This window comes from Caballeronia glathei, from assembly GCF_000698595.1.
Taxonomy (GTDB): Bacteria; Pseudomonadota; Gammaproteobacteria; order Burkholderiales; family Burkholderiaceae; genus Caballeronia; species Caballeronia glathei.
The window spans coordinates 1-53,583 of sequence record NZ_JFHC01000059.1 but is presented as its reverse complement, the minus strand read 5'-3'; the positions used below and the strand labels follow the sequence as shown (position 1 = coordinate 53,583).

Genomic DNA, 53,583 nt, shown 5'->3' with positions numbered 1-53,583 from the left:
GAGTTCACGATGCCGGTGGCGAAGTAAAACCGGCGGAACGAAGGGAAAAAAGCGGGCTGCGGCCCGCTTTTTTCATGCGCCGGCCGGCAAAAACTGCGCGATGCGCCGTCAGCGGCTCTTCAGAAGCTCCTCAGCGACTCGTCAGCGGCTTGCGTGGCGCGCGCTGGCCGCCTTGCGGCGCGTCGCCCAGCCCTTCTTCGCCGCGGCCGAGCGGTCCGCCGCCGAGCGCCGGCTCGCGCTCGCGTGCGACTGCCTCGAAAGCGCCGTGTGCGACGCAGCCTTTGTGCCCTCGCGCTTCAAAACCCGCGTGCTGACGGCCGAACGCTTGCTCTTCGACTCGGTGCTCGCGCTCTTTTTCGTCTTGTGCGCGCCGGCTGCTGCGTCCTTTGCCGCTTTCTTGCGCGTCGCTTCCGAAGTGGCGCCCTTCTTCGGCGCCTTCACGGCAACGCCCGAGCGGCGCGCCTCGGACAAGCCGATCGCGATCGCCTGCTTCGCGGACTTCGCGCCGTGCCTGCCCTCGCGGATATGGTCGATCTGCTCCTTCACGAACGCGCCCGCCTGCGTGCCCGGCGATTTGCCGGCGCGCTTCGCGGCTTCGGCGCGTTTGACGGTCTTCTTCTCTGGCATGGTCATTCTCCTTTCTCTAACGAGTGGACCCGCGCAAGAAAGGAAGCAACGCACGTTCCCAGGCCGCGTGAGCGGCCCGGCGCACGTCCGCACCGCTACTGCGTGAGCCGCAGCACGCCCAGATTCCCCGCGATCTGCTGGAAGATGTAGGTGAGCGTCGGGTTGTCGGGCGCGTGATAGTAGTTCCCCGGGCTCGCGCAGGCCTGCATCGCCTGGACGGAGTTGTCGGCGACGTCGCCGAACGTGATCGCGTAGATCGTCACGCCGGTGTTCTTGATCGCGGTGCACGCGCTCGTCTGGAACGAATTGATGTCGTCGACGGAATCCATCGTGGCGTTGGTGAGCGACGAGCCGTTCGGCCGGAACACCGTCGGCGCCGCGAGACTCTTCGTGCCGACGCCTGAGAGCCCGTTGAAGAACAGGTTGTTCTGCAGGTCGCCGGAGGAGCCGATCGAATTCTCGCCGTCCGTCAGCACGATCATCACGCGCTGCAGACCCTGCGTGATCTCGGGCCGCGGCAGGCTCGCATCGGTTGACACCCAGCCGCTCGACCCCGCGACGTTGACCGACCACGACGACGACAGCATGCGCCAGCCCCACAGGATGCCGAGCGGAATCAGCGTCGAGCCGCTCGCGTTCATCTGGTCGATGGCGGTGCTGAGCTTGCTCTTGTCCGTGGTGAGGAAGGTCACGGGCGTGGTCATGCAGCCGTCGTTCTGCCTGAGCGTCGTCGAGTCCGCCTTTTCGACCAGCTTGTTCCGGCTTACGGTCCACTTGACCTGCTCCCAGTCGGCGTAGATGCCGTTCGGCTGGGCGACGTAGCCGCAACGGTTCGTGTTGCCCGACTTGAGCGCGACGGGCACGCCGGAGGCCACGGTATCGACCGGCGCGACCTTGCAATCGACCGACGTCACCCACGAATGGATCTTCAGGCCCGTGGGCGGCACGTTATAGAAGTACGGCGTGAACTTGGGCCAATCCGTCGGCGCATAGGCTTTCGGATACAGGAAGCCGCCCGCGTCGCGCGGCTCCACGGGGCAGCCCGCCCATCCGTCGACGGTGCCCTGCTTCGTCATGCCGACGCCGGTTGAGTTGTAGGCGAACGACGGGTCCAGCCAGCCGCCGCCCGCCGGCAGCACGTTCTTCACGTTGACGGTGCTCGTGAACGGCACCATGCCGATGTAGCTGTCCGCGCCGCTTTGCGACAGGATCAGGTCGACGAGCGCATGCGCCGCCGTCTTGAGGCCGGCGATCTTGGTGTCGCCCTTCGCCGTCGCCTTGTCCGCCATCGATCCGGTGTTGTCCAGCACCATGACCAGTTCGAGCGTGCTCTTCGGGAGCCGCAGCGCGGAGTTGCTCGCCGTGATCGTCGTGGTGTCGGGCGTACCGCCGGGACTTGAACCGGAGCCGTCTCCCGACGTGCCCTTGCCGAAGATGAGCGGCGCGAGCAGCGGCATCGACCCGGATACGGACACCTTGATCGTCTGCCCGGCTGCCACGGTGCCGGTCACGGTCGCGTTGAAACTGGCGTCGGGCATCGTGAGCCGCATGAAGCCCTTGGGCATGTTCGCGTCGTAATAGGCGCGCACGTCCGCCTGCCACTGCGCGAGACTGCCGGGCTTCGTCAGGTCGTAATGCGAGAGGTTCGCGCCGCCAGCGAGCGCGGCGACGTCAGCGGCCATCTGCATGCGCGTCTGCGTCATGGCGTCGTCGATCACGTCGAGCGCCGTGCACATCGCGCCGACCATCAGACTCGCGCAGATCGCGAACATCATTGTGAGCGCGCCCTCGTCACCCTTCACGAGCGCAGCGACCGAGCGGTCCCGCCCCACTCTCGTGTCCGTATCCCGCGCCGCCGCGCCGGCGCGCCGCTTCCTCATCAGGCGGCCGATCATGATGCGCTGTCCAGTTCGAGCGTCGGCGTGTAGCGCGGACGCACGTAGACCCGCTGGTAGATCGTCTGCGTACCGGGCGCGCTGGCCCAGAACGGCGCCGTCATCGAGAACGGCGTGTACTGGTAGAAGACCTCCACGATCACCGCCGAATCGCCGTTGCGAAACGGCCAGGCCGCCGGCAGGATGTTGTTCGCCGTGACGAGCGAACGCATGTTGCCGTCCGTCCACGGCGCGCTGCGCTGCCACCAGATGCGCGGCGTGCCCGCCGCCATCGACTGCGGCGTCGCCGGCACGGCGCCGCACGGCTTGGTCGTCTGGTCGCAGACGGACGTGACGTACACGCCGCCCTTCGCCTGCAGATCGCTCGGCGCGGCGAGCAGCGCGGCCGCGTTCCATATCGCCGCGAGGCTGTTGGGCGTGGCGACGCTCGAGTTGTCGTCGATGACGCGGTTCATCTGTCCGATCGAGTCGGCAAGCGTGAACGCCGTATGCTCGACGACGCTCACCGCGCGCGAATACATATAGATCTCCGTGAACCCGAGCATGAGGAGGAGCATCACCGGCACGATGATCACGAATTCGACCGTGACGCTGCCGCGGTCCGAGCGCAGCAGCCGGCGCAGCTTCGCGCGAAGGCCGGACAGCCCCGCATGCCCGGTATTCCCCGCAAACCGCAGTCTTTCAGGCGCGCTTTTCATTTTTCGTTCTGCACGATGTAGTTGCGTTGAAACGTGAGCGTCTTCACGCCGAAGAGCTGCGGGATGCCGGAGAAGCCGGGCACGGTCACGGTGATGTTGTACGACACGACATCGCCGAAGCCGCCCATGTTCGCCTGATAGGTCGAGCCCCCGACGTTTCCGTAAGTGCCGTAGTTGAGCGTGGTGATGTTGACGGTCCCGCCGATGTTCTGCCAGCCGCCGAGAATGTTCATGACGGTCCGTTTCGCGGCGTCGGCGCGCGTGCCCGTCGAGGGATCGGTGGTGGTCAGTCCCGCGCGCGACGCCGCCTGCGCCGCGATCTGCACCGATCCGTCGACGATCATGTCGAGCGCAAGCTCGACAGTGCCGAGCATCAGGATGAACACCACGGGCGCGACGAGCGCGAATTCGATCGCCGTCGCGCCGCGGTTCTCGCGGACCAGTCGCGCAACGAAGCGGGGGAGCCGGCGCGCGAGCATGCCCGTCATCGCAGACTCACGGCCTGGACCTGCGCGCCCGGCACCGCGGCCGCTTTCACGGCGGGCGCCGCGGCCCGCGCCGGAGCCGGAACCATCGCGACATCTCCGGCCCCCGGCTGGGCCAGGCGTGCGCGCTGGATCTCGTAGTAGCGCAGGTTGTCCTTCACCGACGCCTTGGGCAAATCGCGCGCGAGGATTTCCGCGGCCGCTTCCGTGTTGCCGAGCAGGCCGTAAGCGAGCGCGAGATTCTGGCGTGCCTGCGGCGGCGCGGCGGGAAAGCGCGTGACGTCGAGCAGCACGTTCGCGCCCTCGCGCGGATTGCCGCCGAGGATCAGCGACAAGCCGAGGTTCACGCAAAGGAGCGGATCGCCGGGATTGGTCTTCAGCGCCTGGCGCAGCGCGGCCTGCGCGCCCGCGTGATCGCCCTTCAGGTCGAGTGCGGCGCCGAGTCCCGCCGACGCGAGCGGATCGTTCGGCGTGAGCGCAAGGACGCGCCGATAGGTGGCGATCGCGTCGTCGAAGCGGCGCTGATGGATCGCGACGCGCGCGATGCCGATGAGCGGTGCGGTCGCGTTCGGCTCGATCGCGCTTGCCTTCTGGTAGTAGACGCCCGCGCGCGTGAAATCGCCGACAGCGTAAAGCGTATTGCCGAGCCCCGTCAGGCCGGGCACCGATTTCGGGTCGGCCTGCACGCTCTTTTCGTACAGCGTGGTCGCGAGTTCGACGTTGCCCGAGTCGAGCGCCGTGTCCGCGATGCGCAGCTCGCTCATCGCGCTCGGTGCGGAATTGCGCATCACGGGCCGCGTCTCGGACACCTGCCGCGTCGTGGTCGTGCAGCCGGCGGCCGCGGCGAGGAGCGACACGGCGCAGCCCGTCAGGGCGATCCGCCGGGCTTGATGGAGGAATGCGTCAGCTGGTTTCATGTTCATTGCTTCGCGACGAAGGCGAGAAGTTGGATGACGGCCGGGCCGGCTGCGATCGCGACGATCGCGGGAAGAATGAAGAGCATCATCGGCACGACCATCTTCGGGGCGAGCTTGGCGGCCTTTTCCTCGAGCGAGACGATGTGCGCGACGCGCTCCGTGCGCGACAGCGTGCGCAGCGCCTGTGTGATCGGCGTGCCGTACCGCATCGACTGCGTGAGCGTCGAAATGAGCGCCCGAATGGACGGCAGGTCGATGCGCTCGGCCAGGCCGTGCAGTGCGCGCGTGCTGTCGCCGGAGAGCTTCAGCTCGTCGGCGGTGAGCGAAAACTCGTCGGAGAGCGGCGGGCAGATCGTCTTCAGCTCATCGGCGACGCGCCGGATGCTCACGCCGAGGCTGTTGCCCGCGTTGGTGCAGATCACGAGCAGATCGAGCGCGTCGGGCAGGCACGCCGCCATCGCGCGGCGGCGGCGCGCCGCGCGAAACGCGACCACGTACTCGGGAAGGATCATGCCCACCACGAAGACCATCAGCATCGCGATGCCGCGGCCGGCCGGATACGCGCCGATCATCGGGATATGCGAGCCCATCATGACCGTGAGCGCCGCGCAGATCAGGCCGACGCAGAACTTCGCCGCGAGCAGGATCGACACCGCGAGGTTGCTACGGTAGCCGCTGCGAACCATTTCCTTCTTAAGCTTCATGCGGTACTTGGTATCGAAGAGCGGAATCTTGTCGCCGATCTTCGCGAGACGCAGCAGGAGGCGCGTGCGAAAGCCCGCGTCGTCGTCCGCGTCCTCGGCGGCCGACCTGTCGATGCGGTGCGTCTGCGCCGCCATGCGCGCGCGCTCCGCGATGCGTCCGCGCCGCCCGCCGTGCTTGGTCGCCCACCAGACCGCCAGCGCCGCGAACAGCGCGAACAGCATGAGCAGATTGATGAGCGTCTGAACGTTGGCGGGCGTCATCGCGAGGTATCGAGCTTGGACATCTTGCTGATCACGAGCACGCCCATCACGATCGAAATCCCGCCGAACGTGAGCAGCTTCCTGCCTGCCTCGGTGTTGAACAGCACCATCAGATAGTCGCGGTTCAGCATGTACATCGACAGCATGATGACAACCGGGATCGCCGCGAGAATCTTCGTCGTGATGCGCGCTTCGCCGGTCAGCGCACGGGTCTTCGAGCGGATTTCACGCCGCGTGCGCACGATGCCCGAGAGGTTCTCCAGCGTTTCGCCGAGCTGGCCGCCCGTCTCCCGCTGCAGGAGCAGGCACACGCAGAAGAACGAGAAGTCCGCGATCTCGATGCGCCGCATCGCGACCGACAGCACCTCCTCCAGATCGAGGCCCACCTGCAGCGAGTCGCTCATCAGCCTGAATTCGGTGCGCAACGGCTCGGGACACTCGCTCGCCGCCGAACCGATCACGTGCGTGACCGGCACGCCCGCACGCACCGCGCGCACGATGAGGTCGATCACGTCGGGGAAGCCGTCGAGAAAGCGCTTGCGAAAACGCTCCACGAGAAAGCGGTACGCCTGCATGAGCGCGATCACCGGCAGGCCGAACAAGAGGAGCGGCGTCGCGAAGGCGGGCAGCGGCATGAAGTGCGTCATCAGGAACGCGACGATCTCGCCCGCCGCCGCCGCGCCGATCACGATGCGCAGCCCGCTCTTGCCCGCCACCGTGCGCAGCCGCGAGATCTTCGGCCCGAACCACAGGCTGATGGCGCTGTCGTGCCTGTTCACGCGAAAGAGGTCGAGGTCCTGCTTGCGGCTTTCCTTGCGCACGCCCTGCACCCCGAAGGATTGCTGCATGCGCGTCCTGACGCGTGCTTGCGGCTGGTTGTTGCGCATGTCCTGCAAGGTCAGGACCATCACGCCGACCACCAGCACGCAGACGAACGAGCAGAAGGTGACGAGGTTCACGAGGTTCATGGCTTCATCGCCTCCAGAAGCGCGTCCTCGAGCCCGTAGTACGCGGCGCGCGCCGCGAAGGCGGGACGAACGGCAGCGCATTCGAACACGCCCTTCACTTCCTCACTGTACGCGCTCGCGTCGTAGCGGAAGGTGAAGAGGTCCTGCGTGATGATGACCTCGCCCTCCATGCCCGCGAGTTCGGTGATGCGCGTCACGCGGCGCATGCCGTCGCGCATCCGCTCGATCTGCACGATCAGATGCACGGCGCTCGCGATCTGCCGGCGAATGGACAGCAGCGGCAGGTTGCCGTTCGCCATCATCACCATGCTTTCGAGCCGCGTGATGCCGTCGCGCGGCGTGTTCGCGTGGATGGTGGTCATCGAGCCGTCGTGGCCCGTGTTCATTGCCTGCAGCACGTCGAACGCCTCGGCGCCGCGCGTCTCGCCGAGAATGATGCGATCGGGCCGCATCCGCAGCGCATTGCGCACGAGGTCGCGCTGCGCCACGCCGCCCAGGCCCTCGGCGTTTTCGGGCCGCGTCTCCAGGCTGACCACGTGAGGCTGCACGAGCTGTAGCTCGGCGGCGTCCTCGATCGTGATGGTGCGCTCGCCGAGCCCGATGAAATGCGACAGCGCGTTGAGCAGCGTCGTCTTGCCCGAGCCGGTGCCGCCCGACACGATGACGTTCAGACGGCACGTGCTCGCGAGCTTGAGCACGTTCGCCATCGCGTGGGACATGTTGCCCTGCTGCGCCATCCGGTGCAGCGTGATGTTGCGCTTCGAAAACTTGCGGATGGAGATCGCCGCGCCGTGAATGGCGAGCGGCGGCAGCACGACGTTCACGCGGCTGCCGTCGGCCAGCCGCGCATCGACCATCGGGCTGCTTTCGTCGACGCGCCGCCCCACCCCTGCCGCGATGCGCTGCGCGACGTTGATCACGTGCGTGTTGTCGCGGAACTTGTAGGGCGTGAGTTCGAGCCGGCCGTGCCGCTCGACGTAGACCTGGTCGGGACCGTTCACGAGCACGTCGGTGATCGTTTCGTCGGCGAGAAGCGGCTCGATCGGGCCGAGGCCGAACATGTCGTTCAGCAGCTCGCCGACGATCTGCCCCTGCTCCGCGAGCGTGATGTTCAGGCGCTCACGCTCGGCGATTTCCAGCACGAGCTGCTCGACGCCCGGCTTCATCTGCTCGCGCGTCTTGCCGACCGCCGCCGACGCGTTCATCGCGGCGAACACGCCGTTGCGGATGAGCTTGAACAGGTCGGAGCGCACCAGCGTCTCGTTGCCTTCGGGGCTCTGCGCGCGCGGCGTGGCGGCGGCAGGCGCCGCGGCGATCGCGACGACCGGAGCGAGCGCCGTGGCCGCGTCCGCGGTGCTTCCGGCGGATTCGTCGACGTCGTCCGCGGGCCGGATAACCTGTTTCTGCCCGAACATCAGCGCCTCCTCAACCTGAGCTTCTGAAGGAACGTGCGCTCGGCGGCCGAATGCTGGCCGGTGAGGTCGCTGGCGATGCGCGCCACGGCCTGATTGAAGCCGTTCGGCGCCTTTTCCTTGGGCGCCTCGCCGAGGTTCTCGGCCATCGAGATCGCCTTCGGCTCGAACTGCACCTCGTGCAGCACGCTTCGGCCGACCGCCGCCATGAAATCCTCCGTCTGCACCTTGCCGGCGGAGGCGGCGTTCGGATTGTTCAGCAGCACCGAAGTGGGCGGCGTGTTGTCGCGATCCTCGATGAAGCGCAGGAGGCGGATCGTTTCGCGCGTCGAATGCACGGAGCGGTCGACGACGAGATAGACCCGCGACGCATGATTGAACGCCTCCTGCGCGAGCGCGTGATTCGGGTTGCCGATGTCGAGGATCACGTAGTGAAAGCTGTCGCACAGGAGCTCGATCACGCGCGGCAGCGCACCCGGCTCGAACTCCCGCTCGGTGCCGTAGTCGAGGTCGGCCGACAGCACGAAGAGCCGGCTGCCCTTCGCGACGAGCGTGCGCTCCACGTACTGCGGATCGAGGCGGCGCACGTTCTGCAGCACGTCGGTCAGGCCGTTGTTGCTCTGGATCCCGAGCATGCTGTTCGCCGCGCCGCCGCACAGGTTGAGGTCCACGTAGGCCACCCGCCGGTGCGTGTCCTCGGCGAGATGGCGCGCGAGATTCAGCGCGAGCGTCGTCACGCCGACGCCGCCGCGCGAGCCCGCGAACGCGATCGTCTTGCCCGCGCGCGCGAGCGTCACGGGGCTTACCTTGCCCTCGGACACGTTCACCGTGCGCTTGAGCAGCTCGACGGTCAGCGGCTTGACGAGATAGTCGCGCACGCCGATCTTCAAGAGGCTGCGAAAGAGGCCCACGTCGTTGCGCTCGCCGAGCGCGACCACCTGCACCGACGGCTCGCACACTTCCGCGAGCCGGCCGAGATCCGACAGCGGCATCACCGACCCTTGCAGGTCGACGAGCAGAAAGAGCGGCGAGCGCTCGATCTTCGACAGGTACGCGATCGCGTCGTCGATCCCGCCGACCGCGATGTGGACGTGCGGCATCGCCTGCTCGAGCACGAAGCTCTTGAGCACCTGCTCGGTCTTGCGATCGGCGACGAACGCGATGAAATCCGCGACCCGCACGCCGCTCTTGGCTTTCAGGAAACTGAACTCTGTCGTGCTCATGATGTTCTGCGGTGAGGGTGGCGCGTCACTTGGAATCGCGCGACGTCGACGTGTCGAGACGGGTCACGCGGCCGGTCTCGTAGCGGCGCACGGCGCTCGCGGCCACCGCCGCGTCGGCCGGGCCGAGCGTCTGGGGCGCAACGGCATCCTGCGGCCGCGCGAGCTGCGCCGCGAGATTCGTATAGGTCGCGCAGCCCCATTCCATGCTCGGACGCCGCCAGCCCGCATCGGTCAGCACAGCGGGCCGCGAGAGCGACGCGCAGTCCGGCGGCAGCGCGTTGCGCCCGTCGAAGCCGATGACCGACTCGTTGGGCATGTTGCGCGGCGGCTTGATGCAGCCGCTCACGCCCGCCGCGGCGGCGCACAGCAGAAGGAGCGAGGCGAATCTTGCGTAGTTCATGGCGGGGCGCTCAATAGACGTATCCGGCCGCGCCGACGAGGCGCGGTTGCCCAGGCGGCGGCTCGTCGCCGGCCCGCTGCCTGAAGCTGTACTCGACATCGCTGCTCGGCGAGACGAGCGACTCGAGCGGCGAGCGCAGCTTCGCGGGATCGGTCGGCTCGACGAGGTACGGCGTCACCATGATGACCAGCTCGGTCTTGTTGTTCTGGTAGTTCGACGACGAGAACAGCTTGCCCAGGATCGGAATGGAGCCGACACCCGGCACCTGCGAAATGATGTCGGTGGTATTGCTCTGCAACAACCCGCCGATCGCGAAGCTCTGGCCGCTCGCGAGTTCCACGGTCGTATCCGCGCGGCGCACGGAGAGGCCGGGCACCGTGATGCCGCCGGTCGTCACGCTCGCGCTGGGGTCGATCTGGCTCACTTCCGGGCGCACCTTGAGGCTGATGCGCCGCTCGTTCAGCACGGTCGGCGTGAAGTCGAGCTTGACGCCGAACTGCTTGAACTCGACGGAGATCGCGCCGTTGGTCTGCGACACCGGGATCGGAAACTCGCCGCCCGCGAGGAAGCTCGCCGTCTCGCCCGAGAGCGCCACGAGATTCGGCTCCGCCAGCACGGTGAGCAGGCCCTCCTGGTTCAGCGCGTCGACGAGCACGCGGATGTCCGTGTTGCCGGTCTTGAACGCGCCGAGGATCGAATAGGCATTGTTGGTCGGCAGGTTCACCGGGAACGTCACGCCGCCCGAGCCGTTGGGAATCGGCTGGTTGAGGTTGTAGATCGGCCGGCCGCTGAAGACGCCGCCGAAGAAGTTGCCGGCCACATTGCCCAGCGCCTGCCAGTTGATGCCGAGCTGCTGCGTGACGTTGCGGTCCACCTCCGTGATGCGCACGCGCAGTTGCACCTGAAGCGGCCGGTCGATCGTCATGCGGTTGATCAGCACTTCCTTGTCCGCGAGATAGGGGGTGACGGCCTGCACGATCGCGTCGGCGTCGGCCGGATTGGGCACCTGCCCCGTCAGCAGCAGCGACCCCTGGCCGGTGCCGACCTGCACGTTCAGATTGGGAAAGCGGGCGGAGACGAGGTTGCGCAGCGACACCATGTCGCGCGTGACGACCACCGTGCGCTGAAGCAGCGTCTTGTTGTTCGCCCCGAGCACGTAGAGCGTCGTCGTTCCGGTCTTCTTGCCGAGCACGAACACGGCCTTCGGCGACGGCACCTGCACGTCGGCAATGACCGGGTCCGCGACGAACACCGACCGCGCGTCCTCGCCCAGATGCAGCATCGTGCCCTTGCCTGCGTCGAGCGACAGCGGGCCCTGCGCGTTCACCGGCATGGCGGCCGGGATCGCGGCGGGCGCGACTCCGGGCCTGGCGGCCATGCGCGCCTGCGCAAGTTGCAATTGCGCGAGTTGCAATTGCGCGGCTTGCGTGGCTTGCGTAGCCTTCGCGGCGTGTGCGGATTGCGCCGCCACGGGCGGCTTGCGTCCCGGCGACGGCGCAGGCGCGGCGGCGTGCGCGGCCTTGCTCGCGGCGTGCGGCTTCGCGGCGCCCGCAGGCGCCGCCGCCGCGTATGCGCCGGCGGCGAGCATCACCCCCGCGCACGCCGCCGCAAGCGCGATGAGCCTCGCTGCGCTGCAACTCGAATGGAACTGCGTTTTCATGACTTTCGATCCTGGCGATTTCAAGCTACGTCCACCGTCTGCACGGCATCAGCGCTGGGAAGGGACGCTTGGCAGCGGCGGCACGATGTCGCCCGCGGCGGCGCTCACCTGCGCGGAGCCCGACGACGTATCGCTCTTTTCAGAGCCGCGGTAGATGGTCACCGTGCGCGGCACCAGCGGCACAGGGGCGGACGTGCTCGCATGCGGCGTGCGCTGTCGCGGCAGATCGCGCACGGCGCGCGAGATATCGCCGGCCCAGATCGGCGCATGCTCGGACGACGATGCCGCGCTCGCCGCGGATGCGGCCGGCTCGCGCGTGACCGTCGCGAAACTGCGCAACGCGAGCGACAGGCTGCCGAGCCGCGCCGCGACCGCGACCACCTCGCCCATGCGCGGCGTCACTTCGAGCGTGACCGTGCGCACGCGGGTGACGGCTTCGGGGGTATCGCCGTTGTTCTTCGGGCGCCGGATCTCCGAGCCGACCGCCAGCACGCGGACATGCTCGACCACCGTCTCGCTCGACACCGCGAGATCGGGCGAGTCGGTGCGGCGATCCATCTGCTGGGTCAGCAGCAGGTCGACATAGTCGCCCGGCTGGATCAGGCCGGCATTGCCGGACACGTCGTCCACGGCGACCGATACCGCGCGCATCTCCGGCTTGAGCGAGGCCGCGAGAAAGCCCGGCGCGCTCGGCAGGATGACGTCGTCGGCGACGAGCACCGCCCCGCTTGCGACCGGATGGCGCAGCAGCGCGCCCTTCAGGTCGGGTGCGTTCGGCGCGCCGGAGACGATGGCGTTCGGCGGCACCTCCGCGACCGGGATCTGCTTCCAGGCGAGGTCGTCGTCGCGCAGCAGGAGGCCTTGCGGGAGGACGGCGGCGCTGACCTGGACTTTCTCGGTCGTGACGACGCGGTTTGCCGGACGCGAGGCGCTCGCGATCACGACGCGCACGATCAGGGCAATCAGGATCGCGCCTACGACGAGCACGGCAAATTTGATGATGTTGGACATGGAAGTGCCGTCCTATCGCGTCGATAACAGCGGCGAGAGCGCGGGCAGCACGATGACGAGACCGCCACCGAGCGCAAGCGCCACGCCATAAGGCACGCCGCGCGTGCCGGAAAACATCGCGAGCGCGCGCATCGGCTGGGAACGCTGCTCCGGCTTCATGTTCCGGGTGGCGAGGCTGATCAGGGACACCAGCGTCCCGATCACTGAAATCAGCGTTAAGGCCGGTATGGAAAGGCCGAGGCCCGCCCATAGAAAGATGACGGAGGCGAGCTTCGCGTCGCCTCCGCCCAGCATCCTTGCCGCGAACAGCGCGGCGCAGACGAGGAAGACGCCAAGTGCGAGCAGCAGGTGTGCGATGACACCGTCGATGGACATGCGCAGAATCAGCGCGTCCACGAAGAACAGCGTACCGATTGCCATGACGATCTTCGTCGGCAGACGCCGCGAGCGAACGTCGATGACCGCGAGCCATACCAGCGCGCACAGTACGACGAGACGAATGGCAAGAGACAGAAGCTGCACGATGGTCGCGTTATGAGAGCGGGAGGGTGGCGGGGAGATCGGCATGGGTGGATTGCGAATCTCCCTTGCCACAGCGGCTATTACGAGCCGTTCGCTGCGGTCGATACCTTCGTGAAGAGACCGGTGAACAGGTCCGCGAACCCGGTACTCAGGGTGCCGCCGAGCGCCGCCAGGGCAACGACGACGATGCCGGCCAGAACCGCGTACTCCATGGCGCTCACGCCGCGTTCATCGCGAACAAACGCTTTGAAAAGTTTGCGCATTTGATTATTCCTTTAGGGAGAAGGTAGGTGTGCACCCGACCCATACACGGGCCGAGTAAGACACATCCTATCGATTGTCGAAAGAAATAATCTCGCCAAATGAAGGCTGAATTGCCCTCAATTCTTCGTTTGAAGATGGCGGAAAGCCCCCGCTAATCGGCAGAAACCCGAAAAACTTTATAGAGAAGAATCATGCTTTTTCAAGCGGTCCGCCGGGCGGATCGCCGCGCCGGCCACAGCCGGCCCATCGCGGCGGGGCGCGACAAACGTTTGCGGATATCGAACGGAATCCGAACCAGCCGGCTCCTTGCTTCGTCGCTTTGTGCGTTGTATTTATCGCTTCGAAGGGCGCTTCGCATCTGGGGGGAAGCGCAGGGGGCCGGGCGGCCTGCCCGGATCGGTGTCTATCGATGCCGATCCGCCGCGGGCGCCACAAACTTTCACGGTCCACATTCTATCCCGCAAACGTGGGTCGATGGCAAGCCCGAACGTGCGGCCGGTCACGCATCGATGACCGGCGCGCATGAACGGTCCGCGCACGCTCATCCCAAAAAATGCGCCGGTGTCGCGCATGATAGATTGCTTCGTCATCCATGACTTGACGAGGAACCTGAATGTTGAGGAAGCAAATCTTCGCGGCGGGCGCATTGCTTGCATTCGCGGCCGGCCACGCAGCGATCGCTCATGACCAGCCCGGCACCCACTGGATTTCAAAGGAGGCCGCTATCGCCAGGGTAAAGGCGCTGGGCTATGACGCGGTGCGCCTCGAAGCCGACGACGGCAATTGGGAAGGCGAAGCCACGAAGGCCGGCCAGTTCTACGACATCCATGTCGATCCGCATTCCGGCGAACTGACGCAAAGCCGCCTGAAACACTGAGCACGCACCGCTTTCAGAGAACGCCCGCAGGCCTTGCCTGCGGGCGTCGCTACTTCTGCTCCCCCTCGTCCACCTTCGGCAGATCGACGTCCCGGTGCACATCGCTCAGGTCGGTGCGGGCCTGCTTCGCGAGCCGCTCATAGCGCTCGCGGAACCTGGCGAGATCCTTCTCGTCGAGTTCCTCCAGATCGAGCAGCGCGTTGTGCGCGTTGTCCACCGCCCGGATCAGTTCGTCGAGCTTGATCTGCATCGCGGCGGTATCGCGGTTCTGCGTGTTCTGGATGAGGAAGACCATCAGGAAGGTGACGATCGTGGTGGACGTGTTGATGACGAGCTGCCACGTATCGCTGAAATGAAAGAGCGGCCCGGAGATGCCCCACACCACCACGAGCCCGACCGCGACAACGAACGTGGATGCCCGGCCGGCCACCTGCGCGAGGGCATTCGAGAACTTGAGAAACCACGAAGTCTTCATGTCCGATCTCCTTGTTGTCGTCCCTGCGAGTCTAGCTAGAATGATGCCTGTGAACGCCCTGCCCTCCGAGATCGATTTCTCCGCCCCGTCCGAAGTCGTCGCGCGCCTCTTGATCGGCGCCGTGCTGACCGTCGACGGCGTCGGCGGCCGCATCGTCGAAACGGAAGCCTACGACCGCGAAGACCCGGCATCGCACACCTTTTCCGGGCCAACGCCACGCAACGCCGTCATGTTCGGGCCGCCCGGGCACGCGTATGTCTACCGGTCGTACGGCATTCACTGGTGCCTGAATTTCGTGTGCCGCGAGGCCGGGCACGGCGCCGGCGTCCTGATTCGCGCAATCGAGCCGCTCACCGGCATCGACGTGATGCGCGAGCGCCGCGGCCTGGAACCGGTGAAGCTGCTGTGCTCGGGGCCGGGGCGCCTGGGGCAGGCGCTCGGCATCACACACCGCAACAACGGCATGGCGCTGACGCAGCCGCCGTTTCAGGTCGAGGCGGCAGGCGAGGCATTCCCGATCGTGAGCGGGCCGCGCATCGGCATCACGAAGGCGATGGAAGTGCCGTGGCGCTTCGGGCTTGCCGGATCGAAGTTCGTCAGCAAGCCCTTTCCGAAAGCACAATGAAGGGTTTCGCCTAATCGGCAGGGCGCAGTTTCTTCACTTCGGCGTCCGGCGGCTGCACGCTCGCGCCGTCGATGTAGCGGAACGAGGTCATCACGCCCTTGCCATCTTTCAGCCCCGTCACGCCCACGTAGGCGCCCATCGTCGACTGGTTGTCCTGCACGCGGTACGTGATCGGGCCGAACGGCGTATCGACGGCAAGCCCCTTGAACGCGGCGGCGAGCTTGTCCGGATCGGTCGAGCCGGCTTTCTTCAGGCCGTTCGCGAGCGACATCATCGCGCTGTAGCCCACTACCGAGCCGAGCCGCGGATAGTCGTGATACTTCGCGCGATAGTCGGCGACGAACTTCTTGTTGGCGGGCGTATCGATGGAATACCACGGGTAGCCCGTCACGATCCAGCCGACCGGCGCCTCCGCGCCGAGCGGATCGAGGTAGTCGGGCTCCCCCGTCAGCAGCGACACGACCGCGCGGTCCTTGAAGAGCCCGCGCGTGTTGCCCTCGCGCACGAACTTGCCCAGGTCCGCGCTGAACAGCACGTTGAAGATCGCGTCGGGCTTCGCGTCGGCGAGAGCCTGCGTGACAGCGCCCGCATCGACGCTGCCAAGCGGCGTGGCCTGCTCCGCCACGAACTCCACGTCCGGCTGCGCCGCCTTCAGGAGACGCTTGAACGTCGCGGCCGCCGACTGGCCGTACTCGTAGTTCGGATAGACGAGCGCCCAGCGCTTCTTCTTCAGCTTCGCGGCCTCCGGCACGAGCATCGCCACCTGCATGTAGGTGGACGGGCGCAGGCGGTACGTGTACTTGTTGCCGTCCTGCCAGACGATCTTGTCGGTGAGCGGCTCGGCGGCGAGAAAGAAGATGCGGCGCTGCTTCGCATAGTCGGCGAGAGCGAGGCCGGTGTTCGACAGATAGCCGCCGAACAGGAGCTTCACCTGCTCGCGCGCGACGAGCTCCTGCGCCACGCGGATCGTGTCGCCGGGGTTTCCGTTGTCGTCGCGCGAGACGACTTCGAGCTTCCTGCCGTCGACGCCGCCGGCCGCGTTGATCTCGTCGAGTGCAAGGTTCCAGCCATTCTTGTACGGCCCGAGAAACGCGGGTTGCGCCTTGTAGCTGTTGATCTCGCCAATTTTGATCGTCTCGGCGTATACCGCGGATACGCCGGTTGCGGCGAACGTCGTGGTTGCGATTACCGTCAGGCGTAGGAGCGTTCCCGCACGCGTCATGAAAGTCTCTCCGGATGAATGCTCAAGAAAACAGGATTGTGCCAGCGCGCGGCGCCTACACGCTGAGATGGTTGCGCCTGACTTCGTCGCTGCGCGCGAGTTCGTCCATCGTGCCGCTGAAACGGATCTGGCCTTTTTCGAGCACGTAGGCGCGATCGCTGACCAGTTCGGCGAAATGCATGTTCTGCTCGGAGAGCAGAATCGACAGCCCTTCGCGCTTCAGTTCGAGGATCATGTTCGCCATCTGCTCGACGATCACGGGCGCCACGCCTTCGGACGGTTCGTCGAGCAGGACGAGATACGGATTGCCCATCAGCGTGCGCGACACGGTGAGCATCTGCTGCTCGCCGCCGCTCATGCGGCTCGCGGCGCGAGCGCGCATCTCGCCGAGGTTCGGAAAGAGGCGAAAGAGCTTGTCCGGCGTCCATGCCGGCGCGCCTTCGCGCGGCGGCTGGCGGCCGGTGTCGAGATTCTCCGCCACCGAAAGATCGCCGAAGACGCGCCGGTCTTCAGGCACGTAGCCGAGCCCGAGGCGCGCGATGCGGTACGGCGCCAGCGCGCCGATGTCGCGGCCCCGGAACGTCACGCTGCCGCGCGTGCGCGGCAAGAGGCCCATGAGCGCCTTCATCGTCGTCGACTTGCCTGCGCCGTTGCGCCCCATCAGCGCCACGACCTCGCCGCGCGCCACTTCGAAGCCGACATCGAACAGGATCTGCGCGCGCCCATAGAACGCGTTCAGGCCGGACACCTTCAGCATCGCGTCGCCCGCCGTCATAGCGTGACTCCGTCTTCGAGCGCCGCGCGCGGCGTGAACGACCTGCCGGTGCCGAGATACACCTCCTGCACGCGCGCGTCGTTGCGCACCGTCTGTGCGTCGCCCTCGGCGATCAGCCTGCCGCGCGCGAGCACGATCAGCTTGTCCGCATGGGCGAACACCACGTCCATGCTGTGCTCGGTGAAAAGCACGCCAATCTTGCGCCCGGTCACGAGCCGCCTGGTCAACGCCATCAGTTCGTTGCGCTCCCCGGGCGCCATGCCGGCGGTCGGTTCGTCCATCAGCAGCAGCTTCGGCCGGTTCGCGAGCGCGATCGCGAGCTCGACGCGCTTCACGTCGCCATAGGCAAGCACGCCGCATGCGCGCCCTGCGTGCTCCGCCATGCCGACCTGCTCGAGGAGCGCCATCGCCTCGTCGGCGTGCCATGACGCCGACGGCTTCCACAGGCCGAACAGGCGCCGCTCGCGCGAGACCAGCGCCATCTGCACGTTCTCGATGACGGTCATCGAATTGAACGTGGCCGCGATCTGGAACGTGCGTCCGACACCCATGCGCCAGATCTCGCGCGGACGCCTGCCGACGAGTTCGACCCCGTCGAGACGGATCGAGCCGGACGACGGCTTCAATTGTCCGTTGACCATGTTGAAGCACGTCGACTTGCCCGCGCCGTTCGGGCCGATCAGCGCGAGGAGCTGGCCAGCGGCGAGGTCGAAGGAGACATCGTCGACGGCCTTTACGCCATCGAAGGATTTCGAGAGGTTCGTCACGCGCAGCAGTGTCATTCCGCCTCCGCGAACTTCGCGCGCACGAAGCCGACGATGCCCTGCGGGAACGCGATCACGAGCAGCAGGATCGCGGCGCCGAGGAGCGCCTGCCAGTAGTCGGTCTGGCGCGCCACCGTGTCCTGGAGCCACGTGAACACCGCAGCGCCGACGATCGGCCCGGCGAGTGTCTGCAGGCCGCCGAGCAGCACCATGACGAGACCGTCGACGGACCGGGCCACGCTGATCGCCTCGGGTGAAATGTTGCCCTTCGAGAACGCATACAGCGATCCGGCCAGTCCGCAAAACAGCGACGCGATCACGAACGAGGCCCACTGGATGCGCTGCGTGTCGATGCCGATGGCTTCGGCACGCAAAGGCGAATCGCGCGAGGCGCGCATCGCGTAGCCGAGCGGCGCGAACAGCATGCGGCGCAAGAGCGACACGCCCGCGACAGCGAAGACGAGCGTCGCATAGTAGTAGGCAACGGGCGAACTCAGCCACGGCGAGGGCCACAGGCCGAGAATGCCGTTGCTGCCGCCCGTCACCGCGTCCCACTGGAACACGACCGACCACACGATCTGCGCGAACGCGAGCGTGAGCATCGCGAGATACACGCCCGAGAGCCGCACGCAGAACCAGCCGAACACCAGCGCGCCGAATCCCGCCAGCAGCGGGCCGAGCACGAGCGCGGCTTCCATCGGCAACGCGAACACCTTGAGGAAGAGCGCCGCGCCGTACGCGCCGAGGCCGAAGTACGCCGCGTGACCGAACGAATGCATGCCGCCCGGCCCCATGATGAAGTGCAGGCTCGCCGCGAACAGCACGGCAATCATGATTTCGACGAGCAGCACCGGAAGATACGGGAAGGCGCCTGCCGTGAGCGGCGCGAGCACGAGGAGCGCCAGCACGATCGCGCCGAGCGCCTTCGCGCGACGGCTCGCGGGCCGCAGCGGCGTCTCGGCGGCGGCCATCGAACGCACTGCCCCTTGCGCGCGCCCGAGCAGGCCCCAGGGGCGCAGCACGAGCACGATCGCCATCACCACGAACTCCGCGACGAGCGTGAACTTGCTCAGCGAAAAGTCGATGCCGCCTATCGACACGTGCCCGATGCCGATGCACAGCGCCTTGATCTCCGCGATCAGCAGCGCGGCGACGAACGCGCCCGGAATCGAGCCCATGCCCCCCACGACCACGACCACGAACGCGTTGCCGATCGTCTCCAGGTCGAGCGAAAGATTCGCCGACATGCGCGGCACCTGCAGCGCGCCGCCGAGTCCCGCGAGAAACGCGCCCGCGAAGAACACCCCGGTGAAAAGCCAGGTCTGGTTGACGCCGAGCGCGCCGAGCATTTCGCGGTCGTTGGTCGCGGCGCGCACGAGCGTGCCCCAGCGCGTGCGCGCAAGTGCGTACCAGAGCATCGCGAGCACGAGCGGACCGATCGCGATCAGCGCGATGTCGTAGGCGGGCAGCGAATGGCCGAGCAGTTCGATCGCGCCGGCAAGATGCGGCGCGCGCGGGCCGAACAGGTCTTCGGGACCCCATATATAGAGCGCGGCGTCGCGAAAGATCAGCACCAGCGCGAACGTCGCGAGCAGATGGAACAGCTCGGGCGCGTGATAGATGCGCCTCAGCACCCACACCTCGACGAGCGCGCCGATCACCGCGACCACCAGCGCCGCCGCCACGACGGAGAGCCAGAAGCCCGCGAGCGTCGCGCCGAAGCGGCTCGTCAGGCTGTACGCAACATAGACGCCGAGCATGTAGAACGAGCCATGCGCGAAGTTGACGATGCGCGTCACGCCGAAAATCAGCGAGAGGCCGGATGCGACGAGAAAGAGCGCGCAGGCATCGGCGAGTCCATTGACGAGTTGTACCAGCAGGTTTGCAAACATCGGCTCGAATTGACGGGATTGGCGAACGAGGCGTAATTATCGGCGAATTGAATCACGCGGTCCCGATTCAGGCCCGGCGGGCAGCGGAGATGCGCCACACGTCGCGCGTGCGCACGCTTCGGATTGCACGACGAACTAACGAAAAAACGTATTGACGGCGTTTTTGGCTCGTATATCCTCAAACATAGGGAACCGCCGTGACATGCAGACGCACACCAGCACGCCCGGCACCAGCCCCCGCCCCTTTCCGGTGAAACGCTTCGCGTGCTTCATCCACGGGGCATCAAACGTCAACACCGCCAAACGAGTGTAATCGTGAGAGTCCGAAGCCCTCTGGTCAGATGGAGCAAATGTCAGTACGCGGGCCAGCCCCGCGCCGACATGTCCATCGCCGATCGCTGCGGCAGGCTTATCGATCGCCGCTTCCTGTCCGCATTCACCATCCTGTCGCGCCGTTCCGTGCGACGCCACAACTCCGTCGCCGCACGCGCCTTCATCGCCGTGCATTGCGTTGGCGTGGCTTCGCTGCTGCCGTAGCGCCTCTTCACGTCCGTTTTCCATTCGTCCCGCTCGTTGCGTTCCTCACGCGTGAGCACGCGCAGGCATGCGTGCGCCTCTGCACGCGCGTAGCCGCCGCGACCGGACATCACATCGGGCCCAGACCCGCATGCATCGCCCGACGGTTTTGCGAAGTCCGCAAACGCCGGGGATGCGGCCGTCCGCCCAAGCTGCAATCACTCATGCAAGCGCCGCTATCCGGCGCGAATTTTCGGTGAGACGTCATGGCACCAATGCGAAATCGTCCTGTAGTCGGCATCAGCGCGGACCGCATCATGTCGGGGCCGCATCCGTCGCACGTGGCGGGGGAAAAGTACATCGACGCGATCGTCGACGGCGCACATGCGCTTGCCGTCGTGCTGCCCGCGCTCGGCGCGCGGCAGGCGGCGGCCGACGTGCTGTCGGCCGTGGACGGCCTGCTCTTCACCGGCAGCCGTTCGAACGTCGAGCCACATCGCTACGGCGGCGTGCCTGCCGCACCCGGCACGCTGCACGACGCCGCACGCGACGCCACCACGCTGCCGCTGATGCGCGCCGCGATCGACGCCGGCGTTCCCGTGCTCGCCATCTGCCGCGGCTTTCAGGAGATGAACGTCGTCTTCGGCGGCACGCTGCATCAGAGCGTGCACGCGGCGGGGCCGTATGCGGACCATCGCGAACGCGAGGACGACGCGCTCGATGTGCAATACGGGCCGTCGCATGCGGTGCGCATCAGCGCGGGCGGTGTGCTGCACACGCTCGCCGGCCTGCGCGAGGCGCGCGTGAATTCGCTGCATGGACAAGGCATCGAGCGTCTCGCCGATGGCCTCGCAATCGAAGCCGTCGCCCCCGACGGGCTCATCGAGGCGGTGAGCGTCGCGCATTCGCGTGCGTTCGCGCTCGGCGTGCAATGGCACCCCGAGTGGAAGCACGCGAGCGACGTGCTGTCGAGCGCGATCTTCCGCGCCTTCGGCGACGCCTGCCGCGACCGAATACGAATCAAGCGCGCTCAGGCGGCCGGCCTGTGCACGCAAAACTGAGGGCAACATCATGGAACACATCGACGAGTTTCTGAAGAAGCACAACATCACCGAGGTCGAAGCGATCATCCCCGACATGGCGGGCACGGCGCGCGGCAAGATCATTCCGCGCAGCAAGTTCGAATCGGGCGAATCGATGCGGCTGCCGCAGGCGGTGATGGTCCAGACCGTCACCGGCGACTATCCCGCCGACGGCAGCCTGACCGGCGTCACCGATCCCGACATGGTGTGCGTGCCCGACCCCTCGACGATCCGCCTGATCCCGTGGGCCGTGGATCCGACCGCGCAGGTGATCCACGACTGCGTTCACTTCGACGGCACGCCCGTCGCCATTTCGCCGCGGCGCGTGCTGCGCCAGGTGCTGGACAAGTACGCGGCGAAGGGCTGGAAGCCGGTTGTCGCCCCCGAGCTGGAGTTCTTTCTCGTCGACATGAACCGCGACCCCGACCTGCCGCTGCAACCGCCCATCGGCAGGACGGGGCGCCCGGAAACCGGGCGCCAGGCGTACTCGATCGACGCGGTGAACGAGTTCGATCCGCTCTTCGAAGACATCTACGAGTATTGCGACGTGCAGGAACTGGAAGTCGACACGCTGATTCACGAGGTCGGCGCGGCGCAGATGGAGATCAACTTTCTGCACGGCGACGCACTCAATCTCGCCGACCGCGTGTTCCTCTTCAAGCGCACCGTGCGCGAGGCCGCGCTGCGCCACAAGATGTACGCGACGTTCATGGCGAAGCCGATGGAGAACGAACCCGGATCGGCCATGCATGTGCACCAGAGCCTGGTTGACGCGGAGACGGGCCGCAATCTCTTCACCGGCAGCGACGGCGAAGCGACCTCGCTCTTTCACGGCTACATCGCGGGGCTGCAGAAGTACACGCCCGCGCTGATGCCGATCTTCGCGCCCTACATCAACTCGTACCGGCGCCTCTCGCGCTTCATGGCCGCGCCGATCAACGTGCAATGGGGCTACGACAACCGCACCGTCGGCTTTCGCATTCCGCATTCGGCGCCGGCGGCGCGGCGCATCGAGAACCGTATTCCGGGCGTCGACTGCAATCCGTATCTGGCGATCGCCGCGACACTCGCCGCCGGCTATCTCGGCATGACACAGCGGCTCGAACCCACGCCGCCGCTCGCGAGCGACGGCTACGCACTCGCTTACCAGCTGCCGCGCAATCTGGAAGAAGGCCTCACGCTGATGGCCGCGTGCGAACCGCTTGCCGACATGTTCGGCGAGAAGTTCGTGAAAGCCTTCCTTGCTCTGAAGGAAACCGAATACGAAGCGTTTTTCCGCGTGATCAGTTCGTGGGAACGCAAGCATCTGCTGCTGCACGTCTGAGCGCGGCAAGACCTCAGGAGAAAACATGAACGACAGAACCGACACCCTCTCATGCATGCAGCCGCAACGCAGCACCGCGGAGTACCGCGCGCTCGACGCTGCGCACCACATCCACCCGTTCTCGGACATGGACGCGCTCAACCGCGCGGGCAGCCGCGTGATCGTCAGGGGCGAAGGCGTGTACCTGTGGGACTCGGACGGCAACCGGATCATCGACGGCATGGCGGGCCTCTGGTGCGTGAACGTCGGATACGGGCGCCGCGAGCTCGCGGACGCCGCTTACCGCCAGATGCAGCAACTGCCGTTCTACAACACGTTCTTCAAGACGACCCACCCGAGCGTGATCGAACTCTCCGCCCTGCTCGCCGAACTCGCGCCCGCGCCGTTCAATCACTTCTTCTATTGCAACAGCGGCTCCGAGGGCAACGACACCGTGCTGCGCATCGCCCACCGGTTCTGGGCGACGCAGGGCAAGCCGCAGAAGAAATACGTGATCTCGCGCAGGAACGGCTACCACGGCTCGACGATCGCGGGCGGCACGCTCGGCGGCATGGACTACATGCATGAGCAGATGCCGTCGAAGGTCGGGCATATCGTGCACATCGACCAGCCGTACTGGTTCGGCGAAGGCGGCGACATGACGCCCGCAGCGTTCGGCCTCGCGCGCGCCCGGCAGCTGGAAGCGAAGATTCTCGAACTGGGCGCGGAGAACGTGGCGGCATTCATCGGCGAGCCGTTCCAGGGCGCGGGCGGCGTGATCTTCCCGCCGTCGACGTACTGGCCCGAAATCCAGCGCATTTGCCGCAAGCACGACATCCTGCTCGCCGCCGACGAAGTCATCGGAGGATTCGGGCGCACCGGCGAATGGTTCGCGCATCAGCACTTCGGCTTCGAGCCGGACCTCATCACGCTGGCGAAGGGACTGACGAGCGGCTATGTGCCGATGGGCGCGGTCGGCCTGCACGACCGCGTGGCGCAGCCGATCATCGAAAACGGGGAGTTCAATCACGGGCTGACCTATTCGGGGCATCCGGTGGCGGCGGCCGTCGCGGTGGCGAACCTCGCGATCCTGCGCGACGAGCGCATCATCGAGCGCGTGAAGAACGATACCGGCCCCTACTTTCAGAACCTGCTGCGCGAAACGTTCGCGAATCATCCGATCGTTGGCGAGGTATCGGGGACCGGGCTGGTGGCGGGCATTCAGCTCGCGCAGGATCCGCGCACGCGCAAGCGTTTCGAGAACGGCGACGAAGTCGGCACGATCTGCCGCGACCACTGCTTCAACGGCAACCTCGTGATGCGCGCGAGCGGCGACCGCATGCTGCTGTCGCCGCCGCTCGTGATCACGCGCGCCGAGATCGACGAGATTGTCGGCAAGGCCAAGGCCGCCATCGACGCAACCGCGCTGCAACTGGACCTCGCGTGAGCGCGGTCCAGGCAACCTCGGGCGCGGTTTGAAGCAGCGTCTCAGAGCCCCTTCTCGACCATGTCGAGAAGACGCTCGCTCAGGGTGTCGGCGGTGTCGCGGTCGAAGCGCTGCAACGGGCCTTCGATGAGCAGCATCGCAAGCCCGTGCACCGCCGACCACGCGAGGTATTCCGCATCGGACCGCCGCGCGACGGGCAGCGCCTCTGCCTCGACCATCCGGTCGAGCGCCGCGCTCAGGAGCTGAAAGGGGTCGAGTCCGCTATGCCCGGCGCCGTGCCCTTCCTGCGTGCCGGAAACCAGTGACGGCGCGGAAAAAGCGGTGCGGAACAGCCCCGTTTCCGTCTGCGCAAAGCGCAGGTAGCCGGTGCCCACCGCGCGCAGCGCCGCACGCGCCGCGTCGGCGCTGCTGCGCTTGCGCGGCACGGCGGCAAGCTCGTTCTCCATGGCGACGGCCAGCGCCGACAGCGCCGCCGAGCGCACCGCGGCAAGCAGCTCACGGCGGCTCGCGAAGTGCCGGTATGCCGCGTTCGGCACGACACCCGCGCGGCGCGTCGCCTCTCGCAGCACGACGGCATCCGGGCCGCCGTCGCGCGCAAGTTCGATGCCCGCGTCGAGCAGGGCACGCCGCAAATCTCCGTGACGATAGGTGCTGCGCGGCTTCGGCTTGGTCATCTTTTTGTCGGGGCTTTTCCGCATGTGGACACCGTCCATTATCTCTGCTACTTTTTGTGGACGGCGTACACAAGCATAAAAAAAGCCGTTATTTTGCGGGTCTTATCGATAAGCCCGCATCAGGAGACGAGCATGGTCGAGTCCAGTGATCGCGCGGGCGACGAAGCCCGCATTCGGGAACTCATCGAAGAATGGCGCCTCGCGGTCGTCGCGAAGGATGCGAACGCGCTGATCCGTCATTACGCGCCCGACGTCGTCGTATTCGACGTGGTGCCGCCCGCGTCCTTCCGGGGCGCCGCGCAGTACCGCGAGAACTGGCAGCGCTGGTTCGACGGCATGAAGGGGCCGCTCGCCTTCGAAATGAACGATGTGCAGGTCGTCGCGAGCGGCGACGTCGCGTATGCACATAGCGTCAATCGTGTTGTCATCGGCGAGCTGGACAATGTCGTGCGGGCCACCGTGTGCTTTCGCCGGATCGACGGCGACTGGCGGGTCGCGCACGAGCACGCGTCGGTGCCGCTCACAACGGATATGGACCCGGACGAGAAGTCTTAACCCACAGGAGCAACCATGCACGTTCAACCCTATTTGTTCTTCGAAGGCCGTTGCGAGGAAGCGCTCGCGTTCTACGGCGAAAAGCTCGGCGCGCAGACGCAGATGATGATGCGCTACAAGGAAAGCCCCGAAAAAAACAATGCCTGCGCCGACCAGCCGGGCATGGAAGAAAAGATCATGCACGCGTCGTTTCGCGTCGGGGACACGGTGCTGATGGCCTCCGACGGGATGGCGAGCGGCACGCCGAATTTCCAGGGCGTCTCGCTTTCCCTCACCGTCGACGACGTGGCGAAGGCCGACCAGTTCTTCAACGCCCTCGCCGAAGGCGGGCAGGTGCAACTGCCGCTCACGCAGACCTTCTTCGCGAAGCGCTTCGGCATGGTCGCGGACAAATTCGGCGTGGCGTGGATGATCCTGGGCGGCCTCGAACACGACAAGCCGGCGTGATCGCCGCCCTCCGCTGAACACTCTGTATCGTCCGGGCGCCTGGCGCGCTTTATGCATTGCAGGCAACTGCAGTGACGACATGAATGTCAGCGCCTTGGAACGCGGTTTGCGCGCCTTTCTCCTGTCGATTCGTACAGGAGAAAGGTCATGACCGACTACGCCGGACGTTCACAGGAAGAGCGCATCGCCGCGCGCAAGGGCAGGAAACAGAAGGCACAGGAGCAGCCTGGCGGCGCGATGGCAAAGGAAGGCACGCAGCCGGATCGCGCGCACAGCAGCGGCGAGCTTTCGGAGGAAGGCAAGCGCGTGTGGCGCAGGGGTTCCGGCATCGACGGGGGCGGAAAGACCTGACCCGCCTGTCGGAATAGCGATTCGTGGAACAATGGGCGATCACTCAAGCAAAAACAGGAGCCGTCGATGAGCGCCTCGGGCAAATCCAGTACTTCTTCGGGTTCGGACATTCCCGCTGATCCAGTCGATCGTCCGAGCCGCGAGGAAGCCGAAGCCGCCGTGCGCGTGCTGCTGCGCTGGGCCGGCGACGACCCGCGCCGCGAAGGGCTGCGCGATACGCCCGCGCGGGTGATCCGTTCCTACGAAGAGTTCTTTGCGGGCTACGCCCAGGACCCGCGCGAGATTCTCGCGCGCACCTTTACCGAGGTGCAGGGTTACGACGAAATGATCGTGCTCAAGGACATCCGCTTCGAGAGCTACTGCGAGCATCACATGGTACCGATCATCGGCCGCGCGCACGTGGCGTATCTGCCGAGCAAGCGCGTGGTGGGCATCTCGAAGCTCGCGCGGCTCGTCGACGCGTTCGCGAAACGCCTGCAGATTCAGGAAAAGATGACGGCGCAGATCGCCGATACGCTGGATGAAGTGCTGCAACCGCTTGGCGTCGGCGTGATTCTGGAGGCCGCGCATCAGTGCATGTCGACGCGCGGCGTGCACAAGGCGGGCGTCTCGATGGTCACTTCGCGCATGCTCGGCGCCTTTCGCGACGACCCTTCGACGCGCCGTGAATTCCTCGCGATCGTCGGCAATCAGAACGCCTTCAGCGTGTCGAATACCTGACCGACATACCTGACGGCCATCCGGGCACGCCGGCGCCTCAGCCGCCGCGGCCGTCGTCGGGCGCTTCGCCGCCGCTGCCCTCGCGCACCTTGCCCTGTGACACATTGCTCCCCGGCGGCACACTGTGCGTAAGCCACACGTTGCCGCCGATCACCGAGCCGTGCCCGATCGTCACGCGGCCGAGAATCGTCGCGCCCGCGTAGATCACGACGTCGTCTTCGACCACCGGATGCCGCGCGTTGCCCTTCACGAGCACGCCGTCGTTGCCCGCCGGGAAGCTCTTCGCGCCGAGCGTCACGGCCTGATAGACGCGCACGCGCTCCCCGATGATCGCTGTCTCCCCGATCACGACGCCCGTGCCGTGGTCGATGAAGAAGCTCGGCCCGATCGTCGCGCCCGGGTGGATGTCGATGCCCGTCGCCGAATGCGCGATCTCGTTGATGAAGCGCGCGAGCAGCGGCACGCCGAGGCGGTGCAGCGCATGCGCGAGCCGGTGATGCGTCATCGCCCAGACGCCGGGGTAGCACAGCAGGATTTCGGTGATGTGCTGCGCGGCCGGGTCGCCGGTGAACGCGGCCTGGATGTCGGACACGAGCAGTGCCCGGATCGCGGGCAACTGGTGGCCGAATTCGCGTGCGATCTCGAAGGCGCGGCCGCTCAGGTCCGCGTCGCTCGACTCGCGGTACTCGGGCAAAAAGCGCAGCGCGCGCCGGATCTGCTCATGCAGCAAACGCAACGTGCTTTCCAGCGTGTGTCCGACATAGTAATCGACGCTTTCGGCGGTCAGGTCGGGCGCGCCGTAGTGGGTCGGGAAGAGCGCGGAGCGCAGCCCGTTGACGATCCTGACCACCGCTTCGCGCGACGGCAGTTCGCGTATGCCGAGCGGATGGCGCGTGCGATGCAGTTCCTCGCGCGACGCGCGCAGGTCGGCGACGATTCCGGCCAGTCCCCACTCGTGAGACGGGTCGTGTGCTGGCGGTGACAATTTGTTCGGCATGTTGACGATGAGCGGATGAGCGAGCGCCGCAAACGGCGATCTCGGATGAATTGTCCAAGATTAACCGTTTTTGAGGAACATCGTCGCCGACCCGCGCGGCGGACCGCAGCACGGCATGGCTCATACCGTGACGTTGCTCGCGTCGATCCATCGGACGGCCCAGTCGCGGGCGTGCGCGATGGCGTCGTCCGCGTTGTGAAAGCGCAGCTCCGAGGGGAAGAAGCGGTTCGCAACCAGCTCGCCGTCGCTCGATCGCGAAATGACGACATAGGGCTGAAAGCTGCCATCTCCGGCCCGCGCGGGCGCACAATTGAGTAAATAGCCGCGATGTGAAAAAGCAGCATCGTGATGCATGAGCCACCTGTTTGAAAAGTGCCCTGCTAATTCGATTCGGCAACGTTCGCGCCCGGCGGAAAAGCCCACGCCAAAGGTGTTTGCGCGTTGCGTGTCAGCTTGCTTTCGGGCTGGCAGGTTTCAAATCATACTCTGTAGAAAACGTGGTTTGGGTTGAAAAAAATGCGGGAAATGACGCACGATGTTTGAAGGGACGCTGCGACAAGCCTCGGGGTTCCGTCGCTAAAAAGCCGGAACGGGACTTGCGTCAGCGTGACCTCGGTTTTCAGACGGGAGCACATCATGAACAACGCTGAAGGCAATGAATCGAAGGACTCGCAGGCACAGCACGCGGCCGGCAGTCCCATCAGGAAGCCCGAGACGGAAACCGCCCACGTGAAGGTGCAGGACGCCGCGGCGGCCGCGAGCGGCCTGCAGGCCGCCGTGCTCGGCCAGGGCAGCAAGGCCGTGGGCGGCGAAAGGCAGGGAGCGGATCTGCGGCCGGGGCCGCTCGGCATGACCGCGCACCATCCGCGAGGGGCCGACGTGTTCAATGACGACTCGCTCGACGACACCGTCGACACCGACGGCAAGAACCGCGACGCCAAGCGCGAGATGGAGATGCGCGAGCACGACCCGGATGCCGTCGTCACGACGAATGCGACGCTCGTGAATTTCGTCGGCGAACATGGCGACGGTCTCGGCGGCTTCGACAGCCGGCTCGGCGGCAACGGCCTTTTGCTCGCGCTCGAGCGCGGCTACCGGCTGGTCGACAAGGGCATGGTCGCACCGCAGGTGACGGAGGTCGAAGAGAAGCTGCGCTTCGAGGCGCGCGACCCGAAAGGACACACGTTGCGCGGGCGCAGGCATTACGCGCTGAACCATCTGCGGCCGTCGCGGCTGTTCGAACTGCAGCCACGCGAAAAATAATCCGGCCTCGCAAATAAAATAAACAGAGGGCCGCAATTTTTGCGGCCCTTGGCTGCTCCTTTTCGTTGCGTCACTTTCCTTTTTCCCTGTTCTTGTCGTCTTCGGATTCGATACGCGTCACGCCTCCGGTGGCGGGCGGATCGCTGGCGGGAAACGTATCCTCGACCGCCTTGTCGACATCCTTCTCGTCGCGTTCCGAATGCGGATTCTGCTCTTTCGCGTTGCCCATCGATTGGCTCCTCCCGGTGAGTAGTTGCAAAGGCGCATATCGCGCCTTTCGTGCATTGTCGACTCGCGCGCTCCGTGCCGGCCTGTCATGTGAGCAACCCGCGTTCCCGCGCGTCCGTGGGCGGGACTGGCACGCGCCGTGCTGACAGCCACGGCCCCTTCGACCATCAATGGCACCCCAACCCGTTATCAGCCGCACGGAGCCACTCATGACCACAGTGAACGTGTTTGCACATGAAGCCGCGAAGCGCACCGATGCGCGGACCAGCGTATCGCCGAGGCTCGCCCGCCTTGTCCACGGAGAACGCTTCGGCGCGGCGCTGGCGAGCCTGGCCATCGCCTACGCGCTTTCGTGGGTGGAGTTCGGCCTCGTCGTGATGATGGGCCTTCCCGGCGACGCGGGCAGCCATCCGCTCGCGGCAGCCGTGGTGTCGCGCGTGCTGGTCGGCTTGCTGTATCTGTGCGTCGCGTCGCGGCTGCAATGGGCGCGCTGGCTGACGGTCGCGCTCGGTTTCGCGTCGGTGGCGCTCGTGGCGCCGACGCTCGCGCTCCAGTGGCAGGTGTTTCCGGCCGCCGCCGTCGTATCGGGCGTGGCGCTCGTGTGCAGGCTGTCGGCGTCGATCTTCCTGCTCTCACCCCTCCCGGAGCGTTCGCTTGCGAACGAGGGCCAACGGGCGTGAGGCGTGCGGCGCACATCGCGCCCGACACCCCGATTCCAAACCATGCCTTTGCAAAGCACCAAGCAAACGCGCCTTTCTCCCGTTGGGTCTCAAGCGCACAATGACGGCCATCTCCCTTTCTCGATGAGCCAGATCATGAAAATCGCTGTCATCGGCGCGACCGGCACCGTCGGCCGGGCCGTCTTCGCCGAGTTCAAGCCGCGTCACGAAGTGTTCGAAATCGGCGCGACGCGCGGTGCGCACCGCGTCGATCTGACCGATGTCGACAGCATCAGGCGGCTGTTCGATTCGATCGGACGCGTCGATGCGATCGTCGCCACGGCGGGCCACGTGCACTTCGGCGAACTCGTCCAGATGACGCCCGCGCAGTTCCGCCGGGGACTCGACGACAAGCTGATGGGCCAGGTCAATCTCGTCCTCGCGGCGCGCGACTATCTGAACGATGGCGGCTCGTTCACGCTGACGAGCGGCATCGTCGGCGCCGAGGTGATCCGCCAGGGCGCGAGCGCGGCGGCGGTGAACGGCGCGATCGAGGGCTTCGTGCGGGGCGCGGCGATCGAGCTGCCGCGCGGACTGCGCATCAACGCCGTCAGCCCGACGATGCTGGAAGAGGCGCGCGAAAGCTTCGGCCCGTACTTTCGCGGCTTCGAGGCGGCGCCGGGCGCGCGCGTCGCGCTTGCCTACAGCCGCAGCGTGGAAGGCGCGGAAACCGGGCGCGTGTACAAGGTGCACTGATCTCGCTTATCCTCATCGGTCGATCACCGATGAGGAGCCGAGCGATGCAATGGACGAAGGGCCCGTACCGCGTCACCACCGATACCGGCGAATTCCAGTTCGACGTCATCCACCGCTATCTGAGCGAGGTGGCGTACTGGTCCCCCGGCGTTGCGCGCGAGAAGGTCGAGCGCGCGGCGCGCCATTCGCTCGCCTTCGGCCTCTTCGAGCGCGATGCGCAGATCGGCTACGCGCGCATGATCACGGATTGCGCCACCTTCGCCTATCTCGCCGATGTCTTCGTCCTGCCTGAGCATCAGGGCCGCGGCCTCGGCACGTGGCTCCTGGAATGCGTGCTGTCGCACGAGGATCTGCAGGACCTGAGACGCATGATGCTCGTTACGTCGGATGCGCACGGCCTCTACGCGAAATTCGGCTTCAGCCCGCCCGCGCATCCCGAGCGCATGATGGAGAAGATGGCCTAGCCGCCCTTCGCGCCCTGCGTGTTCACATAGAGCGAATAGAGCCCGTGGCTCGCCGCCATGAAAAGGCGGTTGCGATGCCGGCCGCCGAAACACACGTTCGCGCAGCGTTCCGGCAGCGCGATATGGCCGATCGCCTCGCCCTGCGGCGTGAAGATGCGCACGCCGTCCAGTTCGTCGGTGCCCATGCCCCAGCCACACCATAGATTGCCCCCCACGTCCACGCGAAAGCCGTCCGGTGTGCCCGGTCCCGCATCGATCAGCTCCCGCTGGTTCGCGAGCCGGCGGCCGCCGTCCGCCACGTCGAACGCGAAGATGCGGCGCGGCGTCGAACGCGATTCGACGACGTACAGCACCGATTCGTCCGGCGAGAACGCCAGTCCGTTCGGGCCGATGAAGTCGTCGATCATCAGCGTCACTTCGCCGCTCTGTCCGTCCACTCGGTAGACGCCCGGCTTCAGCTGCGGCGCCTCTTTCTCGCCTTCGTAAAAGCCGTCGATGCCGAAAGTCGGATCGGTGAACCAGATCGAGCCGTCGGATTTCACCACCACGTCGTTCGGCGAATTCAGCGGCTTGCCGTCGTAGCGGTCGGCGAGCACGGTGATCGAGCCGTCGTATTCGGTGCGCGTCACGCGCCGCGTCAGGTGTTCGCAGGTGACGAGGCGGCCTTCGCGGTCGCGCGTGTGGCCGTTCGCGTTGTTCGACGGCTGGCGGAAGGTGCCGACCTGGCCGGTCGCCTCGTCCCATCGAAGGATGCGGTTGTTCGGAATGTCGCTCCACAGCAGATAGCGCCCGTCGCCGAACCAAACGGGGCCCTCCGACCAGCGCGCGCCCTGATAAAGACACTCCACCGATGCGGCCGGCAGCCGCAGCGCGTTAAAGCGCGGATCGAGCACGCGGATGGCGGGATCGGGATAGCGGCGCTCCTGACCAGTCATATTGTTCGTCTCCTGAAAGCCAAGGCGGGCGCCGATGCGCCCGCCTTGTCCTGCGTCGAGTATTGGTGCCCTGGCGCTAGTTCGGGCCGAGTTCGCCGTCCCGCAGACGCCACAGGTTCAGCGGATTGTCGTCGGAAAGGGCCTGTGGCAGCAAGGCCGCCGGCAGGTCCTGATAGCAGACCGGACGCAGGAAGCGCTCGATCGCCATTGCGCCCACCGAGGTCGCGCGGCTGTCGGAGGTGGCCGGATACGGGCCGCCGTGGACCATCGCGTACGACACCTCGACGCCCGTCGGAAAGCCGTTCGCCAGAATCCGGCCGACCTTGCGCTCGAGAACCGGCAAGAGGCGCCGGGCGAGCGGCAGGTCGTCGCTTTCAAGATGCAGCGTGGCGGTCAACTGCCCTTCCAGATGGCGCGCGACGTTCAGCATCTCGTCCTCGTCGCCGCAGACCACGATCAGCGAGGTCGGGCCGAAAATCTCGTCGGCCAGTTGCGGCGACGCGAGAAAGGCCTCGGCGCTCGTCTGGTACAGCGCCGGCAGCGCGGAGCAGGCGGCGTCGTTCTGCGCGCCCGTTGCGAGGCGCGCGGCGCCCGCGGCGTCGCGCGCCTTCACGCCATCCGCGTAGGCGGCGGCGATGCCGGCCGTCAGCATGGTCTGTGCACCCTTTTTTTCGAGCGCGTGGGCGGCGGCGTCGATGAATTCGTCCAGATGCGGCCCGTCCAGCGCGATCACGAGGCCCGGGTTCGTGCAGAACTGCCCGACGCCGAGCGTCACCGACTCGATGTAGGCGGCCGCGAGCGTGTCGCTGCGCGCGGCGAGCGCGCCGGGCAGCGCGAACAGCGGATTGACGCTGCTCATTTCGGCGAAGACTGGGATCGGCTCGGGCCGCTGCGCCGCGATCCCCACGAGCGCGAGCCCGCCGCGCCGCGAGCCGGTGAAGCCGACCGACCTGATCGCCGGATGCGCGACGAGCGCCTCCCCGATCGCGTTGCCCGCGCCGACGACGAGCGAGAACACGCCTTCCGGCAGGCCGCTCTCGGCGACCGCCTTCTGGATCGCGCGTCCGACGAGCTCTGAGGTGCCGAGGTGCGCCGGATGCGATTTCACGACGACCGGACACCCCGCCGCGAACGCGGAAGCCGTATCGCCGCCCGCCACGGAAAACGCCAGCGGGAAATTGCTCGCGCCGAACACGGCGACGGGGCCGACCGGAATCTTCTGGAGCCGCAGGTCGGGACGCGGCAGCGGCTTGCGATCGGGCTGCGCGGAATCGAGCGTCGCCGCGAGCCAGCGCCCTTCGCGCACGAGCGACGCGAACAGCTTCAGCTGACCGATCGTGCGGGCGCGCTCGCCTTCGAGCCGCGCCTTCGGCAGCGCCGACTCGGCCTGGGCGCGCTCGATCAGCGTGTCGCCGAGCGCGAGGATGTTGTCGGCGATTGCTTCGAGGAATTGCGCGCGGGTTTCGAGCGGCGCGAAGCGGTACGGGTCGAAGGCCGCCTCCGCCAGTTCGCACGCCCGAGCGACCTCCTCTGCGCCGCCGCCGCCGAATGCCGGCTCGAGTTCCGTGTTGCGGGCCGGGTCGAAGGCCCGGAGCGCGGCGCCGGTGCCCCGCACCGCCGAAGCGCCGATCAGCATTTCTCCGGTGATCTTCATGTGAACTCCTTTGAAGCGCCGTCCCGCTGCGCGCGAGCGAGCGCGAGACGCGATGGTGGGAATGGCCGTGCAGCCGATCCGGCGCGGCATCCCGGGATGCGCCCCGCGTTCGCCTGTCGCCCGCCGGTTGGCTGGCGACGGAGCGTCGCGCAAGACGCCGTTGTATCGAATGACCCGCTCACGGGCGAAGCGTTCCGTCGATGCCTTCCCGGATACCCCCGATATCACCCGGGCGCAAACGTCTGCCGCCCAAATGCGAACAGTAGCAAAGTCGTGGCGAAGTAGTAGCAAAGCCGGTGCGCGGGCGGCCTGCGAGGGACCAAACGTAGCACCGCGCGAAGAACGTTGTCAAACAACCTTGCCGGTAAGGCGAAAGCCGTCAGGCAGCTTGCGCGCCTACTTCGCCACGCCGACCGTTCCCGCGCGCCGGAACGTGATGTGGGAAATCCTTCGCACGAGGAGCGCCGCCGCGAGCGCGGCAACGGCCGTGAGCATCACGCCGATGTGGATCGACTGCACGAGCGCGTCGCGCGCGGCGTCGATCAGAGCGCGGGCGTCGAGGCCCGACGGACGCAGGTCGCGCATCAGCGTGAGCCGCAGGCCGTCGTCGATCAGGATGCGCGGGTCCGCGAAGCGCGGCAGCCACGTCGAGGCCGCCGGCTCGCCGATCACGCTGATCGTGCGCCCGACCACGCTGCGGTAATGATGCGCGACGATCGTCGCGACGATGCTCGTGCCGAGCATGCCGCCCACCATGCGCGTGGATTGCAGGAGCGCCGTCGTGATGCCGAAGCGCTCGCGCCCCGCGATCTCCTGGCCGAACACGTTCAGATTGTTCAGGATGAAGCCGAGCCCGATGCCGACCGCCCCCATCGGAATCTCGATCCAGATATGCGGCGTGGACGCGTTCGCGAACGCGAGCGCCACCGACGCGAGCAGCAGCAGCCCGAAGCCGATCGAGAGGATCAGCGTGGGCTTCGGCAGATGAATCACGATGCGCGTGTTGATCAGGCTGCCGAGCGCAATGCATGCGGCGATCGGTGTCGCGAGCAGGCCCGCCTGCTGCGGCGAGAGCCCGAAACCGCCCTGCAGCAGGAGCGGCGCGAAGAAGATCAGCGAGAACATGACGAAACCCGAGAGCACCGAGAGCGTGAAAAGCGTCACGAGCTGCGGGTCCCTGAAGATGTCGAGCGGGATCATGGGGTGCGTCGCGCGCCTTTCGCAGGCGAGAAGCGCCGCGGCGCACGCGAGCACGCACGCCGCGAGCACGAGGTTGCCGCTCGTGAGCCCGTCCTGCGGCACGGCCTCGATCAGCGCCTGCAGCCCGCCGAGCGTCGCCGCGACGAGCACCGCGCCGAGCCAGTCGATGCGCACCTCGCCGTGGCGCGGCCGGTGAAAGTCGGGCAGGTGCGCCCAGATGAAATAGAACGCCGCGGCGCCGACCGGCAGATTGACGAGAAACGTCGAGCGCCATCCCCAGTGCTCGCTCATCCAGCCGCCGAGCGACGGCCCGGCCGCCGTGCCGATGCCGTACGCCGCTGCCATCACCACCTGCCAGCGCACGCGCGAGCGCGGGTCGGGGAACAGGTCGGGAATCGACGCGAACGCCGTGCCGACCATCATCCCGCCGCCCACGCCCTGCAACCCCCGCGCGAAGACGAGGAACAGCATGTCGTGCGCGAGTCCGCAAAGGGCCGAGGCGACCGTGAACGTGACCACGGCCGCGATCACGAAGCGCTTGCGGCCGAAGTAGTCGCCGAGCCGCCCGAACACCGGCACCGTCACCACCGACGCCAGCAGATAGGCGCTCGCGATCCACGCGTAGTACTCGAAGCCGTGCAGTTCCGCGACGATCGACGGCAGCGCGGTGCTGACGACCGTCTGGTCGAGCGCGACCAGCATGTTGACGAGGCCGATGCCGAGCATCGCTAGGAGGGCGGTTCGAAAGGGCAAAGCGGGGGCGGGCTGGGTCACGGCGAGGCGGAAAATTGACTGGGGGCGAAACATGAAAAGCCGAACGGCCGGGGCGGCGGCCCGTTCGTGATCGATGCGGGTTTTAAGCGGGCGCAGAGATCATGTCAACCCGAATTGTATGGCAACTTTGCCCGGCTTCCCTTGCAGTCAAAATCATTGACAATCGTCACGCGGCAAACGCAACTTTCATCGGATCAACGCATCCTTTCAACAGCACCACCTCAATCGATATTTTTTTCACGCCAAGGAGGCCGCATGTACAAACGCATCCTCGTCGCCATCGACGGCAGCCAGACCTCGCACCGCGCCTTCGAGGCCGCGCTCGATCTCGCGCAGATCCACGGCGCGGTGTTGCAGCCGTACTACGTCGTCGAGAACACGCCGCTCTACTTCGACGTGCCGGGCTACGACCCGTCGGCGCTGCGCACGCGCCTCGTCGACGAAGGGTCGAAGCTCGGGCGGGAAGCCGCCGAGGCGATGAAAGAGCGCGGCGTCGCGGGCGAGGCGGCGGTGGGCGAGGCGTCGTCCGTCGACGACGTCTCCACCCTCGTGCTCGACGCCGCCAGGGCCTTCAACGCCGACCTGCTCGTGATGGGCACGCACGGCCGCAAGGGCTTCCAGCGGCTGATTCTCGGCAGCGTAGCGGAGCGCTGCCTGCGGCAGGCCACGCTGCCCGTGCTGCTGATCCCGGCGGCGGCCGGAACGGCTGAAAAGCCCGCAGGATAAGGCGCCGGGACGAGGTCACGCGGCGTTTTGTCGCCTGGGAGCGCGCCTCTTCGATGGGACAATGCCTTGTCATTTATCAACGAACAAAGGCGCGCCATGTCCCAAGCCACCCTCGCCCGACGCCACGCAGCACAGTGCTCGACGTGCGCGATGCGCCATCTGTGCATGCCCGAAGGCCTGTCCGCCGACGACACCGCGAAGCTCGAAGGCGTGATCTGCAGCACACGCCCGATCCTGCGCGGCGAAGCACTCTTTCGCGCCGGCGACGTCTTCGAATCGCTCTTCGCAATCCGCTCGGGCTCGCTCAAGACGGTCGTGTCGCATGAAGGCGGGCGCGAGCAGGTCACGGGCCTCTACTTGAGCGGCGACGCGCTCGGCCTCGACGGCATCGGCGAAAACACGCACATCTGCGACGCGATCGCGCTGGAAGACAGCTCGGTGTGCCTGATCCCGTACGCGCTGTTCGAGCGCGTGTGCCGCGAAACAGGCGCGATCCAGCGGCGGCTGCATCAGATGATGAGCCGCGAAATCGTCCGCGAGACGAGCCAGATGATGACGCTCGGCACGCTGCGCGCGGACGAGCGCGTCGCCCGGCTGCTGCTCGACCTGTCCGCGCGCTTCACGCGGCGCGGCTACGCGGCGGCGGAGTTCACGCTGCGCCTGACCCGCGACGAAATGGGCAGCTACCTCGGCATCACGCTCGAAACGGTGAGCCGCACGCTGTCGCGCTTTCAGAAGCTCGGCCTCATCGATGCAAGGGGCAAGCTGATCCGCATTCGCGACTTCGACGGCCTGCGCGGCATCTGACTCACGAAACTCCGTCCATCGTCGGTCAATCGCAAGCAATTTCCGGTTGGCATGCAGGCTGCTTCGCATTAGGCTTTCGGATTGCTCATGTACGGAGACATGGCGACATGAATCGCGAACCTGCCCTGCGTCATCCGCTGCTTGCCCGCCTCGCCGAAGCACGCCGCACCACCGACGAGCTTTTCGACATCGTCAGGCCCGAGCATCTGTATGAACGTCCGATCGCCGAGCGGCACCGGATCGTGTTCTACATCGGGCATCTCGAAGCATTCGACCGCAATCTGCTCGATGGGCGCGTCTTCGACCTGCCGAGCGCGAATCCCGAATTCGACCAGCTGTTCGCCTTCGGCATCGATCCGGTCGACGGCGGCCTGCCCACCGATCAACCGCACGAGTGGCCCACGCTCGACGAAGTGCGCGCCTACACGAAGCGCATTCGCGACGACATCGATGCGCGGCTCGACCCGGTAGAAATTACAAAGCAGCCCGTTTCGACCGACGAGGCCGACCCCGCGACGCTGCTCGAAGTGGCGATCGAGCACCGGCTGATGCACGCCGAAACGCTCGCTTACATGCTGCATCAGTTGCCGCTCGACCAGAAGACCGGACCCGCGCTCGCGCACGAGCCGGCGTCCGACCCGGCCGTCAGGCACGACATGGTGCGCGTGCCCGCCGGCACGGCAACGCTCGGACTCAGGCGAGAGAGCGGCGCGTTCGGATGGGACAACGAGTTCGGCGAATTGCAGGTGGACGTGCCGGCGTTCGAAATCGACCGCTACATGGTCTCGAATGGCGACTACCTGAAATTCATCGATGCGGGCGGTTACGCGAACCGCGCCTGCTGGAGCGACGCGGACTGGTCGTGGAAGGAAAGCGCGGGCATCACGCATCCGGCCTTCTGGATTCGCGACGTCGCCCGCGGCGCGTGGAAGCTGCGCACGATGTTCGAGGAAATCGCGCTGCCCGCCGACTGGCCGGTGTACGTGAGCCACGCGGAAGCGAACGCCTACGCGCGCTGGGCCGGCAAGGCGCTGCCGAGCGAGGCGCAATGGCAGCGCGCGGCGCACGGCGCACCGCTCGCGGCGGACGGAAACTTCGACTTCCGGCGATGGGACCCGTCGGCGGTGCAGGCGCATCCGGAAAACCGCAGTGCGTTCGGCGTCGAAGGACAGTTCGGCAACGGCTGGGAATGGACATCGACCGCGTTCGGCCCGCTGCCCGGTTTCGAGCCGTTTCCGTTCTATCTGGGCTACTCCGCCAATTTCTACGACAACAAGCATTTCGTGCTGAAAGGCGGCTCGCCGCGCACGGCGGCCTGCATGCTGAGGCCGAGTTTCCGCAACTGGTTTCAGGCGCACTATCAATATGTGTATGCCGGATTCCGGTGTGTGCGCGATTGACGCATTGCGCTCAAGAGCGCACGACGACACGTTGCAGAGGTGTCGTGCGCCGGTGATGGATCAGAAAAGGGCTGCGTCGCGCAACTGCGCAATTCCGGCATCGAGTTCGGGGACATTCCGCCGGCGCCGGGCTGCACGCAAGGGAACGCTGTTCAGCCCCTCATCACAAATGGCAGTGCCCGCTGTCGCGCACCCGTGAGAACCAGTCGGTACTTCCAGCGAGCGCGTGCGCTAGCTGGTGCGTTCGATATCGACCGGTCCGGCTCGCCTCGGTGACGCGACATCAAACTCTAGTTGCCTTGATAGATATCGCAGGACAAGCCGACGACGCACGGACCTCCGCTTCTGCTGCGTCCGCTGGCGTAGGCGCCCTTGGCTGGCGTCCCGCCATAGGACATGTCGGCGGCTTGCGTGTTTGATTGCTGCATCGAGGGTTGGCCCATGGATGGAGCCGGCTGGTTCGACTGCGCGTGCGCGATGCCGGCGGCCATCGCCAGCAACGTTGCACCGGATACCGCCAACAATTTGAGTTTCATAATCGCACCTTGTTCGTGAGTGAGCCGTCAGGTGACGCGCTCGCTGTGCAGAGGTCGTGCGAAGGCCGGCCGCCCATGCGGACCGGTAGCGCACATGGAAATGGTTGCGCGTGTCTTCGTTTTTCGAGGGATCGATACGGGGGATCCTGGAATTCGCGCTGCTGCCGCGACTCCGGTCATGCGGGGGTTCAAACGCAGCGCTACGCGGCCAGGGTGCCGGAACGTGGATGCCGGCGCTGCCACATAGGTGTCGTGGCGGTGCACAAAACTGTGCGGGTGTGACCTCGTGGGTCGGCGACGGTGCGAAAGATACCGTCGCAAACGTTATTTATAGGTCGGCGCTCCGTTAAATACCAGCGAAACCGCCGCGAGATCATGCTGTCATGCCGGAACGATGGCGCAGTATATTTAAGTGGATAGCGGGACTAACGAAGCCGCGTGAGTCGCGTCTTCACGCGTGGCGCAACTCGACGAGTCCCTCTCCCGTTTCGACTTACGCATCGCCTTGCCGCGCGGCCCAACAGGCTCCTGAAGGCGCTCCCGGCATTCGGCGCGCGCCATCGGCAAACTCGATCGGTTGCAGGGCGCCGCTCGCTGCCCTACCTCGGCCTGCCCGCGCGTGGCTGAGTCAGCCCCGGCGCCTACTGACCCGGCACATGTGCGTTGAGAAACGCCACATAGCCATTCTGGGTCTTGAGGATCTTCTCGGCGCACTCGTTATAGTCCGAACCTCTCTCGCTGTCGGACGCATACATGCCCCGACACTGCGCAAAAAGCGTCAGCGTCGCGCCAGTACCTTTCGCAACACGCGTCGCCGAGAAGGCGGCCTTGCCCGAACCGGAGGGCACGTCGGTGTCGATTGCGACCTCGTCCGCGCGTGTTATGGGCGTGTCGGAATGCTGCTGGATATAGCGCTTCGTGAGCGCCCAGGCGGCGTCGCAGTTGGCCGGTCCGCAATTGACCGCCGCATTGCGCTGGGCCTCGGCAAGACTGGATTCGTTGTGGACGAATTGCTGGGCCTGCTGCACCTGCTTCTCGGGCGACGAGCAGCCCACGAGGACAAGCGCAACGAATGCAAACGCGGTGATCCTTTTCACGAGTAGAACTTCCCTGGTCAAGTTTGAGCGCGATTATAGCTGTGCGCCGGCGGCCTTCGCGGATTCGCCCGGACGGCTAGCGGGGCATTTCCGCGTCACGATGCAATCGCCTCGGAGCAAGGATGCGGACGGCTGCTCGTGCTGCGACTGCCGCCTTGCGGCGAGCCTCGCAGCGTCGCCGGATGGACCAGAAACGGCCCGCTTCATGTCTTGGCAACGACGCCGGCCTTGCGCCGACTTCGTTGCTTCGGGCTTCGGGAACCCCGGGTGCGGCCGGTGTTGCGCCGTGGCGCGGGGCCGTGCCGGCCTTCACCGTTGATCAGGCCCCTTCGCCGCCATTGCGCGGGCTCGGCCCGTCAAACCCGCCCGGCAACAGGAATCAGCGCCCCGGTAATTGCCTGCGCATCCTGCGACAGCAGGAACGCGATCACCGCACCGAGTTGCTGCGGCGTCACCCAGCGGCTGAAGTCGGCATCAGGCATATCGGCGCGGTTCTGGCGCGTATCGATGATGCTCGGCAGGATCGCGTTGACTGTCACGCCCTTGTCCTTGAGCTCCTCGGCAAGCGCTTCGGTCAGGCGTGCCACGCCAGCCTTCGACGCGGCATAGGCCCCCATCCCGGCCCCCGCCTTCAGTGCCGCCCCCGCGCTGATATTGACGATCCGTCCGCCCTCGCGCGCCGCCAGATAACGAATCGCCGACTTCGATGCGTTCAACGCCGTCTTCACGTTGGTGCGGAACATCAGGTCCCACGTATCGACGCTTCCGTCAGCCACGGTCTCCCAGCGGAAGGCCCCGGCGACGTTGACAAGTGCGTCGAGTCCGCCGAACCGCGTCGCGATCGCGTCGATGGCTTCCTGCGCCGCCGCCGGTTCGCCGAGATCGACGCCGCCAAGCTGAAAGGCATCGGCAAGTTGCGGCGGCAGCGCATCCGCACCCGGCGACTGCCCCCGGCCAATCAGCGCAACGTGCGCGCCGCGCTCCGCCAGTACCTGCGCCGCTACCAGACCGAGACTGCCGAAACCGCCCGTAATCGCGACAATCTTTCCATTCACACTGTTCGTCATGCTTCACTCCTCCGAATGGCCGCTGGAACACCTGAAAACCGCGGACATGTTTCTTCAGCAATGCAAGGATATGCCTTCCCGCAAAGCGCAACCATGGATGCGTTCATCGATTGGCCTCGCTTTGCGTCAATCGTCTGCAGATAGCTTTTCGCTACTAGCCGCTTGCTTTCGTGTCGCAGTCGACGCCGCTTGTGACGTCGCGCGAAATTCCTGTCGCCGGCCGTTCGGAAAGACGCGGGCGGTTCATTGGTCATCCGGCATGAAGGCCTTGATCTGTCCGTGCGCACGGTGAAGCCTGCAATGGCCACGGACTTTCGCACCAGCCAGCTTCGCTCGAAGGGCCACATGAACGGAGTGATTTGCATCTGCCCTGCCATGCCGGCAAGCGTTCGCCGCCCAGCGCGTCCAGCCATGCGCTTTTGCAGCGCCACCGTTCTTCCGCTCGGCATGCACACGGTCAACGAGCGGCTGGCTGTGCGCGTCGCCGGATACGGCTTTGTTCCTGACTGGCACAAGTGTTGTGCCCGTGTTGGCGTTTACGCTGGGTGCTTACCTGCACATAATGCCTTCAACGACCGCGAACCATGGTTTGCGGTCAAGGAAGGCGGTGACGATTCGAGGTTCGCCGACTGGCTGCGTGGATGAACGATTCAGGCGGTCAGTCAGGAAGGCGTTTGCTCAGGATTGCATAGCTGCGGCACTCATCGCTCCGCCTGCCCAAGGCATATTGCGAACAGGAGCTTGTATGTCAAACGATATCCTTCCCCAGACCGCCTCGCGCCGCCGCTTCATCGGCGCTGCAGCGGCGGCCGTCGTTGCGGGCTCATTGAGCCGGCTCGCCTTTGCCGATACAAATCAGGCTATCACTCAAGTTGCACAATCGACGGGCAGTGACAAGACCGCTCTTCGTCCACTGCGCGTGCACGTACCGGAATCGCGACTCGTCGAATTGCGACGGCGCATCAAAGCGACAAGGTGGCCCGAGCGTGAAACGGTAACGGATGCATCGCAAGGCGTGCAGCTCGCGACGATGCAGAAACTCGCGCGCTATTGGGAGACGAGTTACGACTGGCGCAAGGTCGAAGCGAGGATCAACGCCCAGCCGAATTTCGTCACCGAGATCGACGGGCTCGACATTCATTTCATCCATGTTCGTTCGAAGCATCAGAATGCGTTGCCGCTCATCGTCACGCACGGATGGCCCGGCTCGATCATCGAGCAGATGAAGATCATCGATCCGCTGACCAATCCGACGGCGCATGGCGGGAGTGCATCGGATGCTTTCGACGTCGTGATTCCGTCGCTCCCGGGCTACGGATTTTCTGGCAAGCCGACCACGACCGGCTGGGATCCTGCCCGCATCGCACGCGCCTGGGTCGTGCTGATGAAGCGGCTCGGATACACGCGATACGTGGCGCAAGGCGGCGATTGGGGCAATGCCGTCACGGAGCAGATGGCCCTGCTGGCGCCACCGGAACTGATCGGCATTCACACCAACATGCCGGCCACCGTGCCCGACAACGTTGCAAATGCGCTCAAGTTCGGCGACCCGGCGCCCGCCGGCCTCTCGGGCGACGAGAAGCACGCGTTCGATCAGCTCGACTTCTTCTACAAGCACGGCCTCGGCTACGCCCAGGAGATGACGAATCGCCCGCAGACGCTGTACGGGATCGAGGATTCGCCTGTCGGCCTCGCCGGCTGGATACTCGACCACGACGCGAGCAGTGAGGCGCTCATCGCACGCGTCTTTGACGGTCAGCCCGAGGGCCTGACGCGAGACGACATCCTCGACAACATCACGCTCTATTGGGTGACGAACACGGGGGTCTCGTCGGCCCGGCTGTATTGGGAAAACAAGCTCAACTTCTTTGCGCCGAAGCATGTTGCCATTCCCGTTGCCGTCAGCGTGTTTCCGGATGAGATTTACGCCGCCCCGCAAAGCTGGACGGAGAAAGCGTATCCGAAGCTGATTCACTACAACCGGTTGCCCAAAGGCGGGCACTTTGCCGCATGGGAACAGCCGCAGGTTTTCTCGGAAGAGATTCGCGTGAGCTTCCGGCCGCTGCGCTGAACCCACGGACGCGCACGACACCGTAGCGGCGTCGCGCGCGTCGCGCTGGCTAACCGTCGCAGGGAGGATTCGCGTGGCCGGCACATACGCTGTTTGCCGGCCGGCATCGGGTCCCGTTCCTGCTTGAAGGCCGGAAAGTTGACTGCATGGACATGCAGGTCGCCCTCAACTTTTGCTTGCGCGGTGGTATCGCGAAAGCAGTCGAAGCGTTCCGTGATGCGCGATCCCCGCAAGCCGGACGCCCGTGCAATCCCGGCGAGCTCCGGCTCCGGCAGCGCGCCGGCGATGCATGCCGCCCATAGATCGGAGTCCGTCAGCCCATGATCGGCGCGAGCGCGGCGCCAATCCGCCCGGCTTGCGCCGGTGAGATCATCGCGTTGAGCGTTTCGCCGAACCGCGGAATCTGCAGGCCCGACACGATGTACTGGAAGCGATACGCGGCAAGGACGGTCGCCGCCACCGTTTCGATCTCGGCGTCAGTCATGCGCCGGTCGCAAAGGCCCACGAAGTAGCGCGTGTCTGCCGCCGACTGCGCTTGCAGGATTCCGTCGACTGCGCCCACCAGCGCAATCAGATCGTCCACGGCCTCATCGCGCGCTTGCGGCGTGAGTTTCGCGTTTTCACGTACCCATTCCAGTTCATCGAGAATCGCGTGTTGCGATTCCTCCTTCCAGTGAAACAGGAACACCTCCCTGAACAGGGGCGAAAGCTCGCTGTCCGGCTCGATGCTGGCCCGGTAATGGACTTGCGTGAACAGTTCGATGAGGCAGGTCAGCGCGAGCACCGACCAGGTCGACCTGCCCAGCACGACGGATGCGACGTCATCGGGCCGCGGCTCGAACGTGTATCCCGCCGGCATCCCCGCGCCGATCATGCTCTCGATGCGGCGAAACAACTCCTGGTGTTTCAGTTCTTCGTCGGTGAAGCGCACCAGCGCTTCGAGCGCGTCCTGGTCGCCAAGCCAGTGGTCGCGGCTCACCTCGAGCATCTTGGCCCCGATAAAGCGCTCGACCAGACCGAACATGTTCGCGTACGAACGGCCCTGGATCTGCGACAGCAGGCGCCGCTCGACGACGCTCAGGAACGGCAGCCGGTCGACGAACGACAGACCGTCAGGCAGGAATTTTTTCGTGAAATCGAACTGGCGATGCCGGAGCACGTCGCGGTCGATGTCCCACCGGATGCGCTTGGACACTTCCACGCATCTGGCATAGCGTGCGGTATCGACGTGAGGTTGCAGGACGCGCATCTGAGCGTCGGCAGCGGCATGCCGCATCCTGGGCGCGGCGAGATCCGTAGCAGGCAAGGGCAAGGACAAGGGCAAGGAAGGTGACTGGACGGCGGACATGACTGCTCTCCTGAGAGACAGGCTGGTTTCGGATTGAAAAGCACGGTCGAGGTACTTCTGGAGGCTGGACACGCCGGAGAATGCACGCTCCGGTGATTCGCGTTGACTTCTTGCGTGTGCTGGCCTTCAGGCACGGTGCTAGTATTCCGACGGTAGGCGCGACATTGAATAGCCCGGCGTCCAGCATTCTTGTGCGCGGCTCCAACATTGCGCGAACGCAGCCATGGATGCTCTCTCCGACGTCTTGCGCATCATCCAGCTGATCGGGGCCGTCCACCTCGACGGCAACTTCTCGGCGCCCTGGTGCGTGATCGGGCAGGCCGATTCGGCGCTTTGCTCCGCATACCTGCCGCCTTCCGAGCGCGTCGTCTCGTTCCATCTCCTGACAGAAGGAAAGTGCTTTGCGATGCTGCCGGGCGATCCGGCAAGCCTGGTGCGGGCGGAGGCAGGCGACGTCATCGTGGTGCCGCAGGGCGAGACCCACGTGCTGGGCAGTGCGACCGATCTGGTGCCCGACGTCCTGGCGCCGCTGCTGGCAAATCAGGTCGAGACGAAACCGGGTGAAGTCATGACGCTCTCCCACGGCGGCGGCGGCGAAGTCACCCGCATGGTGTGCGGCTTTCTCGCGCCGCAGGACAATTCACGAAATCCGTTGCTTCGCGCGCTGCCGAGGCTCTTCAAGGTGAACATGCGCGGGTCCGGAGTATCGTGGCTCGAATCGTCGCTTCGGTTTGCAACCGAGGAAGCGGCCTCGGCGCAGGCGGGCAGCGCCACGGTGCTCGCCAAGCTTGCGGAGTTGCTCTTCATCGAGGCGGTGCGTCGCTACATCGGCACGATGGCCGATGACGGCAAGGGATGGCTGGCGGGACTGCGCGACCGCTATGTGGCGCGGGCACTCGCGCTGATGCATTCACAGCCGGTGTACGCCTGGACCGTCGATGCTCTCGCTCGCGAGGTGGGCATCTCGCGTTCCGGGCTCGCGCAGCGCTTTACCGAACTGGTCGGGATACCACCCATGCAATATCTCGCGCTGTGGCGCTTGCAGCTTGCCGCGCGACAGTTGCGCCTGACGGATTCCTCGCTGGCGTCGATCGCCGAGGGTGCAGGCTACGAATCGGAAGCCTCGTTCAATCGCGCGTTCAAGCGGGAGTTCGGCGAGCCGCCGGCGACATGGCGCAGGAACCTGGGCGCGGCCCGGGGACGCTGAAGTCGTGGCACGGGCGCCAGGCGGCGCGCGCGATCTTCGACATGAAGCCGCGCCCGAGCGCCGTGGTGTGCGACAACGGCCCGGTCGCTTTCGGCGTCCCCCACGAACTCGGCCGCATGGGCGAACGCGCCGGGAAGGCGCTGGCCGTCGCCGGTTGCGACAATGTCGTTGCTCCGCTCACGGCACTGTCGGCCGGGGCGGAGAAAATCGGCGCCATCGCAAGCGAAACGCTTCTGGCGCGGCTCGGTTCGGCCACCGATGAAGCAAGAACGCCGGCACGGTACGTTGCGATTCCCGGACTGATCGTGCGCGAGTCGAGCGTCGGCCCGGCGTCGAGGCATCGCTGATCGAGGCGGCCGTTCGCGGCATGCGTCGCCACGGCTCGATACGGGACAGGATTGTCCAGAGGCCTAAAGGGAAAAACCCAGTTGCTCTCGTCCGAGGCCGGTCAGGCCGTCGTCGGTGCCCCTGCCGACAAAGTCCACTTCGAAGTTGTCGGCGGGGAAGTCGGGCGGGCTCTCCCCTTTCAGGAAGGCGGGCAATTGGCGCTTGAGGTATTCATCGTTTTTCGCGCACGCCGGCGCCGCCGAAATGTACATCACATTGCTGTAACCCGTTCCCCGATGCGCGTCTTCCACGGCATGAATCACGTCGCCATGCCAGAAGACAGCATCCCCCGGCTGCATGTGCGGGATCGAGGACAGCGCTTCGTGCAGCGGCGCGTGCCACTCCGGCCTGACGGACAGCGCGCGCCCCGGCTGTGCGCCGCACAGGTCATCGTCCGCGACATCGTCTTGCAGCGCCCGCAACAGCACGTACACCATGGCGTTGGCGATCGGCACGAGCTGCAAGGTACCGTCTCCGGGACCCTGCGGCGTCAGCGCGGTCCAGCCCTGGAAGGTGCGGAACATCGAGCAGACCGCCGGCGACGGAATCTCTCTCGCCTCCGGCCGATAGGCGGCATCGAAGGCGTCGTAACGGCGCCAGTCGCCGCTGAAGACATGCCGGTAGACACGCCGGAAATTGTCGTCGAGCCAGCGTTCGACCGAGCCGCCGTCGCAATGCGCCGACAGCCCGAGCGATTCCGACCCGGGAGGCCGGCGGCGCAGCCGGTCCGCATACACGGGCACGCGCTCGGGATCGAAGTGAACACGCCCTTCACTGTTCCATTTCCACAGCCGGTTGAGGAAGACGCGCGTTTCAGTCAGCTCGGCCGACTGACGCGCCTCGACCTGGGGCCGGGACCAGTAGATTCCGAAAATCTGCGGCTTGCTCGAGGCGAGATTGCCGAAGTACTTGTCCTCCGCCCGATGCGCGAGTCTCTCGTCGAGGCGATTGGCTTCGACATAAGCGGCGATCTGCGTGTCCCACCGACTCGCGCGCTCAGGAGTGAAAACGCCGCGTACGACGCACGCGCCCCGCTCCTTGACGAGCGCGATCTGTTCGCCGCTCACGCGCCCCGCGCCGATGTCCGCGAACCGGATTTCGGGGATGACCGGCTCTCCCCGAGCGCGCTCGGCGGCAATGACGCCTGCCTTTCGCTTGATTTCGGCTTCGACCTGCTCGAACACGTCCCTGTAGTTCGGCAACTGAGCGCGAAGCTGCTTTTTGACCGCGCGAATCGCTGCCGGCAGGTCGGCGATTTGAAGGGATTCCATGGCGTCTCCTTGTCTTCTCCAGTGCCGTCAGCTTAGCGCCGCGCCGCAGCGGGCAGTGATACTATCCAGACAACTACTTTGCGCTTCCTGCCATGAAGCCTGCCTACGAACACGTGGAGATGGGCGCGGGGTGCTCGGTGCGCGTCTATCACCGAAAGCTGCCGCGCATTCCATTTGAATGGCATCACCATCCGGAATACGAGCTCACGCTCACGATGAACAGCCGCGGGAAGCGCTATATCGGCGACTCGATCGCGGAATACGAGGGCGACGACCTCGTGCTCGTGCCGCCGGACCTGCCGCACACGTGGTCGTCCAACCGCTCGATCGACAGCACGGCCCCGCAGGTTGCCATCGTCGTGTGGTTCAGCGGCGACTGGGCGCGGCGGGTCGCCGACTGCTGCCCGGAATACGATGCGCTGCATCGGCTCCTGAGAAGGGCGGCCTGCGGTCTTTCGTTCAGCCCTGAAGCAGGCGCCGCCATGCGGCAACACGCCGGTATCCTTCTTGCCGACTCTCCGAGAAAGCGCCTGAGCGCCATTCTCGATGTGCTGTGTCAGCTGGCAGACGAACAAGCGTCACCGTTGGCGTCGCCAAGCGCGTTCGACGGGGGCAGCATCGGGCGACCTTCAGGCCACGAGCCGGAGCGGCTCAACCGCGCGCTGGCGGTCATCGAGGCACGGTTCGCGGAACGGCTGACGCTCCGTGAACTCGCCGCCGCCGCGATGCTTTCCGAGCGGACGCTCAACCGCTACTTCGTCCAGCATGTCGGCGAAAGCGTGGGCAAGTACGTGAGCCGCGTTCGCATGGGTCACGCGTGCCGCATGCTCGCTGACACGTCCTGGCCAGTATCCGTGATCGCCGCCCGTTCCGGGTTTCCGAATCTGGCCAACTTCAACCGTCAGTTCCGGGCACTCAGGGAAACGACGCCGGCGGCATACAGAAAGGAGTTCGCCGGCGTCGATCGGCAGGCAACCGATGCCGCATCCCTGGAGTCGCGCTCGCCCTCGCTCGAGAAGTAGCGGCTTGCTACCGCACATCCTCCGCCAGCCGCAAGCCCTCACCCCTGATCGGGCTGTCCGTGCTCGTGGGATTTGGCCTTGGGCGCCTTCTGCTCCGGGACAGTAACGATGACGGTTTCGCCCGAGAGGATCTTGTGACTCGGATCGGCAAGTTCGAGCAGGATCTTGTGCTTGCCAGGCTCCAATCCGACCAGAATGACGGGATCTTCGCTTGTATGCGCCCAGGTGCCGTGCCAGTCATCGACTGTCACGTGAATGTGGCCGAGATGCGGCGATACATCGACGGCGGCGCTGCCGAATACCGGCATGATTCGCAGATTCTCGGTCCGGAACTGAATGATGACGACGCCGCGAGCGAGCGGTCCGGCTAACGGCGGATACGTGATGAGCTTCGCCGCGGGCTCCGATTCCAGCGGAATGACAGCCGCGGGACGGGCAATATCAGCGGCACTTTGCGCCCAGGCCGCGGCGCAGAAGATAGCGCCGGCTGCAGCGACGGCAATGTGTCTGAGGGGCAATGGCATGGTGTTTCCTTTTCGCGGACGCGATGTCCGAGGGACGCAGGCCGCCGCCGGATTTATCGAAAGCGGCGATGATCCGGAATGCAGATGTTCGAGCCGCTTAATTACTGCACGGGAAGCCTGACAACCCTTGCACGTATCGCGGCCATTCTTCCCTGGAGCGGCTGAACGCTACATCGTCGCCCCAACGGGCAGGCGTGTCGAGGCTTCCCTGTTCGTGGACTGATCGCTTACTTGGCCGTCACGACAAGCGGCTTCCCTTTTTCGACGACATACGTGGCGAGTTCCTTTGCGCTGCCACTGCCGACGTTCTTCGCCGAATGGATCGTTCCGGCGGGGATGAACAAGGTGTCGCCTGCCTTGAGCGTGACCGGCGGCTTGCCTTCGAGCTGATACTCAAGCGACCCTTCGAGAACATAGGCCACCTCTTCGCCCGGATGCGCATGCCTCGGCGCCTCCGCACCCTTGCTGAAGTCGACGCGCACCTGTATGACTTCGCGTCCGGGCACGCTGAGATCGTGCTGCTGCAGATCGATGCGCGCGATTCCTGGTTGCTGCGAATGCGCCGCCTGCATCGTCAACGCGCTTGCTGCGACCAGCATGGCTACCGCGATGGTTCGTACTGTTTTCATCTCGACTCCTTTCCACTGACTATCAAATCGGTTATTGAACTTCTCTGCGAACGCGACGCTGTTTTCGTGGGCTGTCCTATCACCGGCACCCTGCGTGCAGCGTTGCTTTCGATGGAACCTATTGAACCGCGCGCCTGTATCGGGCGTGTGTCGTGTTATGTGAGGCGGAAATCGTCTTGTATCCGGAGCCATGATGGACACATGGCGATACAAAACCTGAAGGCGGGATTGAGTGACAGACAGGGATTCACGTGCATTGCCCGGGAGCGGGATTCAATGCCGTTGCTGTTCAGAGGATGTTGTCACCCCTTTTCAGGGCTGCTGCGTTGAACCAGCACGCGAGCGGCCTGGCATCCGCGGTGCGTCGATCGAACGTGCTACGCGCGACGCGCGTTCATCGCCGCGTTCCGGCCGCTATTGGCAACGCTCGCCCCGCCAAGGGAATTCCAGCAGAAATGTTCGCGCTGAACACGAGCTGGCGCGACAGGCGACAACCCGTCTGGAGTGCGGCCGTTATGGCTCAAACCGTTGAGCCGGGCTGGAGCCGGTCGATGGTTGGCTCCGTCGATGTTCGTGCGCCAATGCCACGCTTTCAAAGCGCACGGCACGAATAAGGATTGCGTGAGCGCAGCCGCTCAACTCATTCCGCCGCTCGTACTGCCTGGATGAGATTGTTGCGCAGCCTCGCGATCGCCTTCTGCACTTGCGCGAACTCGTCTGGCGCCAGGCCGGTCGCCTCGACAAGGTCCATGTTCAGGCCTTTTTCCCGCAGCTTCCGACCGCTTTTCGTGAGACTGACACGCACCTGGCGTTCGTCTTCGGGATCGCGCCGCCTTTCCAGATAACCCATCGCTTCGAGCTTCTTCAGGATCGGCGTGAGCGTGTTGGATTCGAGAAACAGCTTCTCTCCCAGACCGCTGACGGTCTGGTTGTCTTCTTCCCACAGCGCAATGACAGTGATGTATTGCGTATAGGTAAGCCCGAGTTCCTCGAGGATCGACTTGTATGCCTTGCCGAAGGCCAGATTCGCGGAATAGACCGCGAAACACAGGAAGTCGGAAAGCATCACGTTCACGGGTGCCGCTTGATCCGTAGATTTCATCTGCATCCTCTCTGGCTCACGCCTGATGTCTCGCAACGAAAATTATATATCGCATGCGATTGTATCGCGATGAAGTGAATCGTGGGCGGCCGCCGCGTCGAGAGCAGCCCTCGTTCGTTCCATCCAGGCTCAGCCCTTCCCACGCGCGGCGCCGCCACCCGGCAGTGCGCCGCACCGTGGAACCCGCATTCAGGCAGCCTGCGACCGACCACGAAGGAACCTTACCGGGTCCGTTGCTCGATCCGCGGCATCGGACAACCCGCGGCTCAGGCATCGGCTCACCCGTCGGCTCACCGCGCAGGCAGCTTCCAGCCTGGCCGGACGAAGTGGCACGTGTATCCGCCGGGATTGCGTTCCAGATAGTCCTGATGTTCCGGCTCGGCCTCCCAGAACGGGCCCGCAGGGACGATCTCCGTCACGACCTTGCCGGGCCAGAGATCGGATGCGTCCACGTCCCTCACGGTGTTCTCGGCCACGCGCTTCTGCTCATCGCTGAGATAGAAGATCGCGGAACGATAGCTCGGCCCAATGTCGTTGCCCTGGCGGTTCTTCGTCGTCGGGTCGTGGATCTGAAAGAAGAACTCGAGGATCTGACGATAGCCGATCTGGCTCGGATCGAACACGATCTCGATCGCCTCCGCGTGCGTGCCATGGTTGCGGTAAGTGGCGTTGGGCACATCGCCGCCGGTGTAGCCCACGCGCGTGGACAGGACGCCGGGATAGCGTCGCACCAGATCTTCCATCCCCCAGAAGCACCCGCCGGCCAGGATGGCGGTTTCGGTTTGTGTCGTCATTTCAATCATCTCCGTCAGTGGTGTTGATCCACCAGATACACACTTCGTCAGTAAATTCGCTCGGAACGGGTCCGCCGTGGCGTCGTGCAGACCAGCGTCCGTGCCGCCATGGGCACGGCCGGCAAGCGCGCTTTCGGCAACGCAGTCCGCCTCAGTCCGGCATGCGATGCAGCGCGCAGAGCTTGTTGCCATCCGGATCGCGCAGATAGGCGAGGTACAGCCCTCCAGCCTGTGCGCCACGCACGCCGGACGGGGCCTCGACCGACTTGCCGCCATTGGCAACCCCGGCACCATGCCAGAGATCGACCTGATCGGTCGACTGGCACGCAAAGCCGATCGTGCCACCATTGGCGTGGGTCGCCGTTTGACCATCCAGTGGCCGGTTGATGATGAACAGGCCGTTGTCCGCGCGATAGACATAGCGCCGGCCCCGGCCCTGGTCATCAAACCCTTCACGATAGCCGAGCGTACCCAGCACTGCATCGTAGAACTGCTTCGCTTTTTCCAGGTCGTTGGTACCGACCGCTACATGACTGAACATTGCTTGCTTCTTCCTTAGTAATTAAACCATGACCTGCCGGATGCCGTGACCGTCGCGCATCGCGAGCGATGATGCGCGACGGCCCGCGACCGGCGATGCGCGATCTAGCGACGTGAATGGAGGTCGTCGCGTTGCGCCAGAGCGGCACGGCTCCCCGCTTGCGCGCGACCGGCCGGGACACCGCCGTACGCCTCTTGCGATCCAGCAGCGGCGTCGCGCTCGGCGGCGAGGGTTTGCACGCTCTGACCGCGTTGCGCCGCCGGTGCGCCAGCAGAGGGCGTGTAAAACGGGGCGGGACCATACCCGCTGGCGAACGCGGGAGCGGCGGCGGAAGCCGAAAGTGCGACGAGCAAGGCAGCGATGAGTTTTGTCTTCATGATGTGAGTTCTCTAAACGATGTGAGTAGGAAGCGTGTGTCCTGCCCGATCACGCGGTGACGACGTTCAGGGCGAGCTCGATGTTTCCGTGCACGGCCTTCGAGTAGGGACAGATCTGATGGGCCGTATGCGCGAGCGCCTCGGCGACATCCTGTGCCACGCCCGGCAAGCGGACGGTGAACTGGGCACCGAGGAACCAGCCGGGACCGGTCTGGCCCACGTCCACCTGGATATCCACGGAAGCGTCGGGCGGCAGGGTGACCTTCTTCAGCGAGGCCGCGATTCCGAGCGCGGTGATGTAACAGGCCGACCAGGCGCCTGCGAACAGTTGCTCTGCGGTCGGGTGCGGCTCGGCGGCGATGAACTCGTGGTTTTCACCGCCGGGCGCCGACAGCTTGATGTCGACGACGCCGTGGTCGCCGCGCTGGACGCCGGGGTCGCGGTTGACGGTGGTGTGGGTCTTGCCCGAGAAGATGACTTTTTCGATCTTGGCCATGATGGATTCCTTGCTGGATAAGGGGTTGTGTCTCTTTGATTCGTATGCGCTTCGATCGCATGCGATGCATCATGAAGGAAGCGATCCGCAATGTCAATCGCATACGATTTAATCGTCCGCGCGTTTTGATAGGAACGGCCCGGGACCCGGCGAAGAAAGCCGGCCATGTGGGTTTGCGCACTGAGCGGACACCGTCCAAACCTTACATTTACCTTGCACAATGAAAGGAAACGTCGCCGCACCGCATCAGTGGCTGACAGACCGGAGCATGTCGCGGGCATTGCGTCGACGGTGTCGATTGCCTGGATACGCTCATCACATTCGATAACCATGGAAGACGTCAACGCGCTGGCCACCGGCTCATCGGAGTCGCGCTGAATAGCGCCTGAAGCCAGACGGCATTAATCGAAGATGGCAGAGACACCCAAACAATAAGCATTCCTATTAACAGGAAGTTCACCATAACAAGTGCGCAATCG

General features: G+C 65.6%; 59 protein-coding genes. 21 read left to right on the top strand and 38 right to left on the bottom strand.

Annotated features, from left to right (window positions below; translation table 11 throughout):
* Window positions 1-141 precede the first annotated feature (141 nt).
* From BG61_RS28745 to BG61_RS28680, 14 genes are all read right to left on the bottom strand, one after another.
* Window positions 142-627 carry a DUF6496 domain-containing protein gene (locus BG61_RS28745; RefSeq protein ID WP_035934360.1) on the bottom strand — a complete coding sequence of 162 codons (486 nt, stop codon included), beginning with the start codon at window positions 625-627 and terminating at the stop codon, window positions 142-144.
* Window positions 628-722: 95 nt separating this feature from the next.
* Window positions 723-2,522, bottom strand: a complete 1,800-nt coding sequence (locus BG61_RS28740) for a VWA domain-containing protein (protein WP_232256255.1) — start codon at window positions 2,520-2,522, stop codon at window positions 723-725.
* Complete coding sequence (locus BG61_RS28735; protein WP_081868208.1) at window positions 2,519-3,220, bottom strand: TadE/TadG family type IV pilus assembly protein; 702 nt, start codon at window positions 3,218-3,220, stop codon at window positions 2,519-2,521. Before BG61_RS28735 ends, BG61_RS28740 begins: the two co-directional genes overlap by 4 nt.
* Window positions 3,217-3,708 carry a TadE/TadG family type IV pilus assembly protein gene (locus tag BG61_RS28730; RefSeq protein ID WP_129572179.1) on the bottom strand — a complete coding sequence of 164 codons (492 nt, stop codon included), beginning with the start codon at window positions 3,706-3,708 and terminating at the stop codon, window positions 3,217-3,219. Before BG61_RS28730 ends, BG61_RS28735 begins: the two co-directional genes overlap by 4 nt.
* On the bottom strand, window positions 3,705-4,622 hold the full coding sequence (locus tag BG61_RS28725) for a tetratricopeptide repeat protein (RefSeq protein WP_051672837.1): 918 nt from the start codon (window positions 4,620-4,622) through the stop codon (window positions 3,705-3,707). Before BG61_RS28725 ends, BG61_RS28730 begins: the two co-directional genes overlap by 4 nt.
* Before the next feature lie 2 nt (window positions 4,623-4,624).
* Entirely contained in the window at window positions 4,625-5,587 is a 963-nt protein-coding gene (locus tag BG61_RS28720; RefSeq protein ID WP_035934339.1) for a type II secretion system F family protein, read from the bottom strand.
* Complete coding sequence (locus BG61_RS28715) at window positions 5,584-6,555, bottom strand: type II secretion system F family protein (protein WP_035934337.1); 972 nt, start codon at window positions 6,553-6,555, stop codon at window positions 5,584-5,586. Before BG61_RS28715 ends, BG61_RS28720 begins: the two co-directional genes overlap by 4 nt.
* Window positions 6,552-7,970, bottom strand: coding sequence for a TadA family conjugal transfer-associated ATPase (locus BG61_RS28710; RefSeq protein ID WP_035934335.1), 1,419 nt, complete (start codon window positions 7,968-7,970; stop codon window positions 6,552-6,554). The genes BG61_RS28715 and BG61_RS28710 overlap by 4 nt, the downstream gene beginning before the upstream one ends.
* Complete coding sequence (locus BG61_RS28705; protein ID WP_035934334.1) at window positions 7,970-9,190, bottom strand: CpaE/TadZ family protein; 1,221 nt, start codon at window positions 9,188-9,190, stop codon at window positions 7,970-7,972. The genes BG61_RS28710 and BG61_RS28705 overlap by 1 nt, the downstream gene beginning before the upstream one ends.
* A 25-nt stretch (window positions 9,191-9,215) precedes the next feature.
* Window positions 9,216-9,590 (bottom strand): CpaD family pilus assembly lipoprotein, encoded by a 375-nt coding sequence (locus tag BG61_RS28700; protein ID WP_035934332.1) that lies wholly within the window; start codon window positions 9,588-9,590, stop codon window positions 9,216-9,218.
* A 10-nt stretch (window positions 9,591-9,600) separates the two neighbouring features.
* Window positions 9,601-10,968: a type II and III secretion system protein family protein gene (locus tag BG61_RS28695; protein ID WP_051672838.1), complete on the bottom strand. Its 1,368-nt coding sequence runs from the start codon at window positions 10,966-10,968 to the stop codon at window positions 9,601-9,603.
* A gap of 330 nt (window positions 10,969-11,298) precedes the next feature.
* Window positions 11,299-12,261 (bottom strand): Flp pilus assembly protein CpaB, encoded by a 963-nt coding sequence (gene cpaB, locus BG61_RS28690; RefSeq protein WP_035934329.1) that lies wholly within the window; start codon window positions 12,259-12,261, stop codon window positions 11,299-11,301.
* Window positions 12,262-12,273: 12 nt separating this feature from the next.
* Complete coding sequence (locus tag BG61_RS28685; RefSeq protein WP_035934349.1) at window positions 12,274-12,783, bottom strand: A24 family peptidase; 510 nt, start codon at window positions 12,781-12,783, stop codon at window positions 12,274-12,276.
* An 80-nt stretch (window positions 12,784-12,863) separates the two neighbouring features.
* Window positions 12,864-13,046, bottom strand: a complete 183-nt coding sequence (locus BG61_RS28680) for a Flp family type IVb pilin (RefSeq protein ID WP_035934327.1) — start codon at window positions 13,044-13,046, stop codon at window positions 12,864-12,866.
* Between the two features lie 614 nt (window positions 13,047-13,660).
* Between BG61_RS28680 and BG61_RS28675 the strand changes: the two genes are divergently transcribed.
* The gene (locus tag BG61_RS28675) at window positions 13,661-13,924 is read left to right on the top strand and encodes a PepSY domain-containing protein (protein WP_035934324.1); all 264 of its coding nucleotides are present in this window, start codon (window positions 13,661-13,663) and stop codon (window positions 13,922-13,924) included.
* 49 nt (window positions 13,925-13,973) lie between these two features.
* Here BG61_RS28675 and BG61_RS28670 read toward each other — a convergent pair whose 3' ends face one another.
* Complete coding sequence (locus BG61_RS28670) at window positions 13,974-14,399, bottom strand: low affinity iron permease family protein (protein WP_035934321.1); 426 nt, start codon at window positions 14,397-14,399, stop codon at window positions 13,974-13,976.
* Between the two features lie 43 nt (window positions 14,400-14,442).
* Between BG61_RS28670 and BG61_RS28665 the strand changes: the two genes are divergently transcribed.
* Entirely contained in the window at window positions 14,443-15,024 is a 582-nt protein-coding gene (locus BG61_RS28665; protein WP_035934347.1) for a DNA-3-methyladenine glycosylase, read from the top strand.
* Between the two features lie 10 nt (window positions 15,025-15,034).
* Here BG61_RS28665 and BG61_RS28660 read toward each other — a convergent pair whose 3' ends face one another.
* The 4 genes from BG61_RS28660 to BG61_RS28645 are packed head-to-tail and all read right to left on the bottom strand — an operon-like array spanning window position 15,035 to window position 19,677.
* Complete coding sequence (locus BG61_RS28660) at window positions 15,035-16,246, bottom strand: ABC transporter substrate-binding protein (protein ID WP_035934319.1); 1,212 nt, start codon at window positions 16,244-16,246, stop codon at window positions 15,035-15,037.
* 55 nt (window positions 16,247-16,301) lie between these two features.
* Window positions 16,302-17,021 (bottom strand): ABC transporter ATP-binding protein, encoded by a 720-nt coding sequence (locus tag BG61_RS28655; protein ID WP_035934315.1) that lies wholly within the window; start codon window positions 17,019-17,021, stop codon window positions 16,302-16,304.
* Window positions 17,018-17,803 (bottom strand): ABC transporter ATP-binding protein, encoded by a 786-nt coding sequence (locus tag BG61_RS28650; protein WP_035934309.1) that lies wholly within the window; start codon window positions 17,801-17,803, stop codon window positions 17,018-17,020. Before BG61_RS28650 ends, BG61_RS28655 begins: the two co-directional genes overlap by 4 nt.
* The gene (locus BG61_RS28645) at window positions 17,800-19,677 is read right to left on the bottom strand and encodes an ABC transporter permease (RefSeq protein ID WP_035934307.1); all 1,878 of its coding nucleotides are present in this window, start codon (window positions 19,675-19,677) and stop codon (window positions 17,800-17,802) included. Before BG61_RS28645 ends, BG61_RS28650 begins: the two co-directional genes overlap by 4 nt.
* Window positions 19,678-20,010: 333 nt before the next feature.
* Between BG61_RS28645 and BG61_RS45055 the strand changes: the two genes are divergently transcribed.
* The 4 genes from BG61_RS45055 to BG61_RS28625 all read left to right on the top strand — a co-directional run bounded on the left by BG61_RS45055 (window position 20,011) and on the right by BG61_RS28625 (window position 24,025).
* Complete coding sequence (locus BG61_RS45055; RefSeq protein WP_075584246.1) at window positions 20,011-20,214, top strand: hypothetical protein; 204 nt, start codon at window positions 20,011-20,013, stop codon at window positions 20,212-20,214.
* 254 nt (window positions 20,215-20,468) lie between these two features.
* Window positions 20,469-21,254 (top strand): gamma-glutamyl-gamma-aminobutyrate hydrolase family protein, encoded by a 786-nt coding sequence (locus tag BG61_RS28635; RefSeq protein WP_035934304.1) that lies wholly within the window; start codon window positions 20,469-20,471, stop codon window positions 21,252-21,254.
* A 10-nt stretch (window positions 21,255-21,264) separates the two neighbouring features.
* Window positions 21,265-22,599, top strand: coding sequence for a glutamine synthetase family protein (locus BG61_RS28630; protein ID WP_035934301.1), 1,335 nt, complete (start codon window positions 21,265-21,267; stop codon window positions 22,597-22,599).
* Between the two features lie 25 nt (window positions 22,600-22,624).
* The gene (locus BG61_RS28625; RefSeq protein WP_035934299.1) at window positions 22,625-24,025 is read left to right on the top strand and encodes an aspartate aminotransferase family protein; all 1,401 of its coding nucleotides are present in this window, start codon (window positions 22,625-22,627) and stop codon (window positions 24,023-24,025) included.
* Window positions 24,026-24,066: 41 nt separating this feature from the next.
* Here the strand turns inward: BG61_RS28625 and BG61_RS28620 are convergent, their stop codons facing one another.
* Window positions 24,067-24,699 carry a TetR/AcrR family transcriptional regulator gene (locus tag BG61_RS28620; RefSeq protein ID WP_035934346.1) on the bottom strand — a complete coding sequence of 211 codons (633 nt, stop codon included), beginning with the start codon at window positions 24,697-24,699 and terminating at the stop codon, window positions 24,067-24,069.
* Window positions 24,700-24,831: 132 nt separating this feature from the next.
* On the opposite strand from BG61_RS28620, the gene BG61_RS28615 reads away from it, so the two are divergent.
* The 4 genes from BG61_RS28615 (at window position 24,832) to folE (ending at window position 26,772) form a co-directional block, all read left to right on the top strand.
* A complete protein-coding gene (locus BG61_RS28615) occupies window positions 24,832-25,254 on the top strand; it encodes a YybH family protein (RefSeq protein WP_035934297.1) in 423 nt (140 codons plus the stop codon).
* A 15-nt stretch (window positions 25,255-25,269) separates the two neighbouring features.
* On the top strand, window positions 25,270-25,701 hold the full coding sequence (locus tag BG61_RS28610; RefSeq protein ID WP_035934295.1) for a VOC family protein: 432 nt from the start codon (window positions 25,270-25,272) through the stop codon (window positions 25,699-25,701).
* Between the two features lie 147 nt (window positions 25,702-25,848).
* The gene (locus BG61_RS28605) at window positions 25,849-26,052 is read left to right on the top strand and encodes a hypothetical protein (RefSeq protein WP_035934293.1); all 204 of its coding nucleotides are present in this window, start codon (window positions 25,849-25,851) and stop codon (window positions 26,050-26,052) included.
* Window positions 26,053-26,118: 66 nt separating this feature from the next.
* Window positions 26,119-26,772, top strand: coding sequence for a GTP cyclohydrolase I FolE (folE, locus tag BG61_RS28600; protein WP_035934291.1), 654 nt, complete (start codon window positions 26,119-26,121; stop codon window positions 26,770-26,772).
* A gap of 37 nt (window positions 26,773-26,809) precedes the next feature.
* On the opposite strand, the gene epsC is transcribed toward folE, so the two are convergent.
* Both epsC and BG61_RS28590 read right to left on the bottom strand, forming a co-directional pair.
* Complete coding sequence (gene epsC / locus BG61_RS28595; protein ID WP_232256252.1) at window positions 26,810-27,757, bottom strand: serine O-acetyltransferase EpsC; 948 nt, start codon at window positions 27,755-27,757, stop codon at window positions 26,810-26,812.
* 132 nt (window positions 27,758-27,889) lie between these two features.
* The gene (locus BG61_RS28590) at window positions 27,890-28,123 is read right to left on the bottom strand and encodes a hypothetical protein (protein WP_035934286.1); all 234 of its coding nucleotides are present in this window, start codon (window positions 28,121-28,123) and stop codon (window positions 27,890-27,892) included.
* 282 nt (window positions 28,124-28,405) lie between these two features.
* Here BG61_RS28590 and BG61_RS28585 point away from each other — a divergent pair, with 282 nt between their 5' ends.
* A complete protein-coding gene (locus BG61_RS28585; protein ID WP_035934285.1) occupies window positions 28,406-29,032 on the top strand; it encodes a DUF3005 domain-containing protein in 627 nt (208 codons plus the stop codon).
* A gap of 70 nt (window positions 29,033-29,102) precedes the next feature.
* On the opposite strand, the gene BG61_RS43380 is transcribed toward BG61_RS28585, so the two are convergent.
* Window positions 29,103-29,261 (bottom strand): hypothetical protein, encoded by a 159-nt coding sequence (locus BG61_RS43380; protein WP_169743322.1) that lies wholly within the window; start codon window positions 29,259-29,261, stop codon window positions 29,103-29,105.
* A gap of 208 nt (window positions 29,262-29,469) precedes the next feature.
* Between BG61_RS43380 and BG61_RS28580 the strand changes: the two genes are divergently transcribed.
* The 3 genes from BG61_RS28580 (at window position 29,470) to BG61_RS28570 (ending at window position 31,139) form a co-directional block, all read left to right on the top strand.
* Window positions 29,470-29,940, top strand: a complete 471-nt coding sequence (locus BG61_RS28580) for a hypothetical protein (RefSeq protein WP_035934284.1) — start codon at window positions 29,470-29,472, stop codon at window positions 29,938-29,940.
* Between the two features lie 135 nt (window positions 29,941-30,075).
* Complete coding sequence (locus BG61_RS28575) at window positions 30,076-30,675, top strand: short chain dehydrogenase (protein WP_035934344.1); 600 nt, start codon at window positions 30,076-30,078, stop codon at window positions 30,673-30,675.
* A gap of 44 nt (window positions 30,676-30,719) precedes the next feature.
* The gene (locus BG61_RS28570) at window positions 30,720-31,139 is read left to right on the top strand and encodes a GNAT family N-acetyltransferase (protein WP_035934283.1); all 420 of its coding nucleotides are present in this window, start codon (window positions 30,720-30,722) and stop codon (window positions 31,137-31,139) included.
* On the opposite strand, the gene BG61_RS28565 is transcribed toward BG61_RS28570, so the two are convergent.
* From BG61_RS28565 to BG61_RS28555, 3 genes are all read right to left on the bottom strand, one after another.
* On the bottom strand, window positions 31,136-32,074 hold the full coding sequence (locus BG61_RS28565; RefSeq protein ID WP_035934281.1) for an SMP-30/gluconolactonase/LRE family protein: 939 nt from the start codon (window positions 32,072-32,074) through the stop codon (window positions 31,136-31,138). The genes BG61_RS28570 and BG61_RS28565 overlap by 4 nt on opposite strands.
* Before the next feature lie 76 nt (window positions 32,075-32,150).
* On the bottom strand, window positions 32,151-33,728 hold the full coding sequence (locus BG61_RS28560; protein WP_035934279.1) for an aldehyde dehydrogenase (NADP(+)): 1,578 nt from the start codon (window positions 33,726-33,728) through the stop codon (window positions 32,151-32,153).
* Between the two features lie 396 nt (window positions 33,729-34,124).
* On the bottom strand, window positions 34,125-35,654 hold the full coding sequence (locus BG61_RS28555) for an MFS transporter (RefSeq protein WP_035934278.1): 1,530 nt from the start codon (window positions 35,652-35,654) through the stop codon (window positions 34,125-34,127).
* 303 nt (window positions 35,655-35,957) lie between these two features.
* Between BG61_RS28555 and BG61_RS28550 the strand changes: the two genes are divergently transcribed.
* From BG61_RS28550 to BG61_RS28540, 3 genes are all read left to right on the top strand, one after another.
* Entirely contained in the window at window positions 35,958-36,428 is a 471-nt protein-coding gene (locus tag BG61_RS28550) for a universal stress protein (protein WP_035934276.1), read from the top strand.
* Window positions 36,429-36,524: 96 nt separating this feature from the next.
* Complete coding sequence (locus BG61_RS28545; RefSeq protein ID WP_075584245.1) at window positions 36,525-37,235, top strand: helix-turn-helix domain-containing protein; 711 nt, start codon at window positions 36,525-36,527, stop codon at window positions 37,233-37,235.
* A gap of 107 nt (window positions 37,236-37,342) precedes the next feature.
* Complete coding sequence (locus BG61_RS28540) at window positions 37,343-38,635, top strand: SUMF1/EgtB/PvdO family nonheme iron enzyme (RefSeq protein ID WP_035934273.1); 1,293 nt, start codon at window positions 37,343-37,345, stop codon at window positions 38,633-38,635.
* Between the two features lie 290 nt (window positions 38,636-38,925).
* Here BG61_RS28540 and BG61_RS28535 read toward each other — a convergent pair whose 3' ends face one another.
* The 3 genes from BG61_RS28535 to BG61_RS28525 all read right to left on the bottom strand — a co-directional run bounded on the left by BG61_RS28535 (window position 38,926) and on the right by BG61_RS28525 (window position 41,335).
* Window positions 38,926-39,171, bottom strand: a complete 246-nt coding sequence (locus tag BG61_RS28535) for a hypothetical protein (RefSeq protein WP_035942493.1) — start codon at window positions 39,169-39,171, stop codon at window positions 38,926-38,928.
* Between the two features lie 641 nt (window positions 39,172-39,812).
* Window positions 39,813-40,268 carry a putative periplasmic lipoprotein gene (locus tag BG61_RS28530; protein WP_035934272.1) on the bottom strand — a complete coding sequence of 152 codons (456 nt, stop codon included), beginning with the start codon at window positions 40,266-40,268 and terminating at the stop codon, window positions 39,813-39,815.
* Window positions 40,269-40,624: 356 nt separating this feature from the next.
* Window positions 40,625-41,335, bottom strand: a complete 711-nt coding sequence (locus BG61_RS28525; protein WP_035934271.1) for an SDR family NAD(P)-dependent oxidoreductase — start codon at window positions 41,333-41,335, stop codon at window positions 40,625-40,627.
* A 745-nt stretch (window positions 41,336-42,080) separates the two neighbouring features.
* Here BG61_RS28525 and BG61_RS28520 point away from each other — a divergent pair.
* Window positions 42,081-43,406, top strand: coding sequence for an epoxide hydrolase family protein (locus BG61_RS28520; protein ID WP_035934268.1), 1,326 nt, complete (start codon window positions 42,081-42,083; stop codon window positions 43,404-43,406).
* A gap of 313 nt (window positions 43,407-43,719) precedes the next feature.
* Here BG61_RS28520 and BG61_RS28515 read toward each other — a convergent pair whose 3' ends face one another.
* The gene (locus BG61_RS28515; RefSeq protein WP_051672836.1) at window positions 43,720-44,682 is read right to left on the bottom strand and encodes a hypothetical protein; all 963 of its coding nucleotides are present in this window, start codon (window positions 44,680-44,682) and stop codon (window positions 43,720-43,722) included.
* Window positions 44,683-44,977: 295 nt separating this feature from the next.
* Between BG61_RS28515 and BG61_RS28510 the strand changes: the two genes are divergently transcribed.
* Both BG61_RS28510 and BG61_RS28505 read left to right on the top strand, forming a co-directional pair.
* Window positions 44,978-45,961: an AraC family transcriptional regulator gene (locus tag BG61_RS28510; RefSeq protein WP_035934267.1), complete on the top strand. Its 984-nt coding sequence runs from the start codon at window positions 44,978-44,980 to the stop codon at window positions 45,959-45,961.
* Complete coding sequence (locus tag BG61_RS28505) at window positions 45,925-46,308, top strand: substrate-binding domain-containing protein (RefSeq protein ID WP_035934265.1); 384 nt, start codon at window positions 45,925-45,927, stop codon at window positions 46,306-46,308. Before BG61_RS28510 ends, BG61_RS28505 begins: the two co-directional genes overlap by 37 nt.
* A 63-nt stretch (window positions 46,309-46,371) precedes the next feature.
* On the opposite strand, the gene BG61_RS28500 is transcribed toward BG61_RS28505, so the two are convergent.
* Window positions 46,372-47,619 (bottom strand): DUF1479 domain-containing protein, encoded by a 1,248-nt coding sequence (locus BG61_RS28500; protein ID WP_035934262.1) that lies wholly within the window; start codon window positions 47,617-47,619, stop codon window positions 46,372-46,374.
* Between the two features lie 92 nt (window positions 47,620-47,711).
* Here BG61_RS28500 and BG61_RS28495 point away from each other — a divergent pair, with 92 nt between their 5' ends.
* Window positions 47,712-48,641 carry a helix-turn-helix domain-containing protein gene (locus BG61_RS28495; protein WP_035934260.1) on the top strand — a complete coding sequence of 310 codons (930 nt, stop codon included), beginning with the start codon at window positions 47,712-47,714 and terminating at the stop codon, window positions 48,639-48,641.
* Window positions 48,642-48,679: 38 nt separating this feature from the next.
* On the opposite strand, the gene BG61_RS28490 is transcribed toward BG61_RS28495, so the two are convergent.
* The 7 genes from BG61_RS28490 to BG61_RS28465 form a co-directional block, all read right to left on the bottom strand.
* A complete protein-coding gene (locus BG61_RS28490) occupies window positions 48,680-49,165 on the bottom strand; it encodes a DUF6130 family protein (RefSeq protein WP_035934258.1) in 486 nt (161 codons plus the stop codon).
* Window positions 49,166-49,392: 227 nt separating this feature from the next.
* Entirely contained in the window at window positions 49,393-49,794 is a 402-nt protein-coding gene (locus BG61_RS28485) for a cupin domain-containing protein (RefSeq protein WP_035934255.1), read from the bottom strand.
* A 640-nt stretch (window positions 49,795-50,434) separates the two neighbouring features.
* Window positions 50,435-50,896: a MarR family winged helix-turn-helix transcriptional regulator gene (locus BG61_RS28480; protein WP_035934342.1), complete on the bottom strand. Its 462-nt coding sequence runs from the start codon at window positions 50,894-50,896 to the stop codon at window positions 50,435-50,437.
* A gap of 290 nt (window positions 50,897-51,186) precedes the next feature.
* Entirely contained in the window at window positions 51,187-51,690 is a 504-nt protein-coding gene (msrA, locus tag BG61_RS28475; RefSeq protein ID WP_035934341.1) for a peptide-methionine (S)-S-oxide reductase MsrA, read from the bottom strand.
* 151 nt (window positions 51,691-51,841) lie between these two features.
* Entirely contained in the window at window positions 51,842-52,231 is a 390-nt protein-coding gene (locus BG61_RS28470) for a VOC family protein (RefSeq protein ID WP_035934254.1), read from the bottom strand.
* 104 nt (window positions 52,232-52,335) lie between these two features.
* A complete protein-coding gene (locus tag BG61_RS44175; RefSeq protein ID WP_075584244.1) occupies window positions 52,336-52,608 on the bottom strand; it encodes a hypothetical protein in 273 nt (90 codons plus the stop codon).
* A gap of 49 nt (window positions 52,609-52,657) precedes the next feature.
* Complete coding sequence (locus BG61_RS28465; protein ID WP_035934253.1) at window positions 52,658-53,104, bottom strand: Ohr family peroxiredoxin; 447 nt, start codon at window positions 53,102-53,104, stop codon at window positions 52,658-52,660.
* Window positions 53,105-53,583: the final 479 nt, after the last annotated feature.

Excerpts from the sequence above, each read along its gene's own strand:
- BG61_RS28745 (WP_035934360.1), bottom strand. The coding sequence starts at position 627 with ATGCCAGAGAAGAAGACCGTCAAACGCGCCGAAGCCGCGAAGCGCGCC.
- BG61_RS28740 (WP_232256255.1), bottom strand. The coding sequence starts at position 2,522 with ATGATCGGCCGCCTGATGAGGAAGCGGCGCGCCGGCGCGGCGGCGCGG.
- BG61_RS28735 (WP_081868208.1), bottom strand. The coding sequence starts at position 3,220 with ATGAAAAGCGCGCCTGAAAGACTGCGGTTTGCGGGGAATACCGGGCAT.
- BG61_RS28730 (WP_129572179.1), bottom strand. The coding sequence starts at position 3,708 with ATGACGGGCATGCTCGCGCGCCGGCTCCCCCGCTTCGTTGCGCGACTG.
- BG61_RS28725 (WP_051672837.1), bottom strand. The coding sequence starts at position 4,622 with ATGAAACCAGCTGACGCATTCCTCCATCAAGCCCGGCGGATCGCCCTG.
- BG61_RS28720 (WP_035934339.1), bottom strand. The coding sequence starts at position 5,587 with ATGACGCCCGCCAACGTTCAGACGCTCATCAATCTGCTCATGCTGTTC.
- BG61_RS28715 (WP_035934337.1), bottom strand. The coding sequence starts at position 6,555 with ATGAACCTCGTGAACCTCGTCACCTTCTGCTCGTTCGTCTGCGTGCTG.
- BG61_RS28710 (WP_035934335.1), bottom strand. The coding sequence starts at position 7,970 with ATGTTCGGGCAGAAACAGGTTATCCGGCCCGCGGACGACGTCGACGAA.
- BG61_RS28705 (WP_035934334.1), bottom strand. The coding sequence starts at position 9,190 with ATGAGCACGACAGAGTTCAGTTTCCTGAAAGCCAAGAGCGGCGTGCGG.
- BG61_RS28700 (WP_035934332.1), bottom strand. The coding sequence starts at position 9,590 with ATGAACTACGCAAGATTCGCCTCGCTCCTTCTGCTGTGCGCCGCCGCG.
- BG61_RS28695 (WP_051672838.1), bottom strand. The coding sequence starts at position 10,968 with ATGGCCGCCAGGCCCGGAGTCGCGCCCGCCGCGATCCCGGCCGCCATG.
- cpaB (WP_035934329.1), bottom strand. The coding sequence starts at position 12,261 with ATGTCCAACATCATCAAATTTGCCGTGCTCGTCGTAGGCGCGATCCTG.
- BG61_RS28680 (WP_035934327.1), bottom strand. The coding sequence starts at position 13,046 with ATGCGCAAACTTTTCAAAGCGTTTGTTCGCGATGAACGCGGCGTGAGC.
- BG61_RS28675 (WP_035934324.1), top strand. The coding sequence starts at position 13,661 with ATGTTGAGGAAGCAAATCTTCGCGGCGGGCGCATTGCTTGCATTCGCG.
- BG61_RS28670 (WP_035934321.1), bottom strand. The coding sequence starts at position 14,399 with ATGAAGACTTCGTGGTTTCTCAAGTTCTCGAATGCCCTCGCGCAGGTG.
- BG61_RS28665 (WP_035934347.1), top strand. The coding sequence starts at position 14,443 with ATGCCTGTGAACGCCCTGCCCTCCGAGATCGATTTCTCCGCCCCGTCC.
- BG61_RS28660 (WP_035934319.1), bottom strand. The coding sequence starts at position 16,246 with ATGACGCGTGCGGGAACGCTCCTACGCCTGACGGTAATCGCAACCACG.
- BG61_RS28655 (WP_035934315.1), bottom strand. The coding sequence starts at position 17,021 with ATGACGGCGGGCGACGCGATGCTGAAGGTGTCCGGCCTGAACGCGTTC.
- BG61_RS28650 (WP_035934309.1), bottom strand. The coding sequence starts at position 17,803 with ATGACACTGCTGCGCGTGACGAACCTCTCGAAATCCTTCGATGGCGTA.
- BG61_RS28645 (WP_035934307.1), bottom strand. The coding sequence starts at position 19,677 with ATGTTTGCAAACCTGCTGGTACAACTCGTCAATGGACTCGCCGATGCC.
- BG61_RS28635 (WP_035934304.1), top strand. The coding sequence starts at position 20,469 with ATGCGAAATCGTCCTGTAGTCGGCATCAGCGCGGACCGCATCATGTCG.
- BG61_RS28630 (WP_035934301.1), top strand. The coding sequence starts at position 21,265 with ATGGAACACATCGACGAGTTTCTGAAGAAGCACAACATCACCGAGGTC.
- BG61_RS28625 (WP_035934299.1), top strand. The coding sequence starts at position 22,625 with ATGAACGACAGAACCGACACCCTCTCATGCATGCAGCCGCAACGCAGC.
- BG61_RS28620 (WP_035934346.1), bottom strand. The coding sequence starts at position 24,699 with ATGACCAAGCCGAAGCCGCGCAGCACCTATCGTCACGGAGATTTGCGG.
- BG61_RS28615 (WP_035934297.1), top strand. The coding sequence starts at position 24,832 with ATGGTCGAGTCCAGTGATCGCGCGGGCGACGAAGCCCGCATTCGGGAA.
- BG61_RS28610 (WP_035934295.1), top strand. The coding sequence starts at position 25,270 with ATGCACGTTCAACCCTATTTGTTCTTCGAAGGCCGTTGCGAGGAAGCG.
- BG61_RS28605 (WP_035934293.1), top strand. The coding sequence starts at position 25,849 with ATGACCGACTACGCCGGACGTTCACAGGAAGAGCGCATCGCCGCGCGC.
- folE (WP_035934291.1), top strand. The coding sequence starts at position 26,119 with ATGAGCGCCTCGGGCAAATCCAGTACTTCTTCGGGTTCGGACATTCCC.
- BG61_RS28590 (WP_035934286.1), bottom strand. The coding sequence starts at position 28,123 with ATGCATCACGATGCTGCTTTTTCACATCGCGGCTATTTACTCAATTGT.
- BG61_RS28585 (WP_035934285.1), top strand. The coding sequence starts at position 28,406 with ATGAACAACGCTGAAGGCAATGAATCGAAGGACTCGCAGGCACAGCAC.
- BG61_RS43380 (WP_169743322.1), bottom strand. The coding sequence starts at position 29,261 with ATGGGCAACGCGAAAGAGCAGAATCCGCATTCGGAACGCGACGAGAAG.
- BG61_RS28580 (WP_035934284.1), top strand. The coding sequence starts at position 29,470 with ATGACCACAGTGAACGTGTTTGCACATGAAGCCGCGAAGCGCACCGAT.
- BG61_RS28575 (WP_035934344.1), top strand. The coding sequence starts at position 30,076 with ATGAAAATCGCTGTCATCGGCGCGACCGGCACCGTCGGCCGGGCCGTC.
- BG61_RS28570 (WP_035934283.1), top strand. The coding sequence starts at position 30,720 with ATGCAATGGACGAAGGGCCCGTACCGCGTCACCACCGATACCGGCGAA.
- BG61_RS28565 (WP_035934281.1), bottom strand. The coding sequence starts at position 32,074 with ATGACTGGTCAGGAGCGCCGCTATCCCGATCCCGCCATCCGCGTGCTC.
- BG61_RS28560 (WP_035934279.1), bottom strand. The coding sequence starts at position 33,728 with ATGAAGATCACCGGAGAAATGCTGATCGGCGCTTCGGCGGTGCGGGGC.
- BG61_RS28555 (WP_035934278.1), bottom strand. The coding sequence starts at position 35,654 with ATGCTCGGCATCGGCCTCGTCAACATGCTGGTCGCGCTCGACCAGACG.
- BG61_RS28550 (WP_035934276.1), top strand. The coding sequence starts at position 35,958 with ATGTACAAACGCATCCTCGTCGCCATCGACGGCAGCCAGACCTCGCAC.
- BG61_RS28545 (WP_075584245.1), top strand. The coding sequence starts at position 36,525 with ATGTCCCAAGCCACCCTCGCCCGACGCCACGCAGCACAGTGCTCGACG.
- BG61_RS28540 (WP_035934273.1), top strand. The coding sequence starts at position 37,343 with ATGAATCGCGAACCTGCCCTGCGTCATCCGCTGCTTGCCCGCCTCGCC.
- BG61_RS28535 (WP_035942493.1), bottom strand. The coding sequence starts at position 39,171 with ATGAAACTCAAATTGTTGGCGGTATCCGGTGCAACGTTGCTGGCGATG.
- BG61_RS28525 (WP_035934271.1), bottom strand. The coding sequence starts at position 41,335 with ATGACGAACAGTGTGAATGGAAAGATTGTCGCGATTACGGGCGGTTTC.
- BG61_RS28520 (WP_035934268.1), top strand. The coding sequence starts at position 42,081 with ATGTCAAACGATATCCTTCCCCAGACCGCCTCGCGCCGCCGCTTCATC.
- BG61_RS28515 (WP_051672836.1), bottom strand. The coding sequence starts at position 44,682 with ATGCGGCATGCCGCTGCCGACGCTCAGATGCGCGTCCTGCAACCTCAC.
- BG61_RS28510 (WP_035934267.1), top strand. The coding sequence starts at position 44,978 with ATGGATGCTCTCTCCGACGTCTTGCGCATCATCCAGCTGATCGGGGCC.
- BG61_RS28505 (WP_035934265.1), top strand. The coding sequence starts at position 45,925 with ATGGCGCAGGAACCTGGGCGCGGCCCGGGGACGCTGAAGTCGTGGCAC.
- BG61_RS28500 (WP_035934262.1), bottom strand. The coding sequence starts at position 47,619 with ATGGAATCCCTTCAAATCGCCGACCTGCCGGCAGCGATTCGCGCGGTC.
- BG61_RS28495 (WP_035934260.1), top strand. The coding sequence starts at position 47,712 with ATGAAGCCTGCCTACGAACACGTGGAGATGGGCGCGGGGTGCTCGGTG.
- BG61_RS28490 (WP_035934258.1), bottom strand. The coding sequence starts at position 49,165 with ATGCCATTGCCCCTCAGACACATTGCCGTCGCTGCAGCCGGCGCTATC.
- BG61_RS28485 (WP_035934255.1), bottom strand. The coding sequence starts at position 49,794 with ATGAAAACAGTACGAACCATCGCGGTAGCCATGCTGGTCGCAGCAAGC.
- BG61_RS28480 (WP_035934342.1), bottom strand. The coding sequence starts at position 50,896 with ATGAAATCTACGGATCAAGCGGCACCCGTGAACGTGATGCTTTCCGAC.
- msrA (WP_035934341.1), bottom strand. The coding sequence starts at position 51,690 with ATGACGACACAAACCGAAACCGCCATCCTGGCCGGCGGGTGCTTCTGG.
- BG61_RS28470 (WP_035934254.1), bottom strand. The coding sequence starts at position 52,231 with ATGTTCAGTCATGTAGCGGTCGGTACCAACGACCTGGAAAAAGCGAAG.
- BG61_RS44175 (WP_075584244.1), bottom strand. The coding sequence starts at position 52,608 with ATGAAGACAAAACTCATCGCTGCCTTGCTCGTCGCACTTTCGGCTTCC.
- BG61_RS28465 (WP_035934253.1), bottom strand. The coding sequence starts at position 53,104 with ATGGCCAAGATCGAAAAAGTCATCTTCTCGGGCAAGACCCACACCACC.